General features: G+C 46.0%; 49 protein-coding genes and 1 tRNA gene (1 of these 50 running past the window's edge). 9 read left to right on the forward strand and 41 right to left on the reverse strand.

Going from position 1 to position 57,671, the window contains the following annotated elements; all coding sequences use genetic code 11:
• Positions 1–149 precede the first annotated feature (149 nt).
• The 35 genes from ACTQ3A_RS09345 to ACTQ3A_RS09515 form a co-directional block, all read right to left on the reverse strand.
• On the reverse strand, positions 150–377 hold the full coding sequence (locus ACTQ3A_RS09345) for a hypothetical protein (RefSeq protein ID WP_441495302.1): 228 nt from the start codon (positions 375–377) through the stop codon (positions 150–152).
• A 334-nt stretch (positions 378–711) separates the two neighbouring features.
• Entirely contained in the window at positions 712–1,983 is a 1,272-nt protein-coding gene (locus ACTQ3A_RS09350) for an ATP-binding protein (protein WP_441494673.1), read from the reverse strand.
• Positions 1,984–2,063: 80 nt separating this feature from the next.
• Positions 2,064–2,297, reverse strand: a complete 234-nt coding sequence (locus ACTQ3A_RS09355; RefSeq protein WP_441494674.1) for a helix-turn-helix domain-containing protein — start codon at positions 2,295–2,297, stop codon at positions 2,064–2,066.
• Between the two features lie 425 nt (positions 2,298–2,722).
• Positions 2,723–2,932 (reverse strand): hypothetical protein, encoded by a 210-nt coding sequence (locus ACTQ3A_RS09360; RefSeq protein ID WP_441494675.1) that lies wholly within the window; start codon positions 2,930–2,932, stop codon positions 2,723–2,725.
• Positions 2,933–2,953: 21 nt separating this feature from the next.
• Entirely contained in the window at positions 2,954–3,142 is a 189-nt protein-coding gene (locus tag ACTQ3A_RS09365; RefSeq protein WP_441494676.1) for a translation initiation factor 2, read from the reverse strand.
• 25 nt (positions 3,143–3,167) lie between these two features.
• Positions 3,168–3,767, reverse strand: coding sequence for a LexA family protein (locus ACTQ3A_RS09370; protein WP_441494677.1), 600 nt, complete (start codon positions 3,765–3,767; stop codon positions 3,168–3,170).
• Positions 3,768–3,980: 213 nt separating this feature from the next.
• A complete protein-coding gene (locus ACTQ3A_RS09375; protein ID WP_441494678.1) occupies positions 3,981–5,594 on the reverse strand; it encodes an SIR2 family protein in 1,614 nt (537 codons plus the stop codon).
• Between the two features lie 49 nt (positions 5,595–5,643).
• Positions 5,644–6,633 (reverse strand): helix-turn-helix transcriptional regulator, encoded by a 990-nt coding sequence (locus ACTQ3A_RS09380; RefSeq protein ID WP_441494679.1) that lies wholly within the window; start codon positions 6,631–6,633, stop codon positions 5,644–5,646.
• 239 nt (positions 6,634–6,872) lie between these two features.
• The gene (locus ACTQ3A_RS09385) at positions 6,873–7,025 is read right to left on the reverse strand and encodes a DUF1016 N-terminal domain-containing protein (RefSeq protein ID WP_441494693.1); all 153 of its coding nucleotides are present in this window, start codon (positions 7,023–7,025) and stop codon (positions 6,873–6,875) included.
• A gap of 171 nt (positions 7,026–7,196) precedes the next feature.
• Positions 7,197–7,646 carry a very short patch repair endonuclease gene (locus ACTQ3A_RS09390; RefSeq protein WP_441494680.1) on the reverse strand — a complete coding sequence of 150 codons (450 nt, stop codon included), beginning with the start codon at positions 7,644–7,646 and terminating at the stop codon, positions 7,197–7,199.
• 18 nt (positions 7,647–7,664) lie between these two features.
• Entirely contained in the window at positions 7,665–8,324 is a 660-nt protein-coding gene (locus ACTQ3A_RS09395; protein WP_441494681.1) for a phospholipase D-like domain-containing protein, read from the reverse strand.
• Positions 8,306–10,072: a DrmB family protein gene (drmB, locus tag ACTQ3A_RS09400; protein ID WP_441494682.1), complete on the reverse strand. Its 1,767-nt coding sequence runs from the start codon at positions 10,070–10,072 to the stop codon at positions 8,306–8,308. The genes ACTQ3A_RS09395 and drmB overlap by 19 nt, the downstream gene beginning before the upstream one ends.
• 1 nt (position 10,073) lies before the next feature.
• Positions 10,074–13,415 (reverse strand): DISARM system helicase DrmA, encoded by a 3,342-nt coding sequence (gene drmA, locus ACTQ3A_RS09405; RefSeq protein WP_441494683.1) that lies wholly within the window; start codon positions 13,413–13,415, stop codon positions 10,074–10,076.
• Positions 13,415–16,075, reverse strand: coding sequence for a DEAD/DEAH box helicase (locus ACTQ3A_RS09410; RefSeq protein WP_441494684.1), 2,661 nt, complete (start codon positions 16,073–16,075; stop codon positions 13,415–13,417). The genes drmA and ACTQ3A_RS09410 overlap by 1 nt, the downstream gene beginning before the upstream one ends.
• A complete protein-coding gene (locus ACTQ3A_RS09415; protein WP_441494685.1) occupies positions 16,076–17,596 on the reverse strand; it encodes a site-specific DNA-methyltransferase in 1,521 nt (506 codons plus the stop codon).
• A gap of 11 nt (positions 17,597–17,607) precedes the next feature.
• On the reverse strand, positions 17,608–20,244 hold the full coding sequence (gene drmD, locus ACTQ3A_RS09420; RefSeq protein ID WP_441494686.1) for a DISARM system SNF2-like helicase DrmD: 2,637 nt from the start codon (positions 20,242–20,244) through the stop codon (positions 17,608–17,610).
• Positions 20,231–21,520 (reverse strand): DNA cytosine methyltransferase, encoded by a 1,290-nt coding sequence (locus ACTQ3A_RS09425; RefSeq protein ID WP_441494687.1) that lies wholly within the window; start codon positions 21,518–21,520, stop codon positions 20,231–20,233. The genes drmD and ACTQ3A_RS09425 overlap by 14 nt, the downstream gene beginning before the upstream one ends.
• A gap of 75 nt (positions 21,521–21,595) precedes the next feature.
• Positions 21,596–21,784, reverse strand: a complete 189-nt coding sequence (locus ACTQ3A_RS09430; protein WP_441494688.1) for a DNA-binding protein — start codon at positions 21,782–21,784, stop codon at positions 21,596–21,598.
• Positions 21,785–22,623: 839 nt separating this feature from the next.
• Positions 22,624–23,907, reverse strand: a complete 1,284-nt coding sequence (gene ltrA, locus ACTQ3A_RS09435; RefSeq protein WP_441494689.1) for a group II intron reverse transcriptase/maturase — start codon at positions 23,905–23,907, stop codon at positions 22,624–22,626.
• A 132-nt stretch (positions 23,908–24,039) separates the two neighbouring features.
• Positions 24,040–24,162, reverse strand: a complete 123-nt coding sequence (locus tag ACTQ3A_RS09440; RefSeq protein WP_441494690.1) for a hypothetical protein — start codon at positions 24,160–24,162, stop codon at positions 24,040–24,042.
• Between the two features lie 671 nt (positions 24,163–24,833).
• Positions 24,834–24,907, reverse strand: a tRNA-Arg gene (locus ACTQ3A_RS09445).
• 54 nt (positions 24,908–24,961) lie between these two features.
• The gene (locus ACTQ3A_RS09450) at positions 24,962–25,837 is read right to left on the reverse strand and encodes a DUF3881 family protein (protein ID WP_441494691.1); all 876 of its coding nucleotides are present in this window, start codon (positions 25,835–25,837) and stop codon (positions 24,962–24,964) included.
• A gap of 77 nt (positions 25,838–25,914) precedes the next feature.
• Positions 25,915–27,219 carry a serine--tRNA ligase gene (serS, locus tag ACTQ3A_RS09455; protein WP_441099344.1) on the reverse strand — a complete coding sequence of 435 codons (1,305 nt, stop codon included), beginning with the start codon at positions 27,217–27,219 and terminating at the stop codon, positions 25,915–25,917.
• Positions 27,220–27,777: 558 nt separating this feature from the next.
• Positions 27,778–28,287 carry a DUF4446 family protein gene (locus ACTQ3A_RS09460; protein WP_441099343.1) on the reverse strand — a complete coding sequence of 170 codons (510 nt, stop codon included), beginning with the start codon at positions 28,285–28,287 and terminating at the stop codon, positions 27,778–27,780.
• Positions 28,288–28,315: 28 nt separating this feature from the next.
• The gene (locus tag ACTQ3A_RS09465) at positions 28,316–29,449 is read right to left on the reverse strand and encodes a ParB/RepB/Spo0J family partition protein (RefSeq protein ID WP_441099342.1); all 1,134 of its coding nucleotides are present in this window, start codon (positions 29,447–29,449) and stop codon (positions 28,316–28,318) included.
• A complete protein-coding gene (locus ACTQ3A_RS09470) occupies positions 29,449–30,237 on the reverse strand; it encodes a ParA family protein (RefSeq protein ID WP_441099341.1) in 789 nt (262 codons plus the stop codon). The genes ACTQ3A_RS09465 and ACTQ3A_RS09470 overlap by 1 nt, the downstream gene beginning before the upstream one ends.
• Before the next feature lie 658 nt (positions 30,238–30,895).
• The gene (gene rsmG / locus ACTQ3A_RS09475) at positions 30,896–31,672 is read right to left on the reverse strand and encodes a 16S rRNA (guanine(527)-N(7))-methyltransferase RsmG (protein WP_441099340.1); all 777 of its coding nucleotides are present in this window, start codon (positions 31,670–31,672) and stop codon (positions 30,896–30,898) included.
• A 187-nt stretch (positions 31,673–31,859) separates the two neighbouring features.
• The gene (gene mnmG / locus ACTQ3A_RS09480) at positions 31,860–33,761 is read right to left on the reverse strand and encodes a tRNA uridine-5-carboxymethylaminomethyl(34) synthesis enzyme MnmG (protein WP_441495303.1); all 1,902 of its coding nucleotides are present in this window, start codon (positions 33,759–33,761) and stop codon (positions 31,860–31,862) included.
• Between the two features lie 397 nt (positions 33,762–34,158).
• Positions 34,159–35,679 (reverse strand): tRNA uridine-5-carboxymethylaminomethyl(34) synthesis GTPase MnmE, encoded by a 1,521-nt coding sequence (mnmE, locus tag ACTQ3A_RS09485; RefSeq protein ID WP_441494692.1) that lies wholly within the window; start codon positions 35,677–35,679, stop codon positions 34,159–34,161.
• Positions 35,680–36,064: 385 nt separating this feature from the next.
• The gene (jag, locus tag ACTQ3A_RS09490; protein WP_441099338.1) at positions 36,065–37,033 is read right to left on the reverse strand and encodes an RNA-binding cell elongation regulator Jag/EloR; all 969 of its coding nucleotides are present in this window, start codon (positions 37,031–37,033) and stop codon (positions 36,065–36,067) included.
• 14 nt (positions 37,034–37,047) lie between these two features.
• Entirely contained in the window at positions 37,048–38,334 is a 1,287-nt protein-coding gene (locus ACTQ3A_RS09495; RefSeq protein WP_441099337.1) for a YidC/Oxa1 family membrane protein insertase, read from the reverse strand.
• 31 nt (positions 38,335–38,365) lie between these two features.
• On the reverse strand, positions 38,366–38,596 hold the full coding sequence (yidD, locus tag ACTQ3A_RS09500) for a membrane protein insertion efficiency factor YidD (protein ID WP_441099336.1): 231 nt from the start codon (positions 38,594–38,596) through the stop codon (positions 38,366–38,368).
• Positions 38,593–38,937: a ribonuclease P protein component gene (gene rnpA, locus ACTQ3A_RS09505; RefSeq protein ID WP_441099335.1), complete on the reverse strand. Its 345-nt coding sequence runs from the start codon at positions 38,935–38,937 to the stop codon at positions 38,593–38,595. Before rnpA ends, yidD begins: the two co-directional genes overlap by 4 nt.
• An 81-nt stretch (positions 38,938–39,018) precedes the next feature.
• Positions 39,019–39,150, reverse strand: coding sequence for a 50S ribosomal protein L34 (rpmH, locus tag ACTQ3A_RS09510; protein ID WP_004603371.1), 132 nt, complete (start codon positions 39,148–39,150; stop codon positions 39,019–39,021).
• A complete protein-coding gene (locus ACTQ3A_RS09515; protein ID WP_441495304.1) occupies positions 39,143–39,304 on the reverse strand; it encodes a hypothetical protein in 162 nt (53 codons plus the stop codon). Before ACTQ3A_RS09515 ends, rpmH begins: the two co-directional genes overlap by 8 nt.
• A gap of 324 nt (positions 39,305–39,628) precedes the next feature.
• Between ACTQ3A_RS09515 and ACTQ3A_RS09520 the strand changes: the two genes are divergently transcribed.
• Both ACTQ3A_RS09520 and ACTQ3A_RS09525 read left to right on the forward strand, forming a co-directional pair.
• The gene (locus ACTQ3A_RS09520; RefSeq protein ID WP_441099334.1) at positions 39,629–40,612 is read left to right on the forward strand and encodes a glycosyltransferase family 2 protein; all 984 of its coding nucleotides are present in this window, start codon (positions 39,629–39,631) and stop codon (positions 40,610–40,612) included.
• 45 nt (positions 40,613–40,657) lie between these two features.
• Positions 40,658–42,097, forward strand: a complete 1,440-nt coding sequence (locus ACTQ3A_RS09525) for a flippase (protein WP_441099333.1) — start codon at positions 40,658–40,660, stop codon at positions 42,095–42,097.
• Positions 42,098–42,152: 55 nt separating this feature from the next.
• On the opposite strand, the gene ACTQ3A_RS09530 is transcribed toward ACTQ3A_RS09525, so the two are convergent.
• A complete protein-coding gene (locus ACTQ3A_RS09530; RefSeq protein WP_441099332.1) occupies positions 42,153–43,028 on the reverse strand; it encodes a glycosyltransferase family 2 protein in 876 nt (291 codons plus the stop codon).
• A 443-nt stretch (positions 43,029–43,471) separates the two neighbouring features.
• Between ACTQ3A_RS09530 and ACTQ3A_RS09535 the strand changes: the two genes are divergently transcribed.
• From ACTQ3A_RS09535 to ACTQ3A_RS09545, 3 genes are all read left to right on the forward strand, one after another.
• Entirely contained in the window at positions 43,472–44,731 is a 1,260-nt protein-coding gene (locus ACTQ3A_RS09535) for a glycosyltransferase 61 family protein (RefSeq protein WP_441099331.1), read from the forward strand.
• Positions 44,732–44,827: 96 nt separating this feature from the next.
• Positions 44,828–45,742, forward strand: coding sequence for a glycosyltransferase family 2 protein (locus tag ACTQ3A_RS09540; RefSeq protein ID WP_441099330.1), 915 nt, complete (start codon positions 44,828–44,830; stop codon positions 45,740–45,742).
• Between the two features lie 93 nt (positions 45,743–45,835).
• Positions 45,836–47,101 carry a nucleotide sugar dehydrogenase gene (locus tag ACTQ3A_RS09545; RefSeq protein ID WP_441099329.1) on the forward strand — a complete coding sequence of 422 codons (1,266 nt, stop codon included), beginning with the start codon at positions 45,836–45,838 and terminating at the stop codon, positions 47,099–47,101.
• Between the two features lie 90 nt (positions 47,102–47,191).
• Here ACTQ3A_RS09545 and ACTQ3A_RS09550 read toward each other — a convergent pair whose 3' ends face one another.
• The 5 genes from ACTQ3A_RS09550 to ACTQ3A_RS09570 form a co-directional block, all read right to left on the reverse strand.
• Entirely contained in the window at positions 47,192–48,103 is a 912-nt protein-coding gene (locus ACTQ3A_RS09550) for a glycosyltransferase family 2 protein (protein WP_441099328.1), read from the reverse strand.
• Between the two features lie 62 nt (positions 48,104–48,165).
• Positions 48,166–49,389, reverse strand: a complete 1,224-nt coding sequence (locus ACTQ3A_RS09555) for a hypothetical protein (protein ID WP_441099327.1) — start codon at positions 49,387–49,389, stop codon at positions 48,166–48,168.
• A gap of 88 nt (positions 49,390–49,477) precedes the next feature.
• Positions 49,478–50,605, reverse strand: coding sequence for a glycosyltransferase (locus tag ACTQ3A_RS09560; protein ID WP_441099326.1), 1,128 nt, complete (start codon positions 50,603–50,605; stop codon positions 49,478–49,480).
• Between the two features lie 149 nt (positions 50,606–50,754).
• Entirely contained in the window at positions 50,755–52,251 is a 1,497-nt protein-coding gene (locus ACTQ3A_RS09565; RefSeq protein ID WP_441099325.1) for a hypothetical protein, read from the reverse strand.
• Positions 52,252–52,402: 151 nt separating this feature from the next.
• Entirely contained in the window at positions 52,403–53,527 is a 1,125-nt protein-coding gene (locus tag ACTQ3A_RS09570) for a hypothetical protein (RefSeq protein ID WP_441099324.1), read from the reverse strand.
• 517 nt (positions 53,528–54,044) lie between these two features.
• Here ACTQ3A_RS09570 and dnaA point away from each other — a divergent pair.
• The 4 genes from dnaA to recF all read left to right on the forward strand — a co-directional run.
• Positions 54,045–55,385, forward strand: a complete 1,341-nt coding sequence (gene dnaA, locus ACTQ3A_RS09575) for a chromosomal replication initiator protein DnaA (protein WP_441099323.1) — start codon at positions 54,045–54,047, stop codon at positions 55,383–55,385.
• A gap of 332 nt (positions 55,386–55,717) precedes the next feature.
• Entirely contained in the window at positions 55,718–56,830 is a 1,113-nt protein-coding gene (gene dnaN, locus ACTQ3A_RS09580; RefSeq protein ID WP_441099322.1) for a DNA polymerase III subunit beta, read from the forward strand.
• An 18-nt stretch (positions 56,831–56,848) separates the two neighbouring features.
• Positions 56,849–57,067: an RNA-binding S4 domain-containing protein gene (locus tag ACTQ3A_RS09585; protein WP_441099321.1), complete on the forward strand. Its 219-nt coding sequence runs from the start codon at positions 56,849–56,851 to the stop codon at positions 57,065–57,067.
• A gap of 9 nt (positions 57,068–57,076) precedes the next feature.
• A protein-coding gene (gene recF, locus ACTQ3A_RS09590) for a DNA replication/repair protein RecF (protein WP_441099320.1) crosses the window boundary here: on the forward strand, positions 57,077–57,671 show its 5' portion. Its footprint extends 518 nt past the window's final position; the window shows 595 of its 1,113 coding nt (coding positions 1–595); its start codon is at positions 57,077–57,079; the stop codon falls past the right edge of the window.

A 57,671-nucleotide genomic window follows, 5' to 3' on the forward strand; every position in this document is an offset into this window, starting at 1 on the left:
CCTTCAGATTCCGTCTCACGGCGGACACCCTAGCCTTCGGCTATATCCTTCCCACTACCGGGCGGATTCGGGACTTGAACCCGTTGGAAACGTGCGCCGCTAGGCGCACTGCCAAAATCAATCGCTCATTTTGAATCCAGGCGATTGATTTACAATTTGCCGGCAAGCTCTGTCATCTGCGCGGACAGTTCAAGAAGGCTTGCACGGACGGAATCCCTGCCAAGTTCGCGTCCCAGAAGCAGATAGTCGGTACTGACATGGAAGTAGAGTGCGATCTCACCAGAAGCTCCAGAGATGGTTTTTTCTTTCCGCCTGACGCGGAGAACGGAAGGATACACCTGCATGCAGTACGATTTGGAATCTTCAGAGTCTGACAAGGGCGCAAAAGGTAAGGGTACCGATACTGCTTTCCCTGAAAACGGAAAATCAGCAATATGTGTAGCCTCGCCCTTAATACATGTCAGGCTTTCAAACTGTTTTTTGATGTTCGAAAGCTCCGCCGGCAGGAATAGAAATAGACCGCCGGCAGGGCTGGATCCTATTAAAATAGAATCCGATCCTGCCGGCGGCCTCTCATGTAATTTATCTGGTTAAACCAGCCGATAGTTACAAATCGGTTCCTGAATATTTTGGCCTTATAGACGAAAAGATCAATTTGAGCATATTCCGGCATAAGGCAGTCTTTATGGCATGTGCCGATTATCTTATGAATCAGAAGATCGTTTCATTGCCAAGCAGGAAATCCAGTACATTGATATGACGAATGCCGTTTTCATCCGTAAATGACGCCGGAATATCCCGACGCATAACGATTTTCTCAAAGAAATCATTCGTCAGTCGCAGAGAGTCCAGTTCACTGGTTGTCTTTTCTGTATGAGACATTTCATAGGCGGATTGGATATATACCTTTTTGTCTCCTTGATTGACAACAAAATCAATTTCCTTTTGCACCTTCTGATCTTTTCGCCTGTCGAGGACGACACCAACATCAACGGAATATCCCTGTATAATCAGTTCATTGTACAGGATGTTTTCCATGATATGGCCCGGATCAAATTGCCGGAAATTAACTCGCGCATTACGGAGCCCGATATCTGTGTAATAATATTTGTTTGGATACTGAAAATATCGTTTTCCCTTGATATCCCAGCGCTTTGCTTCGCTGATCAGAAAGGCATTCTTCAGGTATTCCAGGTAACTTGAAACAGTTTTAGGGCTGATATTCGCTCTTTTTGTACTGTTCAGTGTGTTTGCAATATTGGTAGGATTTGTCAGAGAACTGACAGACGACGCAAGAAAGTCCAGGATATCAGAAAGTACATCAGGGCGTTCAATTCCCTCACGCTCAATGATATCCTTGATATATACCTCATTAAAAAGCTGTGCTAAATAGTCTTTTCGCTGTCGGTCTTCCTTCAGATTCAGAAGGTATGGCATCCCGCCATAAAGCATATAGCGGTCAAATGCATCTCTTTTATCTCCTCCTGCAGCGGCAAAGAATTCCCGGAAAGAAAGAGGATATACATGGATCTGAGAAGAACGGCCGCGAAATTCTGTTACAATGTCGCTTGACAGCATCCGGGAATTGCTTCCTGTGACATACACATCAAGATTTTTGTATCCCCGCAGTTCATTCAGCATATCATAGATTGTTACCTTTTCGCCGGGCAGATCCGGATCGGGAACGGAAACAGACAGTTGAATTTCATCGATAAAAAGATAGTACTGTTGTGCGCTGTTTTGTATCTTTGCCTCGACCATACTGCTGAGAGCAATCGGGCTGCGGAATTTTACATCTTTGCGTTTATCAAGTTCGATTGTGATGATGTTCTCCGCGCTCGTCCCCTGTGACAGCAGATAATCACGAAACAGTTCGAATAAAAGAACAGACTTTCCGCACCGCCGTATCCCGGTAATCACTTTGATCTGGCCATCCCACATATAGGAAACAAGTTGGTGAAGATAAAGATCACGTTGTATCATCGGCACCTCCTGATATTACGCACTTGAGACGTAATCGTCTTAAGTGCGTAATAAAAGTATAACCCATTGAGTCCTGCGGTTCAACATAAAATTACGTATTTGGGACGTAAGTGGCATAAGATAGTAATCAAATATAACACCAGGGCGATCTCAACCAGAAGCTCCAGAGATGGTTTTCCCTGTCCGCGTTCCATATTTCCGAGATGCTCGATACTGATATAGAGCTCCTCGGCGGCTTTCTCCTGCGTCATACCTTTCGCTTTGCGGAGAGTTTTCAGACGTCCTGCAAAATTGGCGGTTTCTAAACTATACATACTTTTTCCTTTCCGCCTGATGCGGGGAGCGGAAGGATACACCTGCATGCAGTACGGTCCGGAACCTTCAGAGCCTGACAAGGGCGCAAAAAGATAAGGGTACCGATACTGCTTTTCCCTGAAAACGAGAAATCAGCAATATGTATATTCTCGCCCTTAATGCATGTCAGGCTTTCGATATGAGTTTTAATGTTCGAAAGCCCCGCCGGCAGGAACAGAAAAAGACCGCCGGCAGGGTTGGATCCTATAAAAATAGAATCCGGTCCTGTCGGCGGCCTCTCATGTAATGTATCTGGTTAAACCAGCCGATATCCGTGTATATGACCTGGAAATGGTCTTATATAGCCTGTTTCATCTCGGCCATTCCGTCGTTATACAAGTATTCGATTTGAATTTTTGAATTGAACTTATGTCAGATCTGTGCTTTACCTTGCTACTGGCGACAGCCCCTTTGGAGCGTATACCTCAATCGTGCCGTGGCGTCTGCCCTTCGGTATTCGAATACTTACGGTTCTGCATCTGCTGCAGGCTGCCTTAAATTCGCCCTTTCCGTTCTGATAAGCTGTGATACGCTGACCACAATTCGGGCAGTACCAGGAGAGCGCGCGCCATGAAAAATCTCCAGTCTCTGTCATCTGTGACCTCTCCATTCGTACTCAACAATATTTCAAATGTGCTTCCAGCTTTTTGACGGTGTAAACCATGGACAACTGGTTCTCACCTGCAAGCCTTATTCTGGTCGCGTTGCCGCACTGGTCACACTCCATCCAGCCCTCCGTTTCCTCCAGAAAAAGTCCGCGATTGATTTTGCCGCAAATGGGACATTTCACGTCATATGTTCTCAATTCCAGACACCCCCTCTCAACGGGTTCACCCAAGTGCTTTGATGACATGCTTTGCGACGCCCTGGACTACCAGCTCCCGAACCCGGATTTCTTTGTCCGGATATCGCTCCTTATTGCAATATCGCAGAATTACTTCCCCGGTTTCTTCATCCACACCTGCATAAAGCTTCAGCGTATTCAGCTGGTGCTCGTCCAGCGCAACCACAATGTCACCAACATTAGCGGAACTCTGTTTTCTGATAACGACCATATCTCCATTGTCGATGCCCGCGTCTGTCATGGAATCTCCATCCGCCTTCAGGATGTAGAAGTCACCATGCCCGAAAAGGGAAACAGGCAGGCTGACATACTCTACAATATTCTCCTCCTCGGTTTCCGGTTCACCACAGGGGATTGCACCGACCACCGGGGCAGAGAAGCTGCCGGTAGAGAACTTGCTGATCAGCTTTGTTACGATGGTTCGAGAGGATCCGTCGTATTCAAGCATTCCGCGTTCATCCATGGCCACCAAGTAGCGATAAGCGGTGGCTTTTGACACACCGACGCCCAGTGCAACTTCATTTACGGACGGTGTGGTGTGTCTTTCGCAGTAATATTGATCGATATAGGCACTGATCTGGTCCATCAGTTCCAGTCTCTTGGTGCATAACTGTCAGTGTAGTGAGTTTGCCAGTGCAGTGAAAAAATATGTATTGACTAATCTTGCCAAATGAATTAGATTTAGGTTGTTCATCGAATGTAATACGCTGTGTCGAAAAGGTGTCTGCATGCAGATGCTAATTTGACAAGGTGTATCGATTCTAAAGGGTCTTCTGATCGGTGTCTGTTTACAGATGCTTTAATCAGACGGCTCTTTTTTCTTTCCCCATTTCAAATAATCGTAAATCATGATCAGTCTCCTGATATTTGTTTTCACTGCAGGCGTTTCTTCTTGCAGGATATTCTTGTTTTTGCTAAATAATTCTCGTAATACAGCTTCCAGTTCACCAACATCGATTTGATCCTCTGTCAAATATGCAATCAATCTCGTCCTCTTTTCCAGAGACTCGTCTTTTTTGTTCCAAATTTCAAGTACAGAATGAAAGTCTTTTGCCGTATGACGTTGATTCTTAATTGTCTTGGAGATGATCTCTTCAAATGTGAACGTGTCCGCTATCTGCTCAGCCAGTGGATGTTTCTCCTTTGCATTCTGCAATAGTTTATTAACCGGCAATTTATTGGAATTCTGTTTCAATAGTTTTGGAAAGGCATAATGTAATAGCTCATCTGAACTAAAATTTAAATCACCAAGCACGATATTTCGGTACCATTCGCTTCCGTCTAGTCCACTTAAGCCCTTTAAACCCAGTGCTGATGCCCGACCAATAGCTAACACAAAATCTTCATCATCTACTCGTGCATCATCAATAGATGCAACTCGCATCGTTGCTGTCGGATTACTTGTAATGACATAACGATATAATTCCTGCTTAAAATGACGTAACAACCGAACAGGAATTTTTGTTTTTTTGTTTTCCAATGCGCGGAACAACAAAGAGAAATCGCTAAGTCCCACTTTTTTCATCATCAATGGCTTATCGTTAACCATCACTGTATATGGCGATATTTCTACGCCGTCGCCATGATCTTGCAGATATTCTACAAAAATAAATCTATCAGAAAGTTTGCGGACTTGCTCGTCATCCAGGCAGTCAACAATAGATCGTATAATCATTTGAATATTGCTGTCGCTAATTGAATAGCCCATGAAAATAATAGGGTATTCTACAAATATAGTCATCAGCTTAGCAGCAAGATATTTTTCTTGCTTTTCGAAATTCTGATAGTCCCTTTCGTTTATCACTATACTGTCAGGATTCTCTACTGAACCGTGTATTTTATATATTTCAGCAATGCCCTGTAACGATGAGAATATCAGCTGATTCTGACCCACGTAAGTTTTATATCCTTCACAGTGATCTTCTAAAAATGTATCATAATTAGTCGTAATAATGCCTGATATACTCTTTGTAGAAATTCTTTGCAGTAACGCTATTTCTTCTTGATATTGTGATTGAAGTGCAAAAGAATGTTTGATGTACCAGGCTACTTCTGCCTTAAATGGCGAAACCCCTTGTTTTACTTGTTCCATTTCGTTTTTATCAAGATGCCGCTTCGATGGGTTAGTAAACCATGCTTCATTAAAGTCTCTTTCTATTAGAGTGGCTATCCTGGGCATACGCATTGCTGGGGCAGCATCGGCTGATTTATCAGCATAAAATTGATATGCAAGCTCATCCCCTTTTATTTCTGTTGCAAAGTGCGCAAGCAGACTTTTCCAATCCGGTAATCCTAAATATCTTCTGGAAATTCCGGATCCAATAAAAAGAAATGGAGTTGTATTAAAACATTCCACAATATCTGTCAATGTCATGTGCTTTATCCCCTCAATTCTAAATTTATCGATCTTCAAAATATAACTTTTCAAAACAAGTTTTGTATTGCTATCCGTGCCTACATCCCTACAAGACTCCATTTTCCTTTGCCGCAGACAGGATTTGCTCCCGATACTCCTCAACCGTTTCTTCCGGGCCTTCAATCCGGATGCTTCCGGTAAATCCGAAGACCCAGCGGTAAAAGGTCGTGCTCGTGCAGACGCGGACTTTTGCCCGGAAATGCTCTTCATCTACAGGTTCGGACCAGAAGCGCTGGCCGAAGTTGTCAATCAGATACTTCATGGCGGAGACATGGCAGAAAAGGCTGACTTCCTTCGGCTCGTCCGTATCATACATACGAAAAACCGCCTTGTGATATTCCTCCGGATTATAGTTGTCCGGCGGTGCCACAGCGATTTCATGCAAAATCGCTGGCTGCCCCTTGATCCGGTCCAGCCGGAATGTCCGCATCGCCTGCCTCTCATCGCAGAATCCGCGGACATAGTAGTAATCGCCGTCCCAGGTCAGCTCATAAGGACTGATAGTGTACGGCTTTCCGTCATTCGTAACATAGCGCTTCTTGTTCACATCAAAATCCGTGTAATAAAACCGGATCCTGCGATGTAGATCGACGGCATTGTTGATCGCATCGACGCTGTAGTAGCCGGAATGATTGCTGCTCTTATAGCGGTCCGTGACGGAAATATGCCGCCGGAGCCGCTGGGCATTTTCCACAGTCGTCAGCGTCAGCAGCTTCGCAATCAGGTTACTGGAAATATTCGGCGTTATGAACCTGGCAGAAGAAAGGGCATCAATCAGGATCTTCAGCTCGCTCACTTCAAATGGCCGACCGTTGTAATAATATTTGTTCTGCGTTGACTCTATATAATCAATATGCAGATCCGATTCCCGGAGAATCGCCAGATCATTACTGATCGTATTCCGGGAAACCTTCAAATCATAATCATCCTTGAGCATCTTTGTCAGCTCGGCCGTAGACTGCGGATGATCCGGATCTGTATGCTCAAGAAGATATTGATATAAGTATAAAAGTCGGATTTTTGTACCATATTCCATGGTGCACTCCTTAATCTTACTATCGCCTTTTTAACCTGTCGGAAAATCCAACAGGTTAAACTCATTCTCTACAGAATACATCCAAAATTTTTCTCAATATCTGCATATTCTTATACTGCTTCTGGTTCGCATGCATGCACATAGAAAGATCGTTCTTGTGGATCATCAATTGTGAGTAGCTCTACATAATGGCTCCAGCTTTATTTGTGCGACAGTGTCGCACAGTTTGGATAAGTAAGCTACAGCTGCCGCATTCTGCTGATATCGCTGCGGCTGAATCCGGCAGCATATTGATTTGTAAGGTACCTGGCTAGCATTTTTAAAGTTTCTGAACCATATTCTGCATTTTCATGCCCTACCTGCTCATGTTCAACGTTCGTTTTGTTCGTAATGTCGACATATCCTTAAGTTGGTCAGACATTGTCGGACCAATCTGGTCCTGTGAACATGTAAGGTAATATATTGGTGAAATGTATTCTGAAATATTCATCTCATTTTTCAATTCTTTGTGTTTCTTTCAGCATACATATATTGCAATAAGGTGGTTCTTCATTGATGAGCCCTTACGGACTGTTCGGAGAGGAATTCTCCCTCTTTCCTCCAATTTCCTGCTCGAGGCGCTTCAGCCTGTCTTCGCAGACTGTTTTCTTGGAGATCTCGCATTCCCAGACTACTATTACATTCCAACCATCTGCCCGAAGCTGCTCTTGTACCTTTCGGTCTCTGGCAATATTCTGATCAAACTTCTTCTGCCAGAATTCCCGGTTTGAAGCCGGAGTTGTTGCGTACCTGCAACCAGGATGCCTGTGCCAGAAGCAGCCGTTTATAAAAATCACTGTCCGATATTTCGGAAGTACTATATCTGGTTTCCCCGGATACCGGCTGTCATTCTTGCGATACCTGTATCCTTTCGAGAACAGATACTTTCTGACGATTTCCTCCGGTCTGGTGTCCTTTCCTCGTATATGCGACATATTGAAATGCCGCTGTTCCTTCGTCAAAATGTCTGACACCGGCATCACCTCCGTATGTCACACTTCCCTGAATATCTTCTTGAAGATAAGCTGTGTCATCACTTCGTCAAGCTGCTTCGCCGTGTTTTCCGATTCAATCAGTGCCCCGAGTTCGATGTTTCCCTGCTGACCATGATATGACAGATTTGCCGACGTTATCAGCGTCTGGCTCATATCCACGGAGATGACCTTGGCATGCAATGCAGCCATCTTGTCGTCCTCGTTGCTGTAGTCGTACAGTTTGAGAAAATGGCTCCTATATCTGAGCAGTTTGTCTGCATCCGGCTGCTTATGAATGTTATTGATGAAGAATTTGACGAACACGCCTTTCTGGCTTTTATCGATAATGGTGTCCGTCAGTTCTGAAAAGTATGAGGAAAGCGAGTATCCGGTTATCAAGATGTTTCTTTTCGATCCCTCGATCATTGACCGGACAACCGTCATCGTAGGCTTTGCATTGATTCTGAATGACGGCGGTGCTGTCACGACCAACGAGATTTTGTCATTTCTTTTCATGGTCATGGCAGACCGGATTGTCCCGGCTAATTCCTCGTAATCCGTCGAAGATAATCCCGGATATTGTTTGCGCAGGATATCCTTGGCATTGTCGGTGCCATTGGCGGCATCCGCCCTTACGGTATTCAGAAGTATTTCTTGTTTTAAATCTCCACCTGACACAGCTCATTCACCAGCTCTCTGAAATACGATGTCTCTTCGCGTCCCGAAAGAGGAACCACGAGTCCCCGGTCAAGCATTCGATTCCCGTTCTCGCATGCGGTTTCTGAAATCATGCAGCACGAATGGCATGCGGCTCCGTTTGAGTTCTTCCCGGCCGGGAGCGTGTTCATGCATTCCGGATCGTTCGTGCATACAAGTGCCTCCTGGAACGCTTCCCGCATGAGGCTTGTCATCTGTTCGGCCGTACCGAGTTCCACGAGACCTCCGAGAGAGCCTTCCTTGTCGGAGCTTCCTGTATAGAGCAGAATGCCTGCCATCTTGTCGTCGAAGTAGATTCTCTCCCTTATTGCTGAAGAGGAGTATCCCGACGACAAGGCCATCTGCTTGATGAGAAGATGGGAGAAGGTATGCATGAGGACATAGACGGCGTTGCGATCCGCCTTTATCGTCCATCCCTTTGACTCACAGTACTCCCTGTAGGAGGCGGCATATTTCTCTGAAATTTCTCTGGTCTTCGGCTCGGTCAGCCACTTCGCAAGCGTCTGCCTGTTGAATTCGATGAAGATTCCTTCGCCGTTTACCTCCACCGCAGGAAGCCATCGTTCATCCCTGCCCTTTATCAGGTAGACGATATTCGGCTGTTCCTCATCCGGATCAGGAGCGTCAACCCGTGTGAAACCAAGAAGCACTCGCACCTCGCGCAGTCTTGTTATGCGGATGATCCGCTTAAAGTAGTGCTTGAAGTATTCGGGAAGAGCATCTTCCTCTGCTTTGAAATGCTTCTTGTTGGACTGATAGGTCGGATCATTGTGATGCGTGATGGCCTCATATTCCATCCGCTTGATTTCAGTGAATTCCTTGATGTTTTTCATGCGCCGCTCATAGGCTTCATCGAAGTCCTCACGGGAATACCTAGAAAAGTATTCTTCATAAATCTGTTGAAGACCATCTTCTTCGGTTTTCCCAAATTTGACCGCCATCTTCTTCGCCTGTTCGATATCGCGTAGGTGCTCGTCTATCAGGTTGTACAGCGGATTGATCCATGGCGGAATGGATATGGCGCTTCTTGTCACTACAAAGTACACGTTTGAGGCACCGCGCTGTGACGGGATAACAGGCTTTTCACAATGCTCTGGTCTGCTGTTCGGCCGGAACGGGTGTGTGCCGCGGCAGGACAGCCCTTCGAAGTTCTGAGCCTGCGTGGCGCCGCTCATGCTTCTTCTGGCACCGCAGGAGCATTCCACCCACATGTCCGACAGAGTTGACGTGTTTCCCGTTGAATACATCCTCAGTCTGCCTTTGCAGTCAGTATCCCCGTGATGAACCCACCATCGCCACGGGAAGTCAGACATGTGTCCCTTTTCGCAGATAGTGATGAAACGTGCCGGATATGCCTTCCTTCCGCAGTCCGGGCAGGTCACTCCATATTTGAGATACTTCTCCAGGTTGAATGATTCACTTGCGTCGAAAAGCCGTCCGCATTTGAGGTTTGAGCATACGTGCCAGCGTGGGAAGGATTGCACCGGTATGTCATGTGCAAAGGATGTTCTCGGCATGTAGAACGCATCCACGTTCAGGTAGGATGCAAGTCTGCCGTCTATGATCCTCATCCCTTTGTCTTTCCAGTAAGGAATGTCGAGAATGATGACGGAATCCTTGACCGCATCCACAATGGAGCCCGGTCCGAAGGTCGTGATGATCTGGTTCGGACGAAGCTCGCCAAGTTTATTGTTGTCGTATCCAGCCATATTATTCCTCCGTCTCGTAGTAGTACATGTTTGCAGCGCTTTCAACGTCTCGCATCGACCGCAGTGTAGGCTTCTCGTTTTCAATATGAGGCTGCTCGTATCCGTTCATGAGTCTGCTGTATTTCTCAGTGCCCACGACATAGTAGCGGAGAGGTCGGCCCTGGGCTGACGTCGCCTGGAGTTTCCACCAGTCAATGAACTGGTCGATTTCGTCACCGGCGTCTTCTCTTGCCGATGGCTTGACGATCTTTATCCGGTCGAGAATCATTTCCTTCACCGCATTGATCTGCTCCGGCTTCAGGGAGCCTATTGCCGCTGCATCCTCGTTGTTTGCCATCTCCGGATACAGCAGTCTTATCGCAGAGATTACGAGAGCATGCAGTACGCGGTCGCGCGCTCTTGCGGAGAACGGCGTGGCTGTCGTTCCCTCCACAAAGCGATAGAGCTGTGAATGGTAGCCGGTGAAGTTCTCGTAATGCGAAAGGTCTCGCGGTCGGTATGCGTTGTACAGCGTCACGACGAGACCGGGATGCGCACGTCCGATTCGGCTGGTCGCCTGAATGTACTCGGAGTTCTGCTTCGGCTGACCGTCCACCACCATGAGTCCGAGCCGGTCCACGTCCATGCCGACAGCGATCATGTTTGTCGCGACGGCTGTATCCAGGCAGTCTCGGGAAGTATATGGAGTCTCGAGCTGACTGAGTTTCTCCGGTATCTGCCAAGATGGCATTCTTGAGGTGATCTCCACGTTATTGCCTGCATTCAGGTAACGCTGTTTTAGATTCTTGTACTTCTTCCTGATCACATACATGCGCTTCGGGATATCGTCCTGGAGAAGTCTGACCGCACCGCCAAGTTCACGGATACTGTTGAAGTATCCGATCAGGCTGTAGTAAGGATCTATGACGTCCTTCCATTCCTCCTGCTGTGACAGGTTATAGACGTCCTGCAGGATGATGGCGTAGGTTCTCAGGAGGGTGGTCTTCAGAGACTGTCCCGGAGCGCAGATGCCGACATACTTTCTGAACGGTTCCTCTTCAACCGGAATCTCTCGTATGAAGAAGCTGTCTCCGATCTCAAAGCCGTTCGGCGGGAACTGCGTTGTATTCTTCCTTGCGTACAGGCTCTTTGCCTGGTTGTCTGCGTTCTTGATTGTCGCAGTGGACACCACATATTTCGGCTTGATGCCGTCGTGCGTACACATGTCCTCAATGATGGTTTCATACGCACCGTAGACGGTTCCAAGCGGTCCCGTGATCAGGTGCAGCTCGTCCTGGATGATCAGTTCCGGTGGAAGGAATGGCTTCACCGGAGCAATGGTCGCTGCTTCCAGATCAGCTGTCTTTCTGTGTTTCGGATGCTTCGCTCCGATGGCAATGTAGCCGTCGCGGCTGCACTTGCGGTCAACGCGGCCGAACAGGGTGTTCGTGTTCACATCCCACGGAAGCCTTGCAAACTTGTCGACCGTCGACAAAATAATGGTCGGACACTTCGCATAGATCTCCTCGTCCACCAGGTAGACCGGAATGGAAACACGTTCTCCCGGATTCTTGTATTTGTAGAACATACAGTGTTCGTCCGAGCAGTGAATCTCCACAGATTTTTTATCAGTATCGATATCAAACTCATCTTTTGTGAGTGGTTTCCCGCAGAACGGACAGGTAATGAGCTGCCTGTAAATCAGATTCCTCTGATTTCTGGCTTCGTAAGGCTTGTCCGGCTTCTCTACAAGGTCATCAAATCTGTTCGGAGTCACACCTCCGCCTACCCAGAACCCGATGCTGATGGGTTCCGTACCGTACTTCGGATAATTCTTCTGTCTTACAAGCTCCGCGGCAACGACCATTTTCGTGATGCGGTCACGCTGCTGTGTTGTCAGCAGGCGGAGCGTGTATCGAAGGATGATGGTCACGCCTCCGTCGCGATTGTATTTGTCAGACGCAGAGGCGCGGAGCCGTCTGTTGGCGATGGTGAATGCCATGAGTCCGAGGTATGCTTCCGTCTTTCCGCCGCCGGTCGGGAAGTAGAGCAGGTCTACGATTTCCCGTTCCGGGTCTTCCGGATACACAATTCCTTTCAAGTTCATCAGGATGAACGCAATCTGGAACGGTCTCCAGGCGAACTCATTCTCCTTTTTTCTCGGGTCGACAAAGTCCTTGAAGTTGCATTCGATTCCCTGCCCATGCTTCTTTGCGTAATTCTTGATGCTGTTCTGCATGTAGATCACGCTGTTCATGAAGCTGAACGCCTCGAAGGAGATATCATCCGCCTCGATGATGCTGATGCCTTCGCGGATTCGGCGCAGGGCATCCCGGCAGTGGCCGATGACGGTGTTTCCAACCTTCTCCGCGAACTCCGGGTTGCTCATCCTCGAGTTCCCGGCAAGCGTGTCATTAATCCACTTCTCGTACGAGTCGGCGAGGGTGTTCAATTTCTGTATGGTTTCCGCTTTCTTACCCTTCGCTGCCATCTGCCATGTCGAGAAATATGTGGGCGAGAAGCCTTTGAGTACGGCACTGACGCCGGGATATTCGTATTCAGGGATGAATGCGGCTTCCACATAATCCGTGCGTCCGTTTTCAGTCTTTCCCCATACGGCAGCGCAGCCTCTGCCACGTCCCATGATCGGGCGCTGTTCGAAATAGAACTCGTCATCGGAGAGAACGTCCCTGCAGATGTGTTCGGCGATGAATACGGCGGAACTGTCTTCTGCGTGTGCCTTTAGCCCGACCTGGAACATGAGTCCCTCGACGTCGCTGGATGGATTGCTCCTCTTATTCACGACATAGGCGGTGACGAGGGAGTATCCGTTCTTCAGCGGAATGCGGGATACATGGACGTGTACGTTCGAGTCCTTTATGAGCGGGTAGTCCTTTGTGCGTCCGAAGTCGCTGAACTTCACATTCAAGGTTTCGCTCTCGGGGATTCTCTTGTAGATCGGGCAGCTGCGTTCCTTTTCTTCCTTGTCGACGTACTTTTCAATTGACTTCACATAGTCGCCCCAAGTCACATCCAGGCAGATGCTGTCGAGGTTGCTTTCCACGTAGAAGCTGATGCCGATGGATGACGGCAGCCGAAACTTTGTGGTGGAAATCGGCTCGTTGTCGTCATCTTCACCGGCGGTGAAGTCCTCGTTCTTTTCGTAGTCGATGTCAGCTTCGATTTCCTGCTCGTTCTCATCTGCCGCGTTCTCGTCACGCTGCGGTTCGAGCATGCCGACAATGTAGGCATAGCGCGGATTCTCGCTCAGCACTTCCTCTGTTTCGAGGGGACCGATCAGGTCGGTTCTGATTGCATCTATGATTTTCTGCCGCACCTCGGCATACTTTGATTTGTCAGCCATTAGTCCTCCTCCTTTATCGGATGCGCTGTTCCGAGCGTGTACTTGCAGGTGTTGCCGGGATGAATGTTGTCATCGGAGATCAGACGGTACTCCCAGGTCTTGTGGTCGGGATCGGCCGTTGTGGCGAAGGTGCACCAGCGGATTCCCTCTCGCGCCTTGGAGACGACCTCCTCATTGTTCACTTCGTTCAGAGCTTTCACCTCGACCATGTATTTTCCGGTTGTCGTCTCAACGAGAAAATCAGGGTTGTACTGCTGTCCGGCTTTCCAGAAAAGACCGAGCTGATTCAGTGGAGGCTTGATCCAGCGGATCACGTCTGGATCTTCCTCAAGGATGACAGAGAACTGTCGCTCCGTATCGCTATCGAAGGCGTTTGCCGGATAATAGGACTTCTTATATCCGGTGAACAGGTACTTCTTGATGTTGCTCCTGTCAGTAAAAGGCTTGTCGTAGCGCACCTGTCCATTTTTCTTCACGTTCTTCACGAACTTGCGGAAGACGATGAGATCCTTCTGGACTATATGGATGTCCTGCGTCTTTCTGTCCATGTGTGTGTAAATCTGTTTTTTTATATCGTTCACGATTAGTCCGGCGTAGCGGCGGACGATTTTCTTCTTTTCCTCCTCGTCGCCGGGTATCTGGTTGAGGTATTGCTCCACAACATCAATGATGAAGTCGGCATCATCGTAGGAAAGCTCGCTGATGGAGTCGAGCAGCATGCATGCCAGCGTGTTCCGGGCATCCTCTACTTCGAGTGCCTGTGCGTCTACTACTGTCAGCAGATGCTGGTTGATTGCGTCGAAACGCTCGATCTTTGCTGTGGCTATCTCAAAGTCCTGTATGGTTCGCTTCACCTCAAAGCGATTGAACTTAACCTCTGAAGTTGTCTGTACGAGGATCTTCGGTACAGAGATGGCTTTCGCCGAGTACTCTATAACTGTCTTCGTGAACTCCTCCCGTGTCATCGGACTTTTACCGGTTTGTGTTTTTCCGGTAACTGGTGCGGCTTCGGCTGCAGACGTTTCTGTTGAAGAAAAATTTGCTCCGATATGCATGGCTTCCGGTTCTATGTCAAAAAGACTCAGCTGATTCGGATCATCAGACTTACTGTGCTTCTGTTGCGATGCCATGAAATTCTTCACATACGCCTGATAAATCTCAAGCTGTGTATGCGGATTACGCACCTGTTCAAAGGACTTGACTCCGACTGATGTTATCGCATCATCGAAAAGTGAAAGCTGTCCGTCATCTCCTGTGCTTGAAACATCCACGGATTCTGTTTCTTCAATTCCGGACTTATCAAGATCCCGGTACCGGAAGACATCACTGCTTCTGATTTCATCGACAAGTTCACGATAATGGTCATGAGCCACGATATCCAGCGTATCAAGATCTTCGTTTCCCGTCTGTTCGCCAAAGGGCAGGCGCAGGCCGCGTCCAATGGTCTGCATGGCGAGGATGTCGCTCTTCGCTGCGTTCAGCGGGATAATCGTGAACAGGTTGTTCACATCCCAGCCTTCCTTCAGCTTGTAGACGTGCAGAACAATCTCGATGGGATTTTTCGCGTTCTCGATGGAGAGAAGAAGCCGGACGTTCTCCTCGGATTCCTCGCCGGTCTGCTTCGAGTGGATCTCGATAACTTTTCCCTTGTACTTTCCATTCATGAAATCATCGCTGTCTATCAGGGCGCGGATTTTCTTCGCATGATCCGTGTCCTTGCAGGCTATAAGTACGATCGGTTTCACATAGTCGAGTTCATTGTTAGCGCAGTATTCCCGAAGAACGGTCTTCCTGTGCTCGTGCAGTGTGAGTCCGTCGCGGATCTTCATCTCTTCGATATCGTCCTGGCTGTACCCGGCGATGTTGGAGCGTCCCATGACGACCGGAATCTTGAGATATCCTTCGGCTGCTCCGCGTGCCACGTCATAGGAGTAGATGACGTTTGAAGGAGATTTCGGCGTAGCCGTGAATTCCAGTCCCAGAATGGGTTTCAGGTAATTAATGGCCTTCATGGAGGCTGGTGCGTAATAATGGTGTGCCTCGTCCATGCAGATGACAAGGTCGTCGAACTGTGCCAGCACGTCCGCAAAGGAAGCACCGAGCGTCTCCTTGAACTTGTGGAAGTTGAACTGCGTGTCGGTCTTGCTGTTGAAAATTTTCCCGATATTGAAGATGAAAAGCTGAATCTCTGACATCTGATCAACAAAGAGAGAGCCCTGCTCGTACTTCACCGGGTACTGGTCGTAGTTCTCGCCGTCCCATACCCTCGGTCTGCCCATCTCAGCTTCCAGCCCCTTGAAGATGTACTTCGGGTGCATAGGGTTGGATTCCTTGCGCAGCTTGTCATAGATGGTGTTTCCCGGTGCGAGGATGAAGAAATGCTTGTATCCCTTTGTCTTATACAGATAGTAGATGCAGGCTCCCATCAGGCGCGTCTTGCCGATGCCGGTTGCCATGTTGTAGCAGAAAGACGGGAAGTCAAACTTCGTCCTGACCTTCCTGTTGTTCTCGCTGTATTCAGATGCCGCCGCCTCAATGGTTTCCTTGTTATCGCGCTTGTAGTCGCAGTGGGTGCTGATGGCGTCAAGATAGGACAGAGCCTCTTCCTGCGGCGTTCTCAGGCTCATCGCGTATTTGATTTTCGATACCGTTCCTGACATTTACCGCACCTCACTTTCAAAATTGCACTTGCCCAGGAGATCCCTCGGGATCTTCTTCACCTCGATGTTGTCCGGCAGGATCATGTCCGACTGGATCTTCGTGGCGTAGATCAGGAGAGACTGCCCCTCGTCGAGATGCTGCGACAGGAAGCGGATGTACTCCGCATTCACGAACTCCGTGGTCACATGGATAAACCGCTTCTCGGAAGAGTACCCGCAGAATACATCCTGCTTCTTATATTTGAAGCCCTCAATTTTACAGATGGCCTCGCAGAGCATGTCAAAAGTGTACGTTGGATTGATCTGGTAAACAGGCAGCTTGTCATTCTTCACCAGAAGGCTCGGAGCAAGCTCATAAAAGTGGTAGCCGCCGCCACCCTGCCAGCCCACGGCTTTTGAAATTCCACCTTGTTCACCATCTATGACCTTATCCATTCTTGGTTTGCAATGTGTATACGCACTATTTTCAAGTTCTATCCCTATCCATCTGCGACCCATTTTATGAGCAACTGCGGTAGTAGTAGCGCTTCCTAAAAAAGAATCCAATACAAGATCTCCTTCATTGCTGGCAATATGAATTATTCTTTGTAAAAGTCTTTCTGGCTTAGGCGTGTCAAAGACGTCGTTTGCACCAAATAATTTGATACTTTCTTTTTTTGCCTCTTGAGTATGCCCAACTTCTTTATTTGTCCACCAAGTCCACGGGATAACCCCCTCATGCTCCGATAAAAATGTCTTTCTACGAGGCATACCGCAACCGTCAGATCCAAACCATATGCGTCCATCTGCAACCTGCTCGTTAAAAACAGATTCTACATTTTTCCAGCATTTTCCATCTGGTGGAGCGTATTGTTTTCCACCAGGAGTCGTTATTGTATACATCTGATTTGGTCGGAAACCTTGTGCTGTATAGTCTGCTGAAGTCCATGGCCCTCTGGGATCGTCATCGGGATTTGAATAATTTTTTGCTTGTTCTTCACTAAGCGGCAATTTATTTCTTACTTTCTTGAAAATGTCGTGATCTTTCGCGTATACCAGTATATATTCGTGTCCATCGCTTATAACTGCTCGCATGTCTGGAGATGTTCTTTTCTGCCAAACTATGGTGGCAATATAATTTTCTCTGCTGAAAACCTCATCACATAAAACTTTGAGATATGCTTCCTCATCACCATCAATGCTAATCCATATTGATCCTTCATCACTTAACAGACTCTGTAAAAGAAAAAGTCTGGATCTCATCATTGATAACCATAAGCTATGCTCCAATCCGTCATCGTACTGGGCAAAGGCATACCCCGTGTTGTACGGGGGATCAATGTATATGCACTTGATCTTTCCGGCGAAGTCCTGCTGCAATGCCTGGAGCGCAATCAGGTTATCGCCATGGATCAGCATGTTCTCACTTGCAGGATCGCCATAAGACTTTTCCTTATCCTCAATGAGAATTCGCGGTTCAACCGGCTTCTCCTCGTCGTATTTACCGACCCATGTCAACTCGAGTTTTCCTTTTTTCTGCATATCTGTATCTCCTAAAACTTCAGTACAACGCTGATCAGAAGGATGGGATTGTCAATCTCGAGGCTTCTGTTGAACTCGGCAATTTCCCTCTCGCCGTCTGCTCTGAAGCGACTGCCTCGCTCATGGAAGGAAGCCTGGAACAACTCAAGCTTTTTCTGTTTCTGGTCCGCCTTTTTCCTGATATCTATCTTTTCATAGAAATTATTCGAGGCCTTCTCCTCTTCACGGAGTTCCTCGATTTCCGTGTTCATTTCCTGGTACTGCACGACGAGTTGCTCGTTCTGGATGCGTATCCAGTTCTCGATCTTTCGCCTGTTATATTCCCTGACGGGTTCCGTCTGTCTGTCGAGTTTGTCAAGCATTTCGGTGACGAGATTCCCGTAGGTTTTCCTGAACATTGTGTTTTCATCGTCGGTCGGTTTGAAGTACCGTACTGTTGAATCGTCGATTTTTTCAAGTTCCGGCACAAGGTCGTCCTCCTCGAAATCGACGTATTTTCCTTCCTGATCGCAGAGAAGCAGCACGGGGAACAGGAGGTCGGCATTATTGCACATTGCGCCGAGGAACAGATATCCGTGTGCGCCGATGGTCTGTTCACCCCAGTCGTCGACCTTCCAGTACTGAATATCGCTGAATACCTCTGGCTCGGCAACCTTGTCCCAGTAGTCGACTTCCTGAAGGTAGTGATCTATATCCTTCCTTGTGCCTTCGAGTGCCTGTTTCTTCGCGCCACTACTTTCCGTAATCAGGATGGAACGGAGCTTGCGCGCGTTTTTATCGCGTTTCGCGTTCAGTTTCCTGTCCAGCTTGTCGAACGCCTTTCTGAATTCAGTGGTCGTGTTGCAGGACTGGTAGATGTCAAGCACCATCTTCTCGAAGTTCGTACCAGATTCCAGTGCGCCGAGTGCAATGTCGGAAACGCCGAACACGCCCTCGAACAGTTCGAACTTCTTCGACAGTATCTCGTAGACGCGCTTGTCGGCCTCGTTCTGCGTATTCAGCAGGTTGATGGCGACCACGTCGTTCTGCTGCCCGTAGCGGTGGCAGCGACCGATCCGCTGCTCGATCTTCATCGGGTTCCAGGGCAGGTCGTAGTTGATGACCGTGTTGCAGAACTGGAGGTTCAGGCCTTCCGAGCCGGCGTCCGTGCAGATCAATATCTTCGCGTGTTCCTTGAAATAGTCGACGATGGCGTGCTTGTATTCGACGCTCCTGCCATAGTTCGCGTTCCCGAAGTTCTTCACCTGCCATGCCCGGTAGATTTCCTTTGTCATCGTGTCATCGAAGTCTCCATTGAACAGAAGGATGTCATCCTCGCTGTATCCGGATTTTCTGAGCTCCGCGGCAATGTATTTCTGCGTCCGCTTTGACTCGGTGAACACAACAGCCTTCTGAGCTATGCCATTCTCCCGTTGGTAAGAAAATCCGATTTCGAGTGCCTTCCTGAGTGCAGAAATCTTGGAGTTCGTCTTTATGCGTTTTGCCACGTCAATGATAGCTTTGACCTCATCCAGTTCCTCCTGGATGTATGCCTTCTGCGCGGCAGTGTCCTCGTCCTCGGTTTCCTCGAAGCCGGATTCATCAATCTCGTCCTCGACAAAACTCCAGAACAGGTCGAATCCCTCCTGCGCATCAGCCGATCTCGTGCCCTCATACAGTTTCTCGAGCCGCTTCTTCAACACTTCGAAGGTCTCGACCAGGGCGAAGCTGGATGAGGCCATGAGCTTGCGGATGACGAGGATAATCAGCCCACGGTTGGATGCCGGTATGGAGTAAAGGACATCCCTCTTGAGGAACAGGTTGACCCGTTCATATAGTTCGATCTCATCAGGCGACAGTTCAAAGTCAACAGTTCTGCAGATCCTCTTCACGAAATGTATGTAGTCCGCCACGTCTTTTCGCAGGGTCCTGTAAAGCACAGGTGTGAGTTCGCGCTTGAGGTCGTCGTAGTCCTCATCCTTCATATATCGTTGCCGGAACACCTGCTCAGATCCGAAGATCCTCGGATCGATGAAAGAAATCAGCCCATACAGGTCCATAAGTGAGTTCTGCAGAGGCGTTGCTGTCAGAAGGATCTTCGGTATCCCACCTGAAAGAGCGTACAGCCGTTTCGCACGCTTTGTGCTGTTAAGGTTGCGCAGATTGTGGGCCTCATCGATGATGAGAAAGTCCCATTTCACATCCGGGAACCGCTTCATCAGTTTCGATGAGTAGTCATAGGAAGTAATCACAATCATGACACCTTGTCTGTCTGCGAGCTTCCTGTGCCAGTTCTTCGCGTCATGCTCGACCGTGAGCCTGTCCAGAATCACAGAACTCAGGTCGAATTTATCCTCAAGTTCCAGCTCCCACTGCTTGCGGAGGGATGCGGGAAGCGCTATCAGTACCTTTTTCGCTCCGGATTCCAGCATGTAGCGCAGGACGAGGCCCGCCTCGATTGTCTTTCCAAGTCCTACTTCGTCGGCAAGCACCATGCCGCCCGTCTTCATCGCGTCGATGGCGGCGCAGAATGCGTTGATCTGGTGAGGGTTCGGATCGATATGGGACTCGGACGCAAGAAGGAAATGAAACGGCGACTTTTTCAGTTCCATTCGTTTGAATCTTCCATACTGCTCGAGGAGCAGGTTTCCGCTTTCACGGCTGTCCATGGGCATCCTCCCCGTTAAGCTGTGCAAAAATACCCTCGGCGATGCCCCTTGCCATCAGAGGAGGCACGGCGTTCCCGATCTGCACGAACTGTGACGTGCGTGGTCCCTCGAAGTAATAGCTGTCGGGGAATGACTGTATGCGCGCCGCTTCACGTACAGTGATGGAACGATGCTGGCTGATGTCCGGATGGATGAAGTAGTGGCCGTCCTTGGAAAGGTGAGCCAGTATCGTGTGGCAGCATTGTTCATCACCCTCGACGACCTTGAAGCGGTCGGTGAAGGAATGGCGGTTCTTGTGCGTCTTCAGTTCCTCGGGCAGGTCGTTGTAGTTGAGACGCCTGTGACCGTCATTCCACAGTTCTATGGCTCTCTCGTATATTCTTATGTCACGCTCGATGTTCGGCCGGCAGTTCTGCAGGGTCAGGACATCGTCCTTCGTGCGTATACCGGTTTCGATCACGTATCTGCTCGGCTTTTTCTTCGAGTAGGTGTTGTTGCTTTCCCCCGGATGAAGTTCAGGGAGATCTGTGAACAGGTCGTTCACCACGGCATTCGCTTCCTTTTCGATGAAATCCGGATATGCCAAGCCGCTGTTCTTGAGCCAGCCGACGATGATCATCCTCCGTCTGTTCTGGAGCACACCGAATGTATGCGCGTTCTGCTCCCGGCACTCAATCTCGTATCCGACCCTCTTGAGATATTTCTGCAGGTTCTTCCAGATTGCGCCGCCCTGTGCGGATTCGATGCCTGTCACATTCTCGAACACGAACATACGCGGCTGGTATTTCTTGAGGAATCGCGCGTAAAGCTTGTACAGGTAGTTGCGCGGGTCGTCCTCCATCGGAGTCTCCATGTGGCTGCTCTGGGCTCTGCCGACGAGGGAGTATGCCTGGCACGGCGGGCCGCCGACAATCACGTCTATCTTCCTGATTCCGCGTAACTTCATTATGCCGTCGATGGTCTTGAAAACGGCGGGGAGCGTTTCGTCCGACAGCGTCTCGTTGATGACTGTCTTTGTCACGGAGGCGGGAATCATCTTCATGAGCTCATCGCGGCTGATATCTCCAGAGAGGTATTTCCTGTATAGTGCCAGGTTGCCCGAGTTCTTCAGGTAGTAGTATGCGCTGCGGGTTTCGAGCGTCTTCGCAGCGTACTCGTTCATCTCGACATGGGCAACCGGACGGAAGCCCGCCTGAAGGAACCCCTCGGACAGGCCTCCCGCCCCTGCAAACAAATCTATGAAATTATAATTGCTATATTTATCCGCCCGTGACATACATTTTCCTCACAATCCTTTGATCCTTCATACATGCGTATTTGAATCAGGACTATTTATCCAGTCCTGATTGCGTTATTTTAACTTGATATATTTCCCACTCTTGATTCTTGCATCGCGAGGTTTTTCTGCATCCGCTGGGATCGCCCAGTAGAAACCGATCTTTGTAGCGCCTGGAATTCTCTTTTCTGAGCAAAGGATGTTTACTCTCCGGACAGAAATGCCCCATTTTTCCGAGATTTGCTTAACAGACAAATACTTCATAGGTTTAATTTCTTTAAGCAACTGGTTCTTAATAATTTCGATATAAATCTGGGAATTATAGTTTCATTCTAATCATATCCTGGAATATTATCAATCACTTTGCCATATTCTTCTGCTCAAAATATTGGTCACCTCACAAGCTGGCAAGCAATGTTCCCTTGGCCAACTCTGGCCCTGGGAACACATTTCCGCTTCCGCGGAAATGGCTTGTTGGGATACTCCCAAACCCTTACGGATCATCACTCCGTGATGGCTGCGCGTTTCTGCGAAACGCTGAAAAGCAGAACCCGGACGGTACAGGAAATCCTGACGTCCGGGTCCCATAGTTTTTCCTTCCTTAATGACTTTGTTCCTGCTGCCTCTGCCTTTGTGCTTCCTCCTTCCGCTCCGCATCATACAGAGACGCAACGTTTTTTCTGTGCGATGAGCAGCTCCTGCACTTCATCTTTTACTTTCCGGTATTCATGATAAAGCTGCTTTTTCTCCGCCAGTACCTCCGCATATTCCTTGCTCAGTTCCTTTATCCTCGGAATCTTCTGAAGCTCCAGAGTATCAAAAACCTGCTTTGCTGCCTTGTGCAGTGTGATTTCTTCCCGATGCTCCTCCAGGAATTTTTTTGCTGTATCTATGAGATTTCTGTACGCCAGGCCAGAGGTTTGCCCTCGGGTTAGTATATTCCCCGAAACCGGCTTCCTTCGGATTCCACCTCACGATGGACACCCTTGCCTTCGGCTATATCCTTCCCACCACCAGGCGGATTCCGGACTTTCACCGGATCGAGTAGGGCGGATTTAACCGCCCTCTCACACCACCGTACGTGCCGTTCGGCATACGGCGGTTCAACATAACTTCAAAGCATGACGCTCATTATAGTAATCAAGGCAGCTGATGAGACCTGCCTTGGCAAGCACCTCTTTGAAAATTGCTCTGACTACACACGTTTTCGTGACGACCCATTGATAGCGATCGCCGCAATACGATGTAAGCCGTGCAATGTTTTTATTCACACCTAACTTCTGCAATCCCCATTGGCGTTTCTTCGGTACTTTCCATTGCTTCCATATAATTACCCGAAGTCTCGTCCTTAAATGTGCGTCAACCTTAGCCATTGCTGTCGTCATAGAGCCGAGAGCGTAATAGTTTATCCACCCTCTTGTTACCTGGTTGATTTTCGTAATCTTACCTGTAACAGTTCCAGGCATCTTCCTACAAGTCAGTTCTTTAAGCTTTCGTTTGAACTTAGTAACCGAGTCCTGATGCGGTCTGCATTTCCACTCTAATACATTTTTGTCCTTGTAAAATCCAAAGCCAAGATATTTAAGTTTCTGCGGTCTTGTGATGTGGGTTTTGGTCATGTTAACCTTTAACCCAAGTTTCCTTTGTATCCATTCCGTCACCGTCCGCATGACTCGCTTTGCACTCGCTTCGCTTCTGACAGCGATAACGCAGTCATCAGCGTATCTTGTAAAGCGGAGTTCTCTCGTTTCAAGTTCCTTGTCCAGTTCATTCAACATGATATTCGACAGTAGTGGTGACAGATTTCCGCCCTGCGGGGTTCCGAGTTTTGTTTCCTCGTAACCCTGTGGTGTCATAACTCCTGCTTTGAGGTATTTGCGAATAAGTGACTCCGCGTCGCCATCATTGATGATGTTGTGGACAAGGCTCATGAGCTTGTCCTGCGGTACGTTGTCAAAGAATTTTTCCAAGTCGATATCAACTATCCACTCGTAGCCCTCATTCAGATAAACAAGCAGTTGTCTGATTGCCATTTCACAGCTTCTGTTTGGTCTGAAGCCATAACTCCATTCCGAAAACAAAGGCTCGCACATGGGGCTTATCACCTGCACAATGCCTTGCTGAATTACCCTGTCCATTACGGTCGGAATACCGAGTTTTCTCACTCCACCGTTTGGCTTGGGTATTTCTACCCGCCTGACCGGTTGGGGGTTGTACTCCCTCTGCCTGATTTGCTCTCTGATACTGTTCCAATTCTCTTTGATATAATCGCCGAGTTCGTCTACAGTCACGTCATCTACACCACCTGCTCCTTTATTGGCGCAGACTCTCTTGTATGCGGCGTTCATGTTGTCGTTGGACAGTATCTTTTCCAACAGTTCTGACATTGCCTTGTGTGCTCTCTCCTTTCCGTTCCCATGGATTTGCCTTAGGTTGTGCGGTACCTGCTCATTTACGTTTCACCTTTTCCGCTGTCAGGTATTCCATGGAGCATACATTTGATTACACGGTTACATTGTTCAGCCCTTTGGCAACGCCCATTTCAGAACATTACCTACTACGGCTTCTGCTGACTTCTCACAGTTCGTTGTTACTACGGCAAATGAAACCGCCTGTGAGATCTCGCGGGATAAGCCTGCCATTCTTTCCTCGTCTACCTGCCTGATCTACGCCTACGGGTTACGGTTGCCTTTTGGATTTCACTGCTCTAAGCCAGCTAGTCCGCCGCAAACGCCTTAATATCAGGTTTCTGTTTGTCAGGCTACGATTTCGCTATCCCTTCTTCTCGCCTACACCTCACGATGCAAACCTTGGGAGTCGCTTTGGGGTTCGTTGGCAACTACGCCCCACGTGGACTTTCACCACAGACCGGCGGCATGCCCGCCATACTTAGAAACGTGCGCCGCCGGGCGCACCAAAAGCCCCGCAGTGATTTTGACACTGCGGGGCTATGTAAGATATCGATATTCTGTTGCCTGATCTAATTCCGGCGTTTGATTTTAGAAATCTAATTTTTCCTGCGAGTCTCATCTAACGCGATTAGTAATCCGCCTGCAGAACATAAGCTGCCTATCTTTATTTTCCGATCCTTTCCGGCGGAATCAATGCGTTTTCAACAGAAAAACACATACATACAACGGTAATCAGGGAACCTTACGCCATTTTTAGCAGAGCGGCTGTCTGAGCCTGATTTTGCCCGTTAGAAAAACCGCCTGTTTTATTAGCAGTCCTCTAATCGAACCCCGAATTCATTAGATGAAATAAAAAAGCATGGGAGAATTTCAAATGAATTCTTCCACGCCTTTACGAGTAACGTTCCTGGGCGGATTCGAACCGCCGGCCTTCCGCTTAGGAGGCGGACGCTCTATCCTGCTGAGCTACAGAAACAAATATATAATGATATCTGCTCAGACGAACAGATATCATTATACCTCATTTTGATTAAAAATTCAACCTTCCCTGAAGCCAGATTATTGCTTTCAATCTTCGTCCGACTTCCGGTTCTCCCGTCAGATCCTTTTCGTTAATGCAGACATCCAGAGGGACGTCATTGCAGATAACACCGATCTGGTACACCTTTTCGCCGGTTGCGTGATTTCTGACTTCCTCACAGCTCGTGATGTCGCCCATGATATTGTACAGGTCACATTCCATACCATAAGGCATGAAATAGGAATCAACAATGGTGTAGATATCCTCATTCTGTACCCTGTGCGAGAGCATGGTATAGGTATCGTAATCCTCCATCGTCAGGCTCTCAATTGCGTCTTCATCGCCGTTCTGTGCCGCGTTGAACAGTGAACTGCGCTCCTCCAGTTTCTTCCGGTCCACGGGAAGCGCTTTCTGTTCTTTCCTTACAGGGAACAGTACCGTGCCGTTTTCCGCAAGTGCAGAAAGGGAAACCGAGGTTGTCGTGTCATTTAACTGTCCGCCGCCACACATGCTGATATATTCACCTGCATTGGACACATAAAAAATCAGTGTCGTGCCGACTCTCATATCGTCACAGGCCCCGGCAAACGACTCTGTGGCCAGATGGCGTTCAACGGCAATCTGCTCATACGAGGTGACCTGCGATCCCCAGAAAAACGGGAACAGATATTCCATATGGAATAAGTTTTCATTGTCGTAGGTGCCGCACACGGTCACGCCCATGTCTGTAGCAAATTCCTTTGATATTTCTGCAAAAAGGTGACCTTCTTCATCCACTGCTGTTTTTTTGAAATCATAGTGAACGAGGACATCCTGAATCAGGCGTCCGAGATCGTCAAGCTCATGTAATCTGCTGAAACCGATTGATCTGAGGAATTTATGCATAGGCAACTCCTCTCAATATTTTTTTGAAACGACAGATCTGTCCATGTGGATTTCCTCATGGCTTCCGTTTCGTTCCATTATTTTTCCAGGCAGGATTTTCTTGGGACAAGCTTGTCCTTTCCACCCATATACGGACGAAGCGGCTCCGGAATCGATACTGTACCGTCTGCATTCAGATTATTCTCAAGGAATGCGATCAGCATACGCGGCGGTGCGACACAAGTATTGTTCAGGGTATTGGCGAGATATTTCTGTCCGTCCTCTCCCTGAACGCGGATTCTCAGTCTTCTCGCCTGAGCGTCTCCGAGGTTGGAACAGCTTCCTACTTCAAAGTATTTCTTCTGACGTGGAGACCAGGCCTCTACATCGCAGGACTTTACTTTGAGATCCGCAAGATCTCCGGAGCAGCATTCCAGTGTGCGGACCGGAATATCCATGGAGCGGAAGAAGTCAACCGTGTTCTTCCACAGCTTGTTGTACCAGTCCATGCTCTCCTCCGGCTTGCAGACAACGATCATTTCCTGCTTTTCAAACTGATGAATCCGGTATACGCCTCGCTCTTCGATTCCATGCGCACCCTTCTCCTTGCGGAAACACGGGGAATAACTGGTAAGCGTAAGCGGAAGCTTCTGTTCCGGGATGATCTGATCGATGAAACGTCCGATCATGGAATGTTCTGAGGTTCCAATCAGATACAGATCCTCTCCCTCGATCTTGTACATCATCGAATCCATCTCATCGAAGCTCATAACACCGTCTACTACCGCGCTGCGGATCATATATGGAGGAATTACATAGGTAAATCCGCGGTTGATCATAAAATCACGTCCGTAAGACAGAACTGCGGAATGAAGCCTTGCAATGTCTCCGAGCAGATAATAGAATCCGTTTCCGGCAACGCGTCCTGCCGCATCCATATCGATTCCGTCAAAGGATTCCATAATATCCGTGTGGTAAGGAACCTCGAAATCCGGAACCTTCGGCTCACCGAATCTCTCAATTTCTACATTCTCGCTGTCATCTTTTCCGATCGGGACGGAAGGATCGATGATATTGGGAATGACCATCATTCTCTTCTTGATTTCCTCGTCCACAACCTTCTGACGGTCTTCAAGCTCGGCAATTCTCTTTCCCGTATCAGCAACCTTTGCCTTGATTGCCATTGCTTCATCCTTTTTCCCCTGACCCATCAGCTTTCCGATTTCCTTGGAAATCTTATTGCGCTCAGCCTGAAGCGCTTCCTTCTCCTGAAGAAGTTCTCTTCTCTCTTTATCAAACTCGATGACTTCATCAACCATCGGAAGTTTTCTGTCCTGGAATTTGTTGCGGATGTTCTGTTTTACTACTTCTGGATTTTCTCTCAGAAACTTAATATCAATCATGATTTCTTCCTCCTGATTCTGCTTTGAATACTATATAATATCACTCATGAATTTGCAAGTTACTGTATAAGCTCTTCGAAAACGCAGACAGGATCGTCACGCGCGAAGCGTGTGTAAGAGACTGTATGCGATTTCGAAGGCAACAGGTATGAGCGTGAAGCCGTGTGAAACACGGCGAAAACGCGAATACCTGTAGGATTGCGGGAGTGCGAAGCACGGAGCAATCCGTAGCTTATACAGTATGTGGCACGATTTATCGTATGATGGTTACTGTATAAGTCCAGTCGCAATGTTCTTGGCCCACAGTGAGCTTGCTCACCAGTGGGCAAGAACATTAGCAACAACAACAGGTATGAGCATGGAGCGGTGCGAAGCAACGCGGGAATGCGAATATGCGCGGGCAGTGAGCCACATCCGCTCACACAAAGTGTGAAGCGGTGGGGAGAACGCCGCGACAGACCGACGAAGTCGGTCACCTGTTAGCGGCACGGAAGCCGCGAAGCAGCGAAGTGACGCGGGGGCTTATACAGTATGTGGCACAATGTATCGTATGGGCATCTACTGAATATTCTCCTCACCATAATGATATGCGGTCCGCAGTGCCTCTACTTCCTCATCACTCAGCATGATATAGGATTCTCCTTTTACGATTTCCTTGATATAGAGATAGCAATTATCCCGGCTGTGGATGGCGTTCAGTACAAATCCGCTATTCTCCGAATCGAGCATTGCGAGCGCAAAGCTCATCTTACCCCCTACATCCTCGAATGCGTCATACTTCACAATTCCGTATTTTGTCAGCGATTTATCGTATATTTTTTGCAGGTGCTTCAACGACGACGCATTCTCCGCCTGTCTGCTGTCCAGCTTGTCGAGTGCCTTTATCTTTGATGCCATCGCCTTTTCTACCGATTTTCCATCATTTCCCTTCATGAAAATCCGGTACTTTCTTGACAGATGGTTGAGTCTCCTGTTTGTCTGTGCCAGTGTAACCGCGAGCAGCACCACGGCTACTGCAAGGATAATAATTATGATTCCGGCTGCTGTGCTCCCGAATAGAGTTTTCATTATTTATACTTCCTTCCTGCGCCCTCGTTCAGCCGATCATATCAATGATTCTTTCCAGTTCTTCCTGCGAATAATATTCAATTTCGATTTTCCCTCTGTCTCCCTGTGGCTTAATCTGTACTTTACTTCCCACCAGTTTCTGGAGATTTTCCTCGATGGATTTATATGCAAGTGCTGTCTGCTCATCCATCTCCGGCTTTGTGCGCTGTTTTCTCGGGTTCAAAATACTCTTCACAAGTTTTTCCGTTTCACGCACACTCATTTTTTTCTGAATCACCTGATGAGACGCATTGATCTGCGCTTCTTCATTCTCGATTGCGAGGAGCGCTCTTGCGTGTCCCATGGTGATGTCCCCATTCAGCAAAAGATATCTCACAGGTTTTGCAAGCTTCAGAAGTCGCAGAGAATTTGTGACTGTTGATCTGCTTTTTCCTACTTTTACCGCCACTTCATCCTGTGTCAGATGGAATTCGTCGATGAGTCTTCGATAAGCTTCTGCTTCTTCGATTGCATTCAGATCTTCCCGCTGAATATTTTCAATCAGAGAGATCTCCATCTGCTCCTGATCATCAAAGTTTTTCAATATTACAGGAACTTCCTTCAATCCTGCTTCTTTTGCCGCTCGCCATCTTCTTTCTCCCGCAACGATGACGTAATACTTGTCCTTCTTCTGAACAAGAAGCGGCTGCAAAACTCCGTACTGCCGTATGGAATCGGCCAGCTCGTGGATTGCCTCTTCCTTGAAGTCCTTACGCGGCTGATCCTGATTGGGAACAACCTCGGTCAGCGGTACCGTAATCACACGGTTTTCTGCAGATTCTTCGGAAATATTTTTTGATGCTGCTGGTGGATCTGAGGAATGTCTGGTATTATCCGGAACGCTATCGGATGAATTGCCTGCCTTTAACGATGCGCTGCCAGACATGAATTCCGTCGAAACGTTTGTGATATTGTCTGCGTCATCATTGCTTCTGCCATTTTCAACGATGTCATTTCCAGCATTTTCAGTACTGTCTGACGATGGTGATTTTGATATGCTTTTATGGTTACGCGGCCCAGCCTCTTTTTCCCGTTCTTTTTCCTGTTCTTCCTCATTGTCAATTTTGTGAGGAATCAGAGACTCTAATCCTCTTTTCTTATTTAAACCTCTTCCCGATCCCATTACTCAACTTTTCCCTTCTTGACCAATTCTTTTGCAAGCTTACGATAGGCTTTTGCTCCTTCTGATTTTCTGGCATAAATATTAATCGGAAGGCCATAGCTCGGTGCCTCCGCCAGACGTACATTCCTGGGTATGATGCTCTTAAATATGTGAGCATCCAGATTTTCTTTTACATCATCAATTACCTGACCGGAAAGCTTTGTTCTTGAGTCATACATTGTAAATACAACGCCTTCGATCGTCAACTTATCATTTAATCTCTCCTGTACCAGATTGATCGTATATAAAAGCTGTGCCAGTCCCTCCAGCGCATAATACTCACACTGAATCGGTATAAGAACGCTGTCGGCAGTAGTAAGCGCATTGACCGTCAGCAGATTCAGAGAAGGCGGACAGTCAATAATGATAAAATCATAATTTTCCCGTTCTGGTGCGATTTTATCTCTGAGAAGATACTCCTTATTTTCTGTCTCAATCAATTCAATATCTGCACCCGCCAGATCTACATTTGAAGGCAGAAGAAAATATTTTTTGATTTCATCATTTTTCTTATACTTCAGCTTAATCATACAGTCTTCAATCGAGCATTCTCCGAGCAGGAGATCATAGACTGTATTTTCAATTTCCTGCTTGTCGATTCCGACTCCGCTGGTAGTATTTCCCTGCGGGTCCATGTCGATTAAAAGCACTTTTCTGCCAAGTTCGGCAAGAGACGCAGAGAGATTAATGGCGGTGGTGGACTTCCCGACACCACCTTTCTGATTTGCAATAGCGATTACTCTGCTCAAGTGATTTATTCTTCCTTTCAATCAAAAATATTGTGTCCGGTTTAAGACTTTAATAAAGAAACAACAGATTGATTATACCATTTTTCAAAAATAATCGGTAGATGTTTCACGTGAAACATCTGTTTATTTTCAAATTGTATTATGTTCAACACGCTCTAAAGAATACTAATGTTTCACGTGGAACATTTCCCTGTATTTCTTAATTTCGATTCAGAGTGAGCATACGATTGCTGTGGTATATTCTCATCGTATTTTACATGGAACTTCGCTGATATATGCATTGTTCTCTTTTTTACTGAATTTCGGCTACGGACAAATATCTCATTAATGTTTCACGTGGAACATTATCTCCATTTCGTGATTACATTTCAGATGAAGCATTTGCTTTCTATCAAATTATCGAAATAATGATTCAAAATTTTTTCTTGCCGTACTATATAAAATATGAGTAAAAAATTCCACGTGATTCATCTTGATCTTTTATGTCGCGGACAGTTGATTTACGTCTTAGACATAAATTCGTTCATGATGTTTCACGTGGAACATTTATGATTACGATACGTTTATGATTATGCTATGCATTTGTTTGATCAGAGCTTGTATTATCTCTAATATTCAGTCTGTAAGAGTTTATATCTGACTCTGAATCTTTGAGATCCTATAAAGGTTTTTTTGTCGGTGTCCCTGCCTTTCGAGGATATGTTGCGGGTATCTTTTTGACTTTTTTAATGTCAATGAGAGTCCGTTCTATTTTTTCGTTGTCTGACGGATTGTTCATAAGGAACGTTTCTGTCCCGGCTATTTTACCTCCGAGTGTAGTTATTGCTCTTCTGGATGTTGCGATTTCTTCTTCCGCTTTATTTGACTTGTAAGCAATGAAGTCTCCGTTTACCTTTACAAGCGGCAAGCAATATTCACAAAGAGGAGAAAGGTTTGCAACTGCTCTGGATACTGCAATATCATACTGTTCTCTGTGCATCGGATCTCGTCCGATATCCTCGGCTCTTTTCTGCAGGACGGTTACGTTTGTCAGATTTATTTTTTCAATCAAAGCGGTCAGATACTTTACTCTCTTCAGAAGTGCATCGACCAGTACAAACTTCACATTTGGAAAAGCGATTGCGAGAGGAATTCCCGGAAATCCGGCACCCGTCCCCATATCGATTACCTTTAAATCTTTACCGTTGACTAGTTCATCTCTGATCTTTTTGATCCGGACAAGAGAGAGACTATCGATGAAATGCTTTGTAATCACGTCGTCGAAATCTGTGATTGCTGTAAGGTTCATCACCTTGTTTGTTTCAACAAGCATCTCATATGTAAGCATAAACTTTTTGACCTGTTCGTCCGTCAGGGAGAGATGAATCTCTGCTAATTCTTCTTTGAATCGATCTGCAGAGTATTTATGTTCATATAAATCATTTGCTTCATTCATTTCATTTACACCTGTAAGTGGAACTCATTCTCAGTTGTTCTACTGTATTTCCCTACTTCTGTATTTCTTTATTTCTAAATTTCTGCACTTTTATATTTCTGTATTTTTGTAATTCTGTTTTTCTGTAGTGCTATATTTTTTTCTTCTGCTTTATCGTTTTCAGATTTTCCGCGGCTGCCGTCTTTTCTCAGTCTTTCTGCTGCCGTCTGCTTTCCAGATATACCATAAGTACAGATATATCCGAAGGAGAAACTCCGGAAATACGCGATGCCTGCCCGATGCTGATGGGGCGGTACTTTTCCAATTTTTGTCGTGCTTCTATTCTGAGACTCGATACGGCTTCATAATCGATATCATCCGGAATCTTCCATGATTCTTTCTTTCTGAACTGCTCCACCTGCTTCATCTGTCTCTTGATATAACCTTCATACTTGATGTTGATATTAACCTGTTCACCAACATCCTCCGGCAAGACCGGACGGTCATGATCAATTTCTGCAAGTATTTTGTAATTCAGCTCCGGACGCCGGATGAGCTCCGCTATGGAACTGCCGCTTTTCAGCTCTGTTGAATGATTACTGCTCAGGAAGTTCTGTACCTCTTCTGTCTGTCCGACAAAAGTATTTGTGACTCGTTTAATCTCGTCTTCAATTTCTTTCTGTTTCTTCAGTGTCTTTTCATATTCCTCATCACTGATCAGACCGACCCGATGTCCGTATTTTCTCAGCCGGAGGTCAGCATTATCCTGGCGAAGCAGCAGTCTGTATTCAGCCCGACTCGTCATCATCCGATAAGGCTCAAATGTCTGCTTGGTACAGAGATCGTCTACGAGAACTCCGATATAAGCATCCGAACGATCGAGAATCAGAGGTTCCTGTCCGTTTACCTCCATGGCCGCATTGATACCCGCATAAAGTCCCTGTGCCGCCGCCTCTTCATAACCGGAGCTTCCGTTAAACTGTCCGCCGGAAAAAAGTCCGTGTATTTTCTTGAATTCAAACGTAGGCTTCAGCTGAACCGGGTTGATGCAGTCATACTCTATGGCGTAAGCGTTCCGGACAATTTTCGCATGCTCCAGACCGGGAACTGTACGATACATCGCGTCCTGCACATCTTCAGGCATCGAGCTTGACATACCATCCACATACATTTCGTTTGTATATTTTCCTTCCGGCTCGATAAAAACCTGGTGACTGTTCTTGTCTGCGAATTTTACCACCTTATCCTCAATGGACGGACAGTATCTTGGCCCGGTCGCATGGATTTTGCCGGAATACAGTGGAGATCGGTCCAGATTTGCTCTTATTATTTCATGCGTCTTCTCATTCGTGTGCGTCAGCCAGCAGGATTCCTGCTCAATCTGAACTGAAGCAGGGTCTGTTGAGAATGAGAATGGAATGACGGGATCATCGCCCTTTTGTTCTTCCATCTTTGTGAAATCAATGGTACGTTTATCGATACGCGCAGGTGTTCCGGTCTTGAAACGGAACATCTCAATTCCATTTTCCTTCAGTGAATCAGTGAGATGCGTGGCAGACTGTAATCCATTTGGTCCTGTATAATTCACGGTATCCCCGTACAGACACCGTGCATTGAGATACACTCCGGTACAAAGGACCACTGCCTTGCTGTGATAAATGCCGCCGGAAAAGGTTCGGACTCCTTTACAGACACCATTTTCGACGATCAGATCAGACACCTCTGCCTGTTTAATGGTCAGGTGATCCTGATTTTCCAGCACACGTCTCATGCTTCTGCTGTACTCACTCTTATCCGCCTGTGCTCTGAGGGAATGAACGGCAGGTCCTTTTGATTTATTCAGCATTTTGGACTGAATAAATGTACGGTCAATATTTTTTCCCATTTCGCCGCCCAAGGCGTCAATCTCTCTCACAAGATGACCCTTGGAGGTTCCGCCGATATTCGGATTGCACGGCATCATCGCAATATTATCCGCGCTGACGGTAAAAACAATCGTTTCAAGGCCAAGTCTTGCACATGCAAGAGATGCCTCGCATCCGGCATGACCGGCACCTACAACTACTACATCGTAATACTTTTCAATCACAGGCATGATGTCTTCCTTCATCTGATTTTCATCAGTTATCAACAAATTTCCTCAGTTATCAACATAAACCATTTAAGTTTGTACAGCATGTGGCACGATGTATCGCACGGGATTTAAAATTAGAATGAACATTCGGATACGGCTATAGTGAGTTATGATGATATATAATATATATTTTTTAATTTTAATAATATATTATTTTATATTTGTTATATTATTATCATTTTATCGCTAAAGCTGTATTTCTCTCTTCCGTTATTTTCAAGCAATATTTCACGGAGATTTCATCGACCTGATCTTTCATCTATTTCCCCATGCAGGATTAATATTTCGCCGAGATTTCACTGACAAGATCATTTATCTATTTTCCCATGCAGGATTAGAATTTCGCCGAGATTTCATCAACAAGATCCTTCATCTATTTTCCCATGCAGAATTTTGCAAAGATTTCATTGACCAGATCTTCTCCCAGTGACTCCCCGGTGATCCGGCCAAGTGCGTCTATTGCTCCCATCAGGTCGATGGACCAGAAATCCTCCGGCATCTGATCATCAATACTCTTGATCACGTAATCAAGGGAGTTTTCCGCATCCTCGAGTGCTTTTTTGTGGCGGGCGTTTGTGACATAGATCTGATCGTTGAATTCTATCTTACCATTGAAGAACATTTTTTCAATCTGTTTTTCCAGACCTTCCATCCCCTGTTTTTCCTTCGCCGAAAGATTCAGAATCACAGTTTCGGACAAGCCGGCAGAGTTACTCACATGCTCATGCAATCCGGCAGAGTCAGTCATTGTCTCACGCTGACCGCCGGAATGTTCCACGCCTGAAGTAAGTCCCGGATGAGCCGCAGTCGGAGTAAGTTCCGAATGACTCGCGAGTTCCTCCTTCAGCATATCTTCAGTGACCTCGGAATCCAGATCACTCTTGTTCAGGACAATGATGGTCCTCTTGTTTTGGATCAATTTCATGATCTCGTAATCATTCTGATCCAGAGGAACCGACCGGTCGACGACATACAGGATCAGATCCGCGTCCCTGGCCTGATCAATTGCGCGATTGACACCGATCTGCTCGATCTTATCCGAGGCGTTCCGGATTCCCGCGGTGTCCAGTATACGCAGGGTAATGCCACGGACATTGATCTGTTCCTCCAGAACATCTCTGGTTGTTCCGGCGATATCGGTGACAATTGCTCTTTCTTCCCCCAGCAGAAGATTCAGCAGAGAAGATTTTCCCGCGTTCGGCTTTCCGAGGATCACCGTCTTGATTCCCTCCTGAATCAGTTTTCCGGAGTCGGCGGATTGCAAAAGCTTCCGGATTTCCGTCCTCTGCTCTTCCACAACCATGCGAAGTTCCGGTCCATACCCCTCCAGGCTGATGTGCTCCGGATCATCCAGTGCTGCCTCGATATGCGCGGTCTCATATAAGAGCTTCTGGCGAACCGTCTCTATTTTTTCCGAAATTGATCCCGACAGCTGCTGTTGCGCGCTTCTCAGAGCATAATCGTTTTTGGCCGAGATGATGTCCATAACAGCCTCTGCCTGTGACAGATCCATACGGCCATTCAAAAAGGCCCTCTTTGTGAATTCTCCAGGTTCCGCCGGCCGCGCTCCGGCATGAATTACCGCCTCAAGAACTCTTCGGGTCGCCAGCACTCCTCCGTGACAGTCAATTTCTACCGTATTCTCACCTGTGTAGGAATGCGGCTCGCGCATCACCAGTACCAGAACCTCGTCTATTTTTTTTCCGTTATCGGATATGTAACCGTAATGAATCGTATATTGCTTCTGATCAGACAGCCTTTTCCCTTTTTTTCCTGAATAGACACGATCAGCAATCGCAAAGGCATTTTTGCCGCTGATCCTCACAATGCCGATTCCAGAGGGCGCCATTGCAGTTGAAATTGCTGCGATTGTATCATCAAAGTTTTCTGCCATATCCGATTTCACCTTTCTTTCATGCCGCCAGATTTTTCGTAAACACTCACGCAATCATACCGATAAATCGCTTTTTATCAACATTGAACGTAAGTTATCAACATAATCCGGGTTCACAAGAATATCATTCTCTTCCAACGAGATAAAACACGCTGCGCGAGTTTTATTTCGCTATCGCGACGCTCGCCGCACACGAATACTTCGCATTCGGCTGCGGCTCACTGTTCGCGTAAATAAAAAACCCGCATCGAAAAAACATATAGCGGCATTCTCCGGATCTATCCGGCATGTCGATATGTTCTTCCGATGCGGGCGTCATATACATTCTGTAGTGATCCGCCTGCGGGTCATGACCGTTTTCTCTCTGATTCAGAGCAGGAAAAAATCAGTCCCGGTAACCGCCCTTTTTCGGAGTTACAACGACATGACGGTACGGTTCATTTCCCTCACTGTGCGTTTCCACATATTTGTTGTTCTGCAGTGCGGAATGAATGATTCTTCTCTCATAAGGATTCATTGCTTCCAGAGAAACCGCGTGATGACTTCTGCGGACCTTATTTGCGATATTGTTCGCCAGATTCTCCAGGGTTTCCTTGCGGCGTCTGCGATAATCCTCGGTATCAAGCTTTACGCGGACATAGTTTTTCTGGTCCTTGTTCACGACAAGAGATACCAGATACTGAAGAGAATCGAGCGTCTGTCCTCTCTTACCGATCAGAATACCCATGTCATCGCCCTCAAAATCGATGTCGAGGCTTCCCTCTTCCTGGTTGTACTCAATTGTGATATTGACAGGAAGCTCCATTGCCTTGAAGATACCGTCCAGGAATTTGGATGCGGAAGCTTTCATCGTAACAATTTCTTCCGCTGTTCTCTCTACCGGTACTTCCTTCTTATCCGGAGTCTTTGTCTCTGCCGGCTTCTCATGTCCCGGCTCCTTATCTGCTTTTCCTGTGTCAGAAGACTCCGCCGGCTGCGTTTCTTTCCTCTCCTCTCCGCTTTTTCCGGATTTCTCTCCGGATGTCATCCGCTGATCGGAGGTTTTCTCTGCACGAACCGGTTTTCCTTCGTTTTTCGCAGGTTCTGCCTGTGCTGCGGAATCCGCATTTTTCACCGATTCTGCTTTTGTCTCTGATCCATGATTCTCCGGAATCTTTCCGGATTTCTTATCTGCTTCCTTTTCCTCTTTCCGGCGGACCTGAATCACTGCCGGTTTACTGCCGATTCCAAGGAAGCCTGAACTGCCTTCACTGATCACCTGGATATCCAGCTGATCACTGGAGAGTCCAAGCTCGATACATGCTTTTGTAATGGCGTCATCCACGGTTTTCGCAGATACTTCCATAAAATCCATGTTCATGCCTCCCGTTATTTCCTTTCACTATTCCTTCCGCTGTTTTTTTTCTCATCAAAGCTCTTTACCCAGTTTGCCTTCGCAGTGATGCTGTCCGGGTTCAGATTCTTTGTATCCCTGTAAAACTGAGAGGAATCAATATCTTTTCCGTTCGATCGTGAATTCTGAATATGCTTCACATTTGTACGGGCGTTCTGTGTTACGTTGCTGACGTAATCCTTGCTCTTTTCTTTTTTCTTTTCTGCCTTGACAGCCTGCTTCTCGATCATCTCTTCGACATCAACTGCGCCTATGCTCCGGTTGATGATTACCTGCTGTATGGCACGGATCACTGCACCTGCAATCCAGTAGATACCGATACCCATGCTGAAGGTAACGCAGATAACTGCCGAAAAAATCGGCATGATCATGTTCATGCTGTTCATCTGACGAGCCATAGCGTTGTCACTGTCTGTGCTCTGCTGCGGCATCAGCTTCATGTTCAGCCACTGTGTAAACCATGCAAGCACAGGAACCAGGATACCCGCAATCAGTGCGCCGATAATTGCGGCTGTCGCCGTTCCTCCGGCAATGTTGCTGAAACCTGATTTGATGGCATCCCAAGGAGTCTCGGAAATGTTGATTCCCAGGAAGTTGTTGATTCTCGCGGACTGCGCGGCAACACTGCCCATCTGATCCTTAAAGGATGCAAACTGCTTGATGCCCTCAAGCTTGGCCCACTGTGACGGCTTCATCACATACATCATGTCGATGATCCGGTTTACGGTGTAATCACCTTTTCCGTTCACACGAATTTTGTTGTTTGCCACAAAATCGGTGATAATCTTCTGATATCCGTCAACAGTTGAAATTTTGACGGCAAGGCTGTTGAAAATATTCGCAACCCTGGATACATATCCGGGAATGTACAGAATTACCTGATACAGGCCGAACAGGATCGGCATCTGAATCAGCAGAGGCAGACAGCTTCCGGTAGGCGACACTCCGTACTTCGAGTACAGTGCCATCGTCTCCTCCTGCATCTTCTGCTGAGAAGCTGCATCTTTCTTTCCCTGATATTTTTTCTGCAGTTTCTGAAGTTCCGGCTGAATTGCGTTCATGACCTTGGAGCTCTTCTGCTGCTTGATCTGTACTGGTGTAAGGAATAAGTAGATGATAATGGTGAAGAATATGATACAAAGACCGATATTCGGAATACCAATTTTGTAAAGTACAAAATAAATTCCATTCATCAGCCATCCGAGCAGCTGCGCGATGTATTTGATCAAGGGCATGCTGGACTTGCTTAATAAAAGTTCCAAATTATCTTCCTCCCGGAATTTTCTTTCTGGCTCACGGTACCGGATCAATCCCGCCGTGCGAGAACGGATTGCATCTCAGGATTCTCCAGGACGCCAGCAAGCCGCCTTTGACTGCACCATATTTCTCAATCGCCTGTACAGCGTACTGGGAGCAGGACGGAATGTAAGGACAACGGATTCCTCCCTTTAATGGCGACAGATATTTCTGATAAAGACGAATCCCCTGTATCATGACATACCTGGGTTTCATTTTCTGATTCATTCTTTATCCTCCAGTATGTGATGTCTTCTGCCCAGATGATAGAGCGCGTCCGCGATCTCCTTCTGTGTGCAGTTCTTTGATCCGACTCTGCAGATGACAACCACATCAAAGCCCTTGGAAAAACTTTCCTCCTTTAATCTGTAAGCCTCTCTGACCAGTCTGCACAGATGGTGACGAACCACACTGTTGCCGACCTTCTTGCTGACAGAAATACCGATTCTGTTTTTTTCCAGTTGATTTTCCAGGATGTACATGACAAGATATTTATTTGCTGCTGATGTTCCCTGTCTGTAAACCTTCTGAAAATCCGTGTTTTTCTTCAGACTTTCTGAAAACTTCATGTGTATTCCTTTTCAAAAGTATTCTTTCATAAGAAAAGACCACAGAATAAACTGCGGTCTCCGGTCTGCTTCAATCTATGCTTATGCTAATACTTTTCTGCCTTTTGCACGTCTTGCAGCTAAAACTTTTCTTCCGCCCTTTGTAGCCATTCTTGCGCGGAATCCGTGAACTCTTTTATCAACCTTCTTCGGCTGCCATGTCATCTTACTCATAATTATCTTCCTCCTTGCTTTCCTCAACATGCCGCTCTGAATTCATGCGGCGAGACAAATCTTTTTTACTTCCGGATCCGTCAATCATAAAGGTCAGATCCGTGCAGTCATATACCTCTTTCCAGAGAACATCTGTTTTATTATAAGCATTCAAAGGCGGCGCGTCAAGGCCTTTATGTATAAGGACTCCGCAATTTATGTATAAGGATTTTTCAATTCGGACAGCCACGCATCAGCGATTTTCTTCCTAATATCAGTACAGTTTCTGAACTTGACAATCATGGGATTTATGGTAATGTGAAAATCATATTTGCGAGCTTGTTTCTGCAGGCACAGTAAACCCTCATGCCCCGCAAGCGGGCCGCCACAACATGTACAAAGCCAATTGTTTTCCTTTTCATCAGGCGGGAACCGCGATGCAAAAGCATTATGGCTGAGTCTGCAAATGTCATTTTGATAAACAGTGGGATATCGACATATGAATTTTGGATTTGTAATTCTGCATTACAGGGCTTATGAGATGACCGTCAGATGTGTGTCATCCATACTTAAGCTGTTTTCCTCAGACAATCTTCACATTGCTGTTGTAGATAATGCATCTCCCGATGGAAGCGGGAAGCGTTTGCAGGAGCATTTCTCAGGCAAATCACAGGTAGAGGTAATTCTGAATCATGAAAACCTGGGCTTTGCCAGGGGAAACAACGCAGGCTATGATTTTCTGATTCAGCACTACGATCTCGATTTTGTGATTGTGATGAACAATGATGTCATCATTGAGCAGTCAGATTTTCTTCAGAAAATCGCAGAAAAATATCAGGAAACGCCTTTCTCCGTTCTCGGACCGGATACCTATTCGACATCACGTAAGGTCCATCAAAATCCCTTCAGTCTTTCCGTAATATCCGAAGAGGAATTGACCCTGAAAGCACAATATTACCATGAAATTATGGAACATCCCGGATTTATGTATCTGGAGGAGTCTCTGCGATATTTTTTCATCAATATTAAGCCGGTATATTCATTTGTTCACGCTCTGTCGAATCTTGCGAGAAGAATTCTCGGAAAATACTCAGCAGAAGATGAAATGCAGAAGAAAGCCGAGCGTGATCATCAGGAACAACTGAAAACGCTCTGGCAGAAATATCGGGAGGATGTAGTTCTTTTTGGCGCATGCTATATTTTCTCACGCGATTTTATCCGGAAACGTCCCTATTGCTTTTACCCGGATACCTTTATGTACTTCGAAGAGCAGATCCTGGGGTATGAATGTCAGCGGGATCATTTAAAGGTCGTTTATGATCCGGCACTCCAGGTACTCCATTTTGAGGATGTATCAACCAGACAATCCCTGAAGACCGGTTATCAGAGATTTCTTTTTAAATCACGTGAAATGGAAAAATCCTGTAATTTACTTCTGTCATTAATGAGAAAGGACAAGGAAGCGATTCCGCCTCATTCTTAAATTCTGCAAAAATGATGCATGAGAACGAATCACTTCTCAGATAATATGAGTAGCCAGTCATCTCTTCGTAAAAACGCTGTTCTCAACACGATCAAACAGATCTGTACCATTATATATCCGATTATTACTTTCCCCTATATATCACGTGTACTGGGGAAGTATTATTATGGAAAAGTTAATTTCAGTAATTCTATCGTAAGCTACATTCTTATGATTGCTGCCCTCGGCATAACCAACTATTCCATTCGCGAGGGTTCAAGAATTAAAGACGACAGGAAGGAACTTCAGAAGTTCTGCAATCAGATCTTTTCTATAAATATCTGTTCTATGATTGTGGCATATATTGTTCTTTTTCTGCTGATCTGCTTCTGGAAAAAACTGGACGGGTATACTCTTCTGCTGTTAATTCAGGCTTCTACGGTACTTTTTAATACCATTGGTACCGACTGGATCAATTCCATATTCGAAGATTATGAATTTATTACCATCCGATACATTATATGTCAGGGAATTGCAGTAGTTCTGATGCTTTTGCTTGTACACAGCAAAAACGATTATCTGCTTTACGCGGTTACCTGCTCCATCGGTACAATATTGGCGAATATCATGAATGTCACCTACATTCGCAAGCACTATGATCTGCATCCGCGTCTGACTCTTCATATGGACCTTCACCGTAATATGAAGCCGATTTTCATGCTCTTTGGATCCGCCGTTGCCACGACTATTTATGTGAACTCGGATATTACCATTCTCGGTCTTCTGAAAAATGAATCAGAGGTAGGTCTTTATACTGTGTCCTCGAAGTTCTATACCATGCTGAAACAGATGCTGAATGCATCTCTTACGGTCGCTGTTCCGAGAATATCTCACGAGAGGGACAGTGTAAAACCGCAGACGCTGAATCGTCACCTCAGCCGGATCATAGGCAGTCTGATTATTTTTTCCTTCCCGATAAGCGCAGGACTCTTCAGTCTGTCCAGGAATATTATCGTTCTGTTTTCTGGTGTTGAATATGAGATGGCCTTTACATCTCTTCAGATTCTGAGTATCTCCATCATATTTGCGACCATGGCTTCCTTCTTCATTAATGTAATCATGATTTCCTTCGGAATGGAGACACAGGTACTTTTTGCAACTATGTTTTCCGCACTCATTAATATTGTTCTCAACTTCGTCCTCATTCCGGCCTTCGGACAAAATGCTGCCGCGTTCACCACATTATTGTCAGAGATTTCTATTTTCTGTCTTGGTATCTTCTACACCCGAAAAAAGGTTAAGATTTCAATCAGACGGAATGTGGTCATTGCCGCCACAGAGTTTGCCGCTGTCATGGTAATCTGTGCAGGAATCAGGCATTTTCTGAGCAGTAATAATTTAATGACCATCTTTCTCTGTGTAATTCTCTGCGCGGCGGCATGTCTTGGAATTCTATTCTGCCTCGATAAAGATGATGTTAAGAAGCTGATTCATTTTCGGAAGTGAACCGGTAAAATGTATTCCAGAAAAACCGCATTCTACAGGGACCTGAGTCCCTGTTCTACTTTTTGCCCGATCTTCCCCAGAGTCCCATGTGATTTGCAATCATACGGACCAGAATGGAAAAACTGAATTTTGTATGAAGACTTTCTCTGAGAAAAATCCCTGCCTTTTCAGAATCCCCATCAACTGCGCACGCATGTGCCATCATGCGCAGCTGATGAGCTTTGGATAACGGATATTTGTCATACCATGATTTATATTTCTCGTAGATTTTCTCTCCGGCGGTATTGGTTACCCTCGATGAAATGCTGTCGTCCATGACCACACTGTTTACCAGCGGTTTTTTGATATAACCGATTTTGTAGCCTTTAACAGCCGTATGAATTACAAAATCCCAATCCTGGAAACGCCTGAGGTTTTCATCAAACATGATATCCAATGCCACCTCACGCCGTACAACGATCGTCTGCGTACTGATCAGATTGCCATATAGCAGCTGATCCACAGCATCCCCGGTCTCATCAAAATCACGGAGCGGATGATAAGTCGTCGTTCCGTTTTCAATGCGATTCATTCCGCAGAAAACCAGATCCTTTTTGTTCTCAATCAGATATTTAGATTCCTCTTCCAGCTTTTCCGGCATCCATTCATCGTCACTGTCCTGAAAGGCGATGATATTTCCTGACGCCATGCGGATTCCTACGTTTCTTGCATGATTTGCTCCCTGATTTGATTCGTATCGATGATAAATGACACGGCTGTCCGGAAAATCACGGAAGATCTCTTCCGTGCCGTCGGTAGAACCATCATCAACCACGATTACCTCAAGGTTCTGATAAGACTGATTCAGCACACTTCTCAGACAATTTGTAATAGAATCTCTGCGGTTATATGTCGGTATAACAACTGATATTTTCTCTTGTTTTTCATTCATAATACTATACCTGCTTTAATCTGATTCTGAATAAAAATCTGCCTCTTCTGCCGGATCTCTATCATCATCTTACAGATCTGCTGCAGCTTCTGCCAGATCAAAATTTTCATTTGAATCATGCCTGATTCGATGATTCTCCCTGAAATCTTCCGGCGATAAAAGGCCAATTTACATCTAAATATATCATCGACCCCCAACTATTTCAACTAACGCGGTATGGCGATTTCATGCGCCATAGACGACAGACGCCAATACGGTAACTGTATAAGCTACGGATTGCTCCGTGCTTCGCACTCTCGCAATCCTACAGGTATTCGCGTTTTCGAAGAGCTTATACAGTAATATCAAATTGTAAGCTTTCCTTGTTTGTGGTATCATAAATAAACATGTAAAGAGCCATAGACAGTCTTGTCCGCATCATTTCGCTGCTTAGGAGATTCCGAATGATCACCCACTTATATTTGCATGATCTTTATGATTCGAGCTTTCAAGAACTGATAAATTCGAATTTTGTCGATAATCGGACACTGAAGGTACATATCACCAGAACAGCCACAATCATTCCATGCACAACAACAGGACCATCTGCGCGTGGAGGAGTAATCGATGAGAGTGGAAACTATATCGGGTTTTCCGGGTTCGATACTCTTTCAGATGTTGACAGATATAATTCCCCGGATGATTCAGACCTCCAGAACGCTGCCAGAGATACATCCCTGGACAATGCCATTTATTTAGGATTTGTACGCAGACACTGGGGGCATTTTTTAATTGATTCGCTATCAAGGTTATGGTATGCAATAAAAGATAATTCCTCTGCCCCGTTATTATATTTTGGTGAAAAAATTCCGGACAACGGAACAGATGCTGACTTATTGAGACTGATCGGTGTTGACTTAAACCGCCTGATTTATATTGATCATCCAGTAACGGTTAGTCATTTATGCATTCCGGAACCTTCGTTAATCCCGGGAAGATATGTCACACCTGAATTTTTGTCAGTATTTAACCTTGCTGTGGACAATGCGATTAATAGGGCCGATACAGGAAGAACATGGCCGTCAAAAATATATTTGTCGCGATGCCGTCTTCCATCCCATCTGACATCGGAATTTGGGGAAGATCCAATAGAGGATATCTATCGCAGGAATAACTATTCCATAATATATCCGGAAACGCTTCCTCTTACAGAACAGATCTGCTATTTATCCCATGCCTCAAAGATCGCTTTTGTCAGTGGAACCCTGGGACATACGCTGTTATTCGCAAAAGAAGATACGGACGTAACCATATTACGAAAATCAGTGAAGCAAAACTATAGGCAGATCATGGTGAATCAGATCAAAAATCTGAGGGTAACCTATGTTGATATCTATGTTCAGTTAGCATCTGTTGACGCATCAGGGCCATTTTGTATCGTCGTCAATAATCATTTCTTCGATTACTGCAGGGATAACGGCATGCATCTGTCCGAAAAATCCTTTTATGCCAGGAAGAACAAATCTGTTCTATTTCAATACAGGAAACAGCTGCTGCTGAGACTATTGAAAAGATGCGCAAAAAGACAAGGCAAAATGGAAAACTATTTGTTTTCTGAACAGCATCAATTTGACTTGAAGGTATCCGATAAATTACTCAGAAAATATTTCAAAATAAGCTCTTCGAAAACGCGTACAGAATTGTCACACGCGAAGCGTGTGTAGGAGACGGATGAAGCTGCAAAAGGACAGCGATGATCATCGGATTGTCACACGCGAGTCGTATGCAGCCGACCGGATGCGATCTCGAAGACAACAGGTATGAGGATGAAGCGCGAAGTGAATCAGCAGACAATCAGTGTAATCACACCTTTTTACAAAGGAAATAAATATATGCACTCGCTTGCAGATATTCTGGAATCCAACGCAGAAAGAATATCTGCCGCGATCCAGTGGCTCATCGTCAATGACAGTCCGGACTGCCCTGTGGATATGATGAACATAACCCGTAATGCCTATCCTCTCCTCGAAACAGAGGTGATCCGGCTTCCGGAAAACGGTGGAATTCATCACGCAAGGATCGAGGGGCTCAAGAGAGCATCCGGTGACTTTGTTCTCTTTATTGATCAGGATGATCAGATATCTCCGGATTTTTTAAAAATCATGAGCCGTCTGATGACAGAGGATGTTGACATAGCGGTCTGCAATGCCTGGCTGGAACAGCAAGATGGCTCTATGCTTCCGGCTTTTTTCAGACAAGCGGACCTGGATGATGTACGCAATCTGGAAATATATATCAGAGTCAGGAACCCCATTCGTTCACCCGGGCAATGCCTGATCCGGCGATCCTCCATACCGGAGGCGTGGCTCCTTCATCCAATGAAAAAAAACGGCTCCGATGATCTTCTTCTCTGGATTCTGATGCTGTGCAGAAAAGCAGTGTTTGCAGTTACTCCCGACTGCCTATATACACATAAATATACCGGTTCTAACCTGTCGGAGTCGTCTGCTCAGATAAAGACATCGTCCATGGAAGTTGTCGATGTACTGCAGTCAACCGGTGCTTTAACGTCCGGACAGTTAAAGGATCTCGAGCTTTCTGTGGAATGGGCAGCTCTTTGCTCCGCAGGACAGAAGCCTCTTTTTTCCCTGAAATTTGCGAGAATTCTTTTTACCAGGATCTCCTGTAAATTCAGACACCTTGTTTCACCCCGCATCAATATAACATCCGACTAATAGACACAATAGATAAGCATCCTGATCCTTTTTGCTGCAGGATTGGCCCACAATATATTTAAAAACCCGGAATATTTTTAAAAAGGAGTATTTATGAATTCAAATAATGATCTTTCTTCCATAAAAATCGCGGTTGCCGGAACAGGCTATGTCGGCCTCTCCATTGCCACCCTGCTTGCACAGCATCATCATGTCGTTGCCACAGATATTCTTCAGAACAAAGTAGACCTGATCAATGCCCGCAAATCTCCCATACAGGATGAATATATCGAGAAATATCTGGCCGAAAAAGATCTCGATTTAACCGCAACCACCGACGCGGAAAAAGCATACAGCGATGCGGATTTTATTGTGATCGCCACCCCGACGAACTATGACAGTGTGAAAAATTATTTTGATACCTCTGCTGTAGAATCGGTGATCGAGCTCGTATTAAAGGTGAATCCAAAGGCAATCATGGTTATTAAATCCACCATTCCGGTCGGATATACCAGACATGTTCGCGAGAAATATCATACGCAGAATATCATCTTCAGCCCTGAATTTCTTCGTGAGTCGAAGGCTCTGTATGATAACCTCTATCCCAGCAGAATCATTGTGTCTACTGACCCGTCAAATCCGGAAACGGTAAAGGCATCTCACACCTTTGCTTCTCTCCTGCAGGAGGGGGCCCTGAAGGAAAACATTGATACTTTGTTTATGGGATTCACGGAAGCAGAGGCTGTAAAGCTCTTTTCCAATACTTATCTGGCGCTGCGCGTTTCCTTCTTCAATGAGCTGGACACCTACGCGGAAATGAAGGGCCTGAATACAAAGGAAATTATTGACGGCGTGTGCCTCGATCCCAGAATCGGCACGCACTACAACAACCCAAGCTTTGGTTACGGCGGATACTGCCTGCCTAAGGATACAAAGCAGCTGCTGGCAAACTATGCTGATGTCCCGGAGAACCTCATCCATGCAATCGTAGAAAGCAACCGGACACGGAAGGATTTCATCGCTGACCGTGTACTTAGCAAGGCCGGATATTACGACTATTATCACAACGGAGACTACAATGCCGCTGAAGAGAAAAAATGCACCATCGGCGTATACCGCCTGACCATGAAATCAAACTCCGATAATTTCAGGCACTCCTCTATTCAGGGCGTAATGAAGAGAATTAAGGCAAAGGGCGCCACCGTAATCATCTACGAGCCCTCGCTGGAAAACGGCAGTACCTTCTTTGGATCAGAGGTTGTCAACGATCTGGCCGCTTTCAAGTCAAAAAGCGACTGTATTCTGGCAAACCGCTATAACCATGATCTTGACGATGTCAGGGATAAGGTTTATACACGGGATTTATTCATGCGTGACTGAACAGATCGCCCCACCGCTCACACAAAGTGTGAACCGGTGGGGCGAACGTTGTTTATTGCATAGTTATAGATTGATAGATTGCATAACCGTTTACTTACCGAGATATTCAATCTCTGGATAAAATTTCTTTCCTATTTTCACTGCTTCATCCATCAACTGTATTCTTCTCTTTTTCTCATCGTCTGAAAGAGAAGACTTTCGAATCCGTTTCTTATGCATTTCTCTTCGAATCCAGAAAAGGATTCTTCCCTTTATTCCCTCCCGACGGTATAAAACCGTTTCATTCCGATACATATAGCTGAAGCGTTCCAGCAGCCCCTCATCCGCAGTTTCAATCGCAGGTCCGTCATTATTTTTTGATTTGTGCACCACAATGCTCTTCGCGGAATAATAGCATGGATATTTCAATGAGATCCGGCGTGTGTATTCCCAGTCATCCGTCCAGATCACGAATTCTTTATACGGCAGACCTACATTCTTCACTACAGATGCAGGAACGAAAAGAGAGACAAAAGTGGCCAGAACAATATTCTGACAATCCTTCTCTGGTTCCTTCAGTTTCTTAACCAGCGAAATTTTCTGCTGGTTCATCCGACATGGTGTTCCATCCTTCCAGAGAACCCGGCTGGACAGAAACCCGTAATTGCCCTGCAGGGAATTTCCAAGCTTCAGTAATTCCTTCAGGGAATTTTCTTTTACGATACAGTCGTCATCCATAAGCCATAAATAATCATAGCCCATCTCACAGGCTTTCCTTATCCCGTAGCAAAAGCCTCCTGCGCCTCCAAGATTGGAACCTGTGTTATCATAATGTACCCTGGAATTTTTCAATTCATCCGCAATGTATTCCGGGGTCCCGTCTGTCGATGCATTATCAACAATCAACACATCGCATTCTTTGACGGACTGGTTCAGGAGTGCCTGCACACATTCCTTAAGCAGTTCTTTCCGGTTATAGGTTACAATAACAGCAGTGATTCTTCCCTCATGTAAATCATTCATGGCTATTCCTTACTCCTATTTGTTCGAACAGAACATTCACAGCTTTTCTCCCGCAAACCTGTTCAAACAGAACGCTCACAGCTTTTCTCCCGCAAACCGGGTTTCCAGTCCTGACACATAGAAAATGGCAGTAGGATGAATGGATTGAATACGGTTTCGGTTAATCTCGGTTCCGTCACACATAATAAGCAGATGACTACCAGACTCATGGTCAGAAAAGAATCCGAGACCTTTACCGACCGATAAATCATATAGCTGTACAAAATAATCACAGCTCCCAGAAGGATTGCTCCCTGTTCCAGTAAAACCTGAAGATAGGCACTGTCGACATAGTTATATGCTGCAGGATTTTCCCATCCGATCCAGGAAATCGGCTGTCCGAATAAGGTGATCGGATATTTTAACAGGGCGTTGTGCCCGAGCCGGAGCCGCTGTGTCAGAAGTGTATTCAGTTTTGACAGAAACGGATTGTATTTGCTGTATGCTGCCTGAAGATAAATGGCCACTGCAGCTGAGACGGCAGGGATTGCCATAAATATTTTTTTCCATGAATCCTTCTGTCTGGTTTTTCTTTTCTTCTGCACACGAATCCGGAGCCCGATCAGAAAAGCCAGTAAAATTGCTCCCGCATTCAGTAAAAAGATAAATCGGCTGTTTGTCATATAAAACAGCCAGTATGCGAGCATCACGAGGATCGCATATTCAGCGACCGTCGTTTTCTCTCTGCGGATACAGAAATAACACAAACTGATAAACAGAAGAGCTGTCGGTGCATATGTCGTCCAGGAAAAACCCAGGTAATGCCTGGAACGGTCCGAGATATCCCGTATGGTATCCTTCAGGACACCTGCCTGACTGAGAATGACTATTCCGGAGAGCATTACTGACCGGACGATCAATGAAACTTTTAAGATTTTTTCCGGATCTACAGAAGAAGCTCCAAATATCATCCAGAAAAGAAATAATCCGGACCGGTTATCTGAACGCACCGAAACCAGAAGTCCGATCACAAGAAGGATGGCCATTGCCAGCATACTTTTTCTGGTATGATAGTCATGAATCAGTTTGATCAGAACACCTAAGTAACACAAATATCGAATATTTTGTAAAAATGACTTGAACCCGGCTGTGTTGGAAAAAACACCAACCTGCAGGAATACAGCTGCAGTATAGATAACCAGTATGACGAGATAGAAGCCTTCCCATCTTGCTGCTTCCACTTCCCTCGCCGCAGGTCTATCTGAAAAAATCCCGGCCTTTTCCGTCACCTTCCCTGTGTATACCATTATTTTCCTTTCTAACCGGATTTATTTTACCCCTGCTGCTCAAAGTTAATCCGTCAACGAACAGAATTTCCGATGAAACAAGAGACCGTCATAAATCCTTATACAGGTTCAAAAAAGACTGAATGGTATCTTTGATATCAAACCCCTCTTTTCTCAGAAACGGAACCATGTCTGTTCTCTCTAAATTCATCTGATCTTTCATGGCACGCACCCACGCGTCTATATCCTTTTCCTCAATTCCTGCAAATGAGACGCGGTCTGTCAATGCGGCTTCGCGAGTAATCCGGTCTGAATAGACCACCGGAAGTCCACAGGCCTGTGCTTCCACTCCTACCACAGGAAGTCCTTCAAACCGGGACGGAAGGACAAACAGGTCCATCGCCTGCATCATCCGTTCTACATGGTCTGTCGTTCCATAGAAAATAACATCGTCAGAAAGTCCTACCTGTGCTGTCATCTCACGGATCCGGTCCCATATTTCCTTTGTACCGTCATGAGACCCGATCAGAAGGAGTTTTGCCTTTGGAACTTCTTTTTTAAACGCCTGGAATACACGTATCAGATATTCATGATTCTTCTGGTAAGAAAAACGTCCCACATGACCGACGACGATATTTTCCGACAGACCAAGCTCTTCTCTCATCTCCCTGCGTGTATCCGCGTCAAAGCGAAAACGGTTAAGATCAATTCCATTGTTGATCTGTATAACCTTTTCTCTTGGAATTCCGGGGTACATCCACGCAGCTGCCAGGTCGGAGCAGGCCGCAAAACAGGAACCGATCTTTTTCAGTCGTCCCCTATATACACGATGAAGAAATTTCTTCACGATCAGGTAATTTCCATCAACCCCAGCAGCGTGAGAATGAAAAATAATCTTTCTTACACCGGCACGTTTAGCGGCATGTCCAAACGCGTACATTCTGTAGGAAGTATCCGCGTGAATATGTACACAGTCATATTTATTTTTCATGAGGAGCTGATAGAGGTTCTGCTCCAGATCCCTCATACTCACATGATTGTGTCCCTCTCTCCCGATAAAATATACCTGTGTTCCTCTGTCATTCAATTCCTTAATATGTGCGTTGTCCGCAAAATGCATGATGCAGGCAATATCCATCTGATACCCTTCCGGTTTTCCCAGAATCACGGAACGCACCAGAGAATATACGCCTCCCAGGCCCTGATCATCTACATTTACTTCGAGAATTTTTTTCATTTTACCCTGTTCCACTTATCTTTCAGGTTATCGTTTATTTTCTTCTCTTGTTTACCCGTAAATCACAATTCCAGACTTCTCAGATTTATTTATCTTTAAAACGAATCAGGAAATCTGACTTACTTTACACAAAATTCTTTGCACATCTATTATTGATCTAAGATTATGCTTCCGAGAATTCTCTTCTCATATGTATGAAGCGTTTCAAGAATGCGGTCTGTCTTCCGGTAATCAGAGGTTCCGATACTGGCAATGATTACTGCGGCGTCTGTTTCCTTCAGACTGTGCAGAGCAGCCGGCGAACTGAGAATATCCCCGGGTGTCTTTATCTGCAGCTCAGATGTCTCCTTGTTCATTTCCGCGGCAATCTTTTCCAGCTGTCCGGGATCAACATCTCCGATCAGCGCAACTGTACCTTTTCCATTCATGAGTTCCGAAAGATTTTCATTTGCAATCTGCCAGCAGACCTCTCTGTCTCTGCTGCTGTAATAATCCGACGCATCCCGATGCGTAAGACGATCCAGCCCCTTTCTTTTTTTTGCGTTGGGAGAAGGTACTGCAGCAATTTTGGAAAATCCGTACTGACGGTTCATCTCAGAAGCACTGTATACCTTGCCGGATGCAAGCAGAGACAGAATCACAAGGAGGAAATACAATACGACTCCTCCAACAAATCCCGCACCGGCATATTTTACAATCGGCTTCAGCAGGTCACTTCTGCTGACGCTTACCTGAGAATTGTCTGTATTTCCGGAATTCATCCCCAATGTAGCTGTCGCAGTCCCGAAGGAATTATTTCCATTGATCAGATTATTGAGCATAGTCAGCCGGCTGTTTGCCTTATCCGTGACAGTTGTATCTGTCACGGTAGTGGTTACCCGGTTATTGATTGCAAGCGTATGTTCTCCATATGTTTTCGTCACAGAAGAAGAATAATTCTGGATCTGTGAAGTCAGTTCATCCAGAAGTTCACCGGCGCCCTGCTCACTTGGAAAACGAATGATAATCTCCGCGGAAATTGTATCATTGATATGATTTTCGCTCAGATCTACCAGTTCCTGAAGGTACTGAGGTTCTGTATTGTACTTTTCAGCCATCGCTGTCCAGTCTATTCCGTAAAGTACAAACTCTTTATATGCGTTCAGGATATTATTTGCATCCTGCTCCGCGACAGTGGTGATAACTACTGAACTGTCATCGGAGGACGGATTTGAACTTTTTGTCTCCGTCTCATCTATGCTTCCCAGTTCCACGGAAGCCAGAGAATCCGGATCATTTTTTCTTTCTTTTTCAAGTTCCGGTGTGGAAACCGATATATCTACAGAAGCCATTCCAACGGCGTTCGGATCCATCTGTGTATAAAAAGATTTATTTACATATTCAGAAGCATGTTCGATCTGCTGTTTAAAATAATCACTATTCTTTTTATAATCTGCTTCTGAGGAAACTCCCGTATCCGCGCTGCCTGTGTTCTCAGAAGATGCTGCGCTCTCTTCCTTCCCTGCTCCTTTAATTTGCGGCAATAAACGGTATGCCTTCCACCCGGAGATCAATATCATAAAAATCACACCACAGACCAGCATTCTTCTCCACTTCTGTAATGCTGTCTGAATCAGAAGTCTCATACTAATTGTTTTATCTCTCATTGTACCTTCCCTTGACCTTATGTCTTTCCTTCATCGTTTATCTGCACTTATCCACATGGATTGAGATTTATCAACATTTATCAGCAGATTACAATTCCATGCTAACCTGATTTTTGCTCTTTGAGAAGCCATCCCTTCAGACACCCGCAGACTATTCTCTCTGTTTCTCCAGATTCTTCACGCATTCCTGAAATGCCCTCCGGAAAAAATATCCTTCCCTGAGCTTTTGTCCCACTTGAGCGGCATTTTCACACATTTCCCTGTATTCCTCGTCTGATACCCCGCTTATCATCTCTGCTGCTTCATACAAATTCCGGATCGTAATTCCCACATGATATTTCTTCACAAAATCAGCAATTGCGGCCTCTTCCCACACCATCACCGGCATACCGGATGTCAGATACAGAGATGCCTTGTGTGGATTGTTATACCGAAGATATTCCCCGGTATTTCCTGCACAGCTCTCAGCAGAAGGTCCATCCCACACAAGCCCGAAATCGCCCTTCAGTACTCCCGGAAGTTTATCGGCTGGAAAAGCCCCCTGATATCGGATGCACTCGGATACCCCGTCGCTCTGAAAATTAACGCCATACGCATTAACCGTAAGTTCTCTGTTTTTTGTTTCTCCGTTGTTCCGGAACATCTCGTAGAGATAGCCGGACTTTCCGGGATGAAGATTGCCTGCCACAGCAAGAGAAGGTTCCTTTCCTCTGATCCTGTGACACATTTCTTCCTTTGTAAGATAATCAAAGATTTCCAGACTGACCAGCTTTTCGGGTTCAAATCCCTTCTCGATCAGATACTGCCTCATATGTTCATTATGACAGATCACTGCGTCAAATTGTTTCAGAAGATTCTGATCTGATATTTCCGCGGTTTTTCTGCTTTTCGTATAAAGCCCCTGAACCCCCATTCTCAAGGACTCCAGGTCATGAATCAGTGCTATGAAACGACAGCCCTTTTCTCTTTTAATAGCAGGAATATATTTTAAAGCTGCCCTGGCGCCATACATGGGATGCTGATATAAAACGATATCCCCTTCCCCGACTGTGCGGCACAGCTCTTTCCATCTCTCCGAACAGGTTTTCAACAGCCAGATTTTTCCTTTTATCACATTGATTCCTTTCGGAAACATATATTTCTGCGCAGGAAATAAAAATCCGGTCATCCCCATTTCATGTGCAATCAAAGAAATATCTGAAGGAGCCTTTACCCCTGCATGTTTTCCTTCCCCGGACTGCAGATCGATAGAATAAAAGATACCCATTATCTTCATCCTTTCCCTTCGTGACTGCCATACAATAAATTTTCCAAAAAACTGTATAAGCTGCTGATTGCTCCGTGCTCCCGCAATTATACAGTAAACCGCCATGCCCCGCAAGCGGGGCGTCACAATATCTATAAGTCCCCGCATCACTTCGCTGCTTCCGTTTTGCTGACAAATATGATGATACTTACATAGGTTTACGTAAGTTATCAACAATTTTGTTGATAACTTGTGGATAACTCACAAAAATATGGTTCATATTTTTGTAATTTTTTTGTAAACAGTTTAATTTACGCGGTTTTTCTTACGTGTATAAGTGGATATCATTCTGTGCACAAACTGACATCTACACCGTATTATCCACATCACCCTTCAAACAACTGTTCTCGTGTTGATAAATTCCGTATTTTAGTTTAATATAAAAGAGGTGTTTTGTCTTCTTTTTTCGGCGCAGCATATTTATATAACATAATGAAATGGATTGTGCCGGTTACAGGAAGAAATTTTATCAACAGCAGAGGTTATCATGAGCATTATCGAAGAAAAGTGGGATCAGATTCTGGAACGTGTAAAGGAAGAGCATGAGCTTGGAGAAGTTTCCTTTAAGACATGGATCAAGCCCCTCAAGGTATATAAGGTAGACGGTCATGATGTCACCATTCTCGTTCCATCGGAACAGGTTGGTCTTGACTATGTATCCAAGAAGTACAAGCTTCCAATCAAGGCTGCCATCGGCGAACTGACCGGAATGGACTGCGAAATTTATTTTATTCTTCCCCAGGACGCAGAGAAAGCCAGCCGCGAAAAGCAGGTCAAAAATGAATCCATTCTTACCGGACTGAACCCGAAATATACCTTTGATACCTTCGTCGTAGGCAAAAACAATCAGTTTGCTCACGCGGCTTCTCTTGCTGTTGCGGAGTCACCCGGTACGGTGTACAATCCTCTGTTTTTATATGGAGGCGTGGGACTGGGGAAGACCCATCTGATGAATTCCATTGCACACTTCATTCTCGAGAATAATCCCTCAATGAAGATTGTGTATGTCACCAGTGAAGAGTTCACAAATGAAGTCATTGAGGCAATTCGTGCAGGAAGCAGCACAGCCCTCACCAAGTTCCGTGAAAAATACCGTAACGTGGATGTTCTCCTCATTGATGATATTCAGTTTATCATCGGAAAAGAATCCACACAGGAGGAGTTCTTCCACACCTTTAACGCGCTGCATTCTGCCGGAAAACAGATCATTATTTCGTCCGATCGTCCACCGAAGGATATGGATGTCCTCGAAGAGAGAATCCGCTCCCGGTTTGAATGGGGTCTGATGGCAGATATCCAGAGTCCCGACTATGAGACACGAATGGCTATTCTCCGGAAGAAGCAGGAAATCGACGGATCTAATGTGAGCAATGAAGTCCTGGAATACATCGCCAGCAATGTGAAGGCAAATATTCGTGAACTCGAGGGCTCTCTGAATAAGGTCATCGCCATGGCCAACCTGGAACAGAAAGAGATCAATCTTGATCTGGCTCAGAACGTTCTGAAGGACATTATTTCTCCCAATGAAAAGCGGGTGGTGACGCCGGAGTACATCATCGACATTGTGGCGGAACAGTTCAATATCACTCCGGAAGAAATCAAAAGCTCCGTAAAGTCACGCAGAATTTCTTACCCGAGACAGATCGTCATGTATCTCTGCCGGACGATGACATCGAATAATCTGCAGGCCATCGCGGAAAGCATCGGCGTTCAGAACCATACGACCATCATCTACGGCATCAACAAGATCGACAAGGACTACAAGACCAAACCTGAGACAAAAGAAGTCGTTGATCTCCTGAAGAAAAAGATTTCTCCGGAGGGATGATCATACTTGTTCTCCCGAAGGAGTTTCTTCTATATATATAGTGTTCCAGATCCATCTATCCACAATTTATAGACTATGTGGATAAAAACAGAGTGGATAAATGTGGATTATTTTCCATTTACATTTTTCTGACAGCCGGTTTTATCGATACTGACAGACTTATGATCCTCCTTTTTCCGCTTTTTTTCACGGCAAAAGGGAGTTTTCCACATTTCAACCTCCCCTAAGACGAAGTCGAAGAATTTTTTTATTATTCTTTTCTATCTTTCCCGTTTTTCAACCCGCGGGATTGTCAGTATCGCACAGACAAACCGAAAGGAGTCGCACAGGTAATGAAGCTCGTTTTTAATCAGGCAGATCTTGCAGACAGTGTAAGTATTGTAATGAAGGCCGTACCTTCCAAGACCACAATGCCGATTTTACAATGCATCATGATTGAAGCTTCCTTCAACCAGATCAAGTTCACGGCAAATGATATGGAACTCGGCATTGAAACCATCGTAAAGGGAGAAATCGAGGAAAAGGGAAAAATCGCTCTCGATGCAAAAATTTTCTCGGATATCATCCGCAAACTTCCAAATAACAAAGTTTTTATCGAAACGAATGAAAATGATGTAGCGACGATTACCTGCGAAAAGGCTAAATTCAGTATTCCCGGAAAATCCGGTGATGATTTCGCATATCTTCCGGTAATTGAGAGAGATGATTTTATTTCCATTTCACAGTTTTCTCTGCGTGAGGTTATTCGTCAGACGATTTTCTCTATCGCCGTTAATGAGAACAATAAGCTGATGACCGGAGAATTGTTCGAAATCCGGAATAATGTGCTGAAGGTCGTATCTCTTGATGGTCACAGAATTGCCATCCGTAATCTGGCTCTTTCGGGAGAATGCCCGGATCAGAAGGTGGTTGTACCGGGCAAGACATTGAACGAGATCAGTAAGATTCTGTCCGGCGAGATGGATGACATGGTAAATATCTATTTTGCGGAGAATTATCTTCTGTTTGAATTCAGCGACACCATTGTCTTGTCACGCCTGATTGACGGAGAATATTTCCGGATTGATCAGATGCTGTCCAGCGATTATGAGACAAAGATCACAATCAACCGGCAGGAATTTATGGACTGTATCGACCGCGCGACTCTTCTGGTAAGGGAGAGTGATAAGATGCCGGTCATCATTGATGTGACAGACGGGCAGATGGAGCTTCGAATTGATTCTTCGATCGGTTCGATGGATGAGGAAATTGATATTGAGAAGACAGGGAAGGATATTATCATCGGATTTAATCCGAAGTTCCTTCTGGATGCGCTTCGGGTCATTGATGATGAGAACATTTCCATTTACTTCGTGAATGCGAAGGCTCCCTGCTTTATCAGGGATGAGAAGTCATCTTACATCTATCTGATTCTTCCCGTAAATATTAATGTGAATAATCGATGAAAAGGGCAGGAAAAGTAAATGGAGAAAATCACGATAAAAGATGACTTTATCAAGCTTGGTCAGGCAATGAAGCTTGCCGGTCTGGTAGATGAAGGTGTGGAAGCGAAGATTGCGATTCAGAATGGCGAGGTCTCGGTAAATGGAGAAACGGATACCCGGCGGGGGCGGAAGCTGACGGACGGTGATGTTTTTTCCTTTAACGGCAGAGAAGTCATGGTGACCAGAGCAGAAGCTTAATCCGGAAATATGTACGTAGAATCACTGGAGCTAAAAAATTACAGGAATTATGACAGAATTTCTCTCCATTTTGACAGGGAGACGAACGTTCTGTACGGCGACAATGCCCAGGGAAAGACAAATATACTGGAGGCCATCCAGCTCGCGGCGACGACAAAGTCTCACAGAGGAAGCCGTGACCGGGAGATCATTCGTTTCGGAGAGGAAGAGGCGCATCTGCGCCTCGTCTTCCGCCGGAATGAGGTGTCTCACAGAATTGATATGCATCTCAAGAAGAACGGAAAGAAAGGTGTGGCGATCGACGGAATTCCGATTCGCAGAGCCTCAGAGCTGTTCGGGATGATCAGTGTTGTCTTTTTTTCTCCGGAGGATCTGAATATCATCAAAAATGGTCCGAATGAGCGGAGAAGATTCATGGACAGTGAATTGTGCCAGCTGGATAAGGTCTATTATACCGATCTGACTGAGATGAACCGGATTCTTACCCAGAGGAACGCACTTCTGAAGGATATTCCTTTTCATCCGTCACTGGAGCAGACGCTTGATGTGTGGGATGAGCAGATGGTCAGTCATGGCATTCACATTATCCGGTCGAGAAGATCCT

It is taken from the genome of Bilifractor sp. LCP21S3_F8 (assembly GCF_052117805.1).
Lineage (GTDB): Bacteria > Bacillota > Clostridia > Lachnospirales > Lachnospiraceae > Bilifractor.

What these genes read in the sequence shown, in the direction of transcription:
- ACTQ3A_RS09350 (WP_441494673.1), bottom strand. Translation starts at nt 1,983, where the DNA reads ATGATACAACGTGATCTTTATCTTCACCAACTTGTTTCCTATATGTGG.
- ACTQ3A_RS09355 (WP_441494674.1), bottom strand. Translation starts at nt 2,297, where the DNA reads ATGTATAGTTTAGAAACCGCCAATTTTGCAGGACGTCTGAAAACTCTC.
- ACTQ3A_RS09360 (WP_441494675.1), bottom strand. Translation starts at nt 2,932, where the DNA reads ATGACAGAGACTGGAGATTTTTCATGGCGCGCGCTCTCCTGGTACTGC.
- ACTQ3A_RS09370 (WP_441494677.1), bottom strand. Translation starts at nt 3,767, where the DNA reads ATGGACCAGATCAGTGCCTATATCGATCAATATTACTGCGAAAGACAC.
- ACTQ3A_RS09380 (WP_441494679.1), bottom strand. Translation starts at nt 6,633, where the DNA reads ATGGAATATGGTACAAAAATCCGACTTTTATACTTATATCAATATCTT.
- drmB (WP_441494682.1), bottom strand. Translation starts at nt 10,072, where the DNA reads ATGGCTGGATACGACAACAATAAACTTGGCGAGCTTCGTCCGAACCAG.
- drmA (WP_441494683.1), bottom strand. Translation starts at nt 13,415, where the DNA reads ATGGCTGACAAATCAAAGTATGCCGAGGTGCGGCAGAAAATCATAGAT.
- ACTQ3A_RS09410 (WP_441494684.1), bottom strand. Translation starts at nt 16,075, where the DNA reads ATGTCAGGAACGGTATCGAAAATCAAATACGCGATGAGCCTGAGAACG.
- ACTQ3A_RS09415 (WP_441494685.1), bottom strand. Translation starts at nt 17,596, where the DNA reads ATGCAGAAAAAAGGAAAACTCGAGTTGACATGGGTCGGTAAATACGAC.
- drmD (WP_441494686.1), bottom strand. Translation starts at nt 20,244, where the DNA reads ATGGACAGCCGTGAAAGCGGAAACCTGCTCCTCGAGCAGTATGGAAGA.
- ACTQ3A_RS09425 (WP_441494687.1), bottom strand. Translation starts at nt 21,520, where the DNA reads ATGTCACGGGCGGATAAATATAGCAATTATAATTTCATAGATTTGTTT.
- ACTQ3A_RS09430 (WP_441494688.1), bottom strand. Translation starts at nt 21,784, where the DNA reads ATGAAGTATTTGTCTGTTAAGCAAATCTCGGAAAAATGGGGCATTTCT.
- ltrA (WP_441494689.1), bottom strand. Translation starts at nt 23,907, where the DNA reads ATGTCAGAACTGTTGGAAAAGATACTGTCCAACGACAACATGAACGCC.
- ACTQ3A_RS09440 (WP_441494690.1), bottom strand. Translation starts at nt 24,162, where the DNA reads ATGGCAGGCTTATCCCGCGAGATCTCACAGGCGGTTTCATTTGCCGTA.
- ACTQ3A_RS09450 (WP_441494691.1), bottom strand. Translation starts at nt 25,837, where the DNA reads ATGCATAAATTCCTCAGATCAATCGGTTTCAGCAGATTACATGAGCTT.
- serS (WP_441099344.1), bottom strand. Translation starts at nt 27,219, where the DNA reads ATGATTGATATTAAGTTTCTGAGAGAAAATCCAGAAGTAGTAAAACAG.
- ACTQ3A_RS09460 (WP_441099343.1), bottom strand. Translation starts at nt 28,287, where the DNA reads ATGAAAACTCTATTCGGGAGCACAGCAGCCGGAATCATAATTATTATC.
- ACTQ3A_RS09465 (WP_441099342.1), bottom strand. Translation starts at nt 29,449, where the DNA reads ATGGGATCGGGAAGAGGTTTAAATAAGAAAAGAGGATTAGAGTCTCTG.
- rsmG (WP_441099340.1), bottom strand. Translation starts at nt 31,672, where the DNA reads ATGAATGAAGCAAATGATTTATATGAACATAAATACTCTGCAGATCGA.
- mnmG (WP_441495303.1), bottom strand. Translation starts at nt 33,761, where the DNA reads ATGAAGGAAGACATCATGCCTGTGATTGAAAAGTATTACGATGTAGTA.
- mnmE (WP_441494692.1), bottom strand. Translation starts at nt 35,679, where the DNA reads ATGGCAGAAAACTTTGATGATACAATCGCAGCAATTTCAACTGCAATG.
- jag (WP_441099338.1), bottom strand. Translation starts at nt 37,033, where the DNA reads ATGGATTTTATGGAAGTATCTGCGAAAACCGTGGATGACGCCATTACA.
- yidD (WP_441099336.1), bottom strand. Translation starts at nt 38,596, where the DNA reads ATGAATCAGAAAATGAAACCCAGGTATGTCATGATACAGGGGATTCGT.
- rnpA (WP_441099335.1), bottom strand. Translation starts at nt 38,937, where the DNA reads ATGAAGTTTTCAGAAAGTCTGAAGAAAAACACGGATTTTCAGAAGGTT.
- rpmH (WP_004603371.1), bottom strand. Translation starts at nt 39,150, where the DNA reads ATGAGTAAGATGACATGGCAGCCGAAGAAGGTTGATAAAAGAGTTCAC.
- ACTQ3A_RS09520 (WP_441099334.1), top strand. Translation starts at nt 39,629, where the DNA reads ATGAATTTTGGATTTGTAATTCTGCATTACAGGGCTTATGAGATGACC.
- ACTQ3A_RS09525 (WP_441099333.1), top strand. Translation starts at nt 40,658, where the DNA reads ATGAGTAGCCAGTCATCTCTTCGTAAAAACGCTGTTCTCAACACGATC.
- ACTQ3A_RS09530 (WP_441099332.1), bottom strand. Translation starts at nt 43,028, where the DNA reads ATGAATGAAAAACAAGAGAAAATATCAGTTGTTATACCGACATATAAC.
- ACTQ3A_RS09535 (WP_441099331.1), top strand. Translation starts at nt 43,472, where the DNA reads ATGATCACCCACTTATATTTGCATGATCTTTATGATTCGAGCTTTCAA.
- ACTQ3A_RS09540 (WP_441099330.1), top strand. Translation starts at nt 44,828, where the DNA reads ATGAGGATGAAGCGCGAAGTGAATCAGCAGACAATCAGTGTAATCACA.
- ACTQ3A_RS09545 (WP_441099329.1), top strand. Translation starts at nt 45,836, where the DNA reads ATGAATTCAAATAATGATCTTTCTTCCATAAAAATCGCGGTTGCCGGA.
- ACTQ3A_RS09550 (WP_441099328.1), bottom strand. Translation starts at nt 48,103, where the DNA reads ATGAATGATTTACATGAGGGAAGAATCACTGCTGTTATTGTAACCTAT.
- ACTQ3A_RS09555 (WP_441099327.1), bottom strand. Translation starts at nt 49,389, where the DNA reads ATGGTATACACAGGGAAGGTGACGGAAAAGGCCGGGATTTTTTCAGAT.
- ACTQ3A_RS09560 (WP_441099326.1), bottom strand. Translation starts at nt 50,605, where the DNA reads ATGAAAAAAATTCTCGAAGTAAATGTAGATGATCAGGGCCTGGGAGGC.
- ACTQ3A_RS09565 (WP_441099325.1), bottom strand. Translation starts at nt 52,251, where the DNA reads ATGAGAGATAAAACAATTAGTATGAGACTTCTGATTCAGACAGCATTA.
- ACTQ3A_RS09570 (WP_441099324.1), bottom strand. Translation starts at nt 53,527, where the DNA reads ATGAAGATAATGGGTATCTTTTATTCTATCGATCTGCAGTCCGGGGAA.
- dnaA (WP_441099323.1), top strand. Translation starts at nt 54,045, where the DNA reads ATGAGCATTATCGAAGAAAAGTGGGATCAGATTCTGGAACGTGTAAAG.
- dnaN (WP_441099322.1), top strand. Translation starts at nt 55,718, where the DNA reads ATGAAGCTCGTTTTTAATCAGGCAGATCTTGCAGACAGTGTAAGTATT.
- ACTQ3A_RS09585 (WP_441099321.1), top strand. Translation starts at nt 56,849, where the DNA reads ATGGAGAAAATCACGATAAAAGATGACTTTATCAAGCTTGGTCAGGCA.